This is a genomic window from Streptomyces sp. NPDC088915, from assembly GCF_044749825.1.
Lineage (GTDB): Bacteria > Actinomycetota > Actinomycetes > Streptomycetales > Streptomycetaceae > Streptomyces.
The window spans coordinates 339467-396458 of record NZ_JBIVIR010000001.1 but is presented as its reverse complement, the minus strand read 5'-3'; the positions used below and the strand labels follow the sequence as shown (position 1 = coordinate 396458).

At 72.6% G+C, this 56992-nt stretch carries 51 protein-coding genes (2 of these 51 cut by a window edge); 32 read left to right on the top strand and 19 right to left on the bottom strand.

Annotated features, from left to right (window positions below; all coding sequences use genetic code 11):
- On the bottom strand, positions 1-430 hold the start of the coding sequence (locus tag ACIP5O_RS01850; RefSeq protein ID WP_401287328.1) for a sensor histidine kinase. It extends 662 nt beyond the left edge of the window; the window shows 430 of its 1092 coding nt (coding positions 1-430); the start codon lies at positions 428-430; its stop codon lies beyond the left edge, outside the window.
- Positions 427-1080: a response regulator transcription factor gene (locus ACIP5O_RS01845; RefSeq protein WP_401287325.1), complete on the bottom strand. Its 654-nt coding sequence runs from the start codon at positions 1078-1080 to the stop codon at positions 427-429. Before ACIP5O_RS01845 ends, ACIP5O_RS01850 begins: the two co-directional genes overlap by 4 nt.
- A gap of 108 nt (positions 1081-1188) precedes the next feature.
- Between ACIP5O_RS01845 and metG the strand changes: the two genes are divergently transcribed.
- Positions 1189-2796, top strand: coding sequence for a methionine--tRNA ligase (gene metG / locus ACIP5O_RS01840; RefSeq protein ID WP_401287323.1), 1608 nt, complete (start codon positions 1189-1191; stop codon positions 2794-2796).
- A 71-nt stretch (positions 2797-2867) separates the two neighbouring features.
- Here the strand turns inward: metG and ACIP5O_RS01835 are convergent, their stop codons facing one another.
- Positions 2868-3206, bottom strand: a complete 339-nt coding sequence (locus ACIP5O_RS01835) for a DoxX family protein (RefSeq protein ID WP_401287320.1) — start codon at positions 3204-3206, stop codon at positions 2868-2870.
- 196 nt (positions 3207-3402) lie between these two features.
- On the opposite strand from ACIP5O_RS01835, the gene ACIP5O_RS01830 reads away from it, so the two are divergent.
- The 13 genes from ACIP5O_RS01830 (at position 3403) to ACIP5O_RS01770 (ending at position 15697) form a co-directional block, all read left to right on the top strand.
- A complete protein-coding gene (locus ACIP5O_RS01830) occupies positions 3403-3861 on the top strand; it encodes a TIGR03618 family F420-dependent PPOX class oxidoreductase (protein WP_401287317.1) in 459 nt (152 codons plus the stop codon).
- 347 nt (positions 3862-4208) lie between these two features.
- Positions 4209-5063 carry a helix-turn-helix domain-containing protein gene (locus tag ACIP5O_RS01825; protein WP_401287314.1) on the top strand — a complete coding sequence of 285 codons (855 nt, stop codon included), beginning with the start codon at positions 4209-4211 and terminating at the stop codon, positions 5061-5063.
- A gap of 246 nt (positions 5064-5309) precedes the next feature.
- Positions 5310-5687 carry a hypothetical protein gene (locus tag ACIP5O_RS01820; protein WP_401287311.1) on the top strand — a complete coding sequence of 126 codons (378 nt, stop codon included), beginning with the start codon at positions 5310-5312 and terminating at the stop codon, positions 5685-5687.
- Positions 5688-5806: 119 nt separating this feature from the next.
- Entirely contained in the window at positions 5807-6280 is a 474-nt protein-coding gene (locus ACIP5O_RS01815; RefSeq protein WP_401287308.1) for a hypothetical protein, read from the top strand.
- A 289-nt stretch (positions 6281-6569) separates the two neighbouring features.
- Positions 6570-6836: a hypothetical protein gene (locus ACIP5O_RS01810; RefSeq protein WP_401287305.1), complete on the top strand. Its 267-nt coding sequence runs from the start codon at positions 6570-6572 to the stop codon at positions 6834-6836.
- A gap of 23 nt (positions 6837-6859) precedes the next feature.
- Positions 6860-7306 (top strand): hypothetical protein, encoded by a 447-nt coding sequence (locus ACIP5O_RS01805; RefSeq protein ID WP_401287303.1) that lies wholly within the window; start codon positions 6860-6862, stop codon positions 7304-7306.
- Positions 7303-7842, top strand: coding sequence for a hypothetical protein (locus ACIP5O_RS01800; protein ID WP_401287300.1), 540 nt, complete (start codon positions 7303-7305; stop codon positions 7840-7842). The genes ACIP5O_RS01805 and ACIP5O_RS01800 overlap by 4 nt, the downstream gene beginning before the upstream one ends.
- Positions 7843-7903: 61 nt before the next feature.
- Positions 7904-8269, top strand: coding sequence for a MerR family transcriptional regulator (locus tag ACIP5O_RS01795; RefSeq protein ID WP_401287297.1), 366 nt, complete (start codon positions 7904-7906; stop codon positions 8267-8269).
- Between the two features lie 46 nt (positions 8270-8315).
- Positions 8316-9314, top strand: a complete 999-nt coding sequence (locus ACIP5O_RS01790) for a zinc-binding dehydrogenase (protein ID WP_401287294.1) — start codon at positions 8316-8318, stop codon at positions 9312-9314.
- Positions 9315-9463: 149 nt separating this feature from the next.
- Entirely contained in the window at positions 9464-10039 is a 576-nt protein-coding gene (locus tag ACIP5O_RS01785) for an SseB family protein (RefSeq protein ID WP_401287291.1), read from the top strand.
- The gene (locus ACIP5O_RS01780; RefSeq protein ID WP_401287288.1) at positions 10036-10683 is read left to right on the top strand and encodes a hypothetical protein; all 648 of its coding nucleotides are present in this window, start codon (positions 10036-10038) and stop codon (positions 10681-10683) included. The genes ACIP5O_RS01785 and ACIP5O_RS01780 overlap by 4 nt, the downstream gene beginning before the upstream one ends.
- A complete protein-coding gene (locus ACIP5O_RS01775) occupies positions 10683-15338 on the top strand; it encodes a putative T7SS-secreted protein (RefSeq protein ID WP_401287285.1) in 4656 nt (1551 codons plus the stop codon). The genes ACIP5O_RS01780 and ACIP5O_RS01775 overlap by 1 nt, the downstream gene beginning before the upstream one ends.
- Complete coding sequence (locus tag ACIP5O_RS01770) at positions 15326-15697, top strand: DUF6086 family protein (RefSeq protein ID WP_401287282.1); 372 nt, start codon at positions 15326-15328, stop codon at positions 15695-15697. The genes ACIP5O_RS01775 and ACIP5O_RS01770 overlap by 13 nt, the downstream gene beginning before the upstream one ends.
- Positions 15698-15799: 102 nt before the next feature.
- Here the strand turns inward: ACIP5O_RS01770 and aspS are convergent, their stop codons facing one another.
- Positions 15800-17617: an aspartate--tRNA ligase gene (aspS, locus tag ACIP5O_RS01765; protein ID WP_401287280.1), complete on the bottom strand. Its 1818-nt coding sequence runs from the start codon at positions 17615-17617 to the stop codon at positions 15800-15802.
- A 137-nt stretch (positions 17618-17754) separates the two neighbouring features.
- Here aspS and ACIP5O_RS01760 point away from each other — a divergent pair, with 137 nt between their 5' ends.
- Positions 17755-19875, top strand: a complete 2121-nt coding sequence (locus ACIP5O_RS01760) for a SpoIIE family protein phosphatase (protein WP_401287277.1) — start codon at positions 17755-17757, stop codon at positions 19873-19875.
- 194 nt (positions 19876-20069) lie between these two features.
- On the opposite strand, the gene ACIP5O_RS01755 is transcribed toward ACIP5O_RS01760, so the two are convergent.
- Together ACIP5O_RS01755 and ACIP5O_RS01750 are read right to left on the bottom strand one after the other, a co-directional pair.
- Positions 20070-21146, bottom strand: coding sequence for an AI-2E family transporter (locus ACIP5O_RS01755; RefSeq protein WP_401287274.1), 1077 nt, complete (start codon positions 21144-21146; stop codon positions 20070-20072).
- Positions 21147-21333: 187 nt separating this feature from the next.
- Positions 21334-22296, bottom strand: a complete 963-nt coding sequence (locus ACIP5O_RS01750; protein ID WP_401287271.1) for a pirin family protein — start codon at positions 22294-22296, stop codon at positions 21334-21336.
- Positions 22297-22554: 258 nt separating this feature from the next.
- Here ACIP5O_RS01750 and gcvH point away from each other — a divergent pair, with 258 nt between their 5' ends.
- On the top strand, positions 22555-22941 hold the full coding sequence (gcvH, locus tag ACIP5O_RS01745; protein ID WP_401287268.1) for a glycine cleavage system protein GcvH: 387 nt from the start codon (positions 22555-22557) through the stop codon (positions 22939-22941).
- 84 nt (positions 22942-23025) lie between these two features.
- Here the strand turns inward: gcvH and ACIP5O_RS01740 are convergent, their stop codons facing one another.
- On the bottom strand, positions 23026-23538 hold the full coding sequence (locus ACIP5O_RS01740; RefSeq protein ID WP_401287265.1) for an SseB family protein: 513 nt from the start codon (positions 23536-23538) through the stop codon (positions 23026-23028).
- A 260-nt stretch (positions 23539-23798) separates the two neighbouring features.
- Here ACIP5O_RS01740 and ACIP5O_RS01735 point away from each other — a divergent pair, with 260 nt between their 5' ends.
- From ACIP5O_RS01735 to ACIP5O_RS01725, 3 genes are all read left to right on the top strand, one after another.
- A complete protein-coding gene (locus ACIP5O_RS01735; protein ID WP_401287262.1) occupies positions 23799-25628 on the top strand; it encodes an acyl-CoA dehydrogenase in 1830 nt (609 codons plus the stop codon).
- 216 nt (positions 25629-25844) lie between these two features.
- Entirely contained in the window at positions 25845-27152 is a 1308-nt protein-coding gene (locus tag ACIP5O_RS01730) for a M18 family aminopeptidase (protein ID WP_401287259.1), read from the top strand.
- A 58-nt stretch (positions 27153-27210) separates the two neighbouring features.
- Positions 27211-27555: a hypothetical protein gene (locus ACIP5O_RS01725; RefSeq protein ID WP_401287256.1), complete on the top strand. Its 345-nt coding sequence runs from the start codon at positions 27211-27213 to the stop codon at positions 27553-27555.
- Here the strand turns inward: ACIP5O_RS01725 and ACIP5O_RS01720 are convergent.
- Positions 27552-29351 (bottom strand): NHL domain-containing thioredoxin family protein, encoded by a 1800-nt coding sequence (locus tag ACIP5O_RS01720; protein WP_401287253.1) that lies wholly within the window; start codon positions 29349-29351, stop codon positions 27552-27554. The two genes, ACIP5O_RS01725 and ACIP5O_RS01720, sit on opposite strands and share 4 nt — an antisense overlap.
- 1639 nt (positions 29352-30990) lie before the next feature.
- Between ACIP5O_RS01720 and ACIP5O_RS01715 the strand changes: the two genes are divergently transcribed.
- Positions 30991-31740 carry a hypothetical protein gene (locus tag ACIP5O_RS01715; protein ID WP_401287251.1) on the top strand — a complete coding sequence of 250 codons (750 nt, stop codon included), beginning with the start codon at positions 30991-30993 and terminating at the stop codon, positions 31738-31740.
- A 31-nt stretch (positions 31741-31771) separates the two neighbouring features.
- Positions 31772-32263: an LURP-one-related/scramblase family protein gene (locus tag ACIP5O_RS01710; RefSeq protein ID WP_401287248.1), complete on the top strand. Its 492-nt coding sequence runs from the start codon at positions 31772-31774 to the stop codon at positions 32261-32263.
- A gap of 16 nt (positions 32264-32279) precedes the next feature.
- On the opposite strand, the gene ACIP5O_RS01705 is transcribed toward ACIP5O_RS01710, so the two are convergent.
- Positions 32280-33077: a carbon-nitrogen family hydrolase gene (locus ACIP5O_RS01705; RefSeq protein ID WP_401287245.1), complete on the bottom strand. Its 798-nt coding sequence runs from the start codon at positions 33075-33077 to the stop codon at positions 32280-32282.
- 155 nt (positions 33078-33232) lie between these two features.
- Here ACIP5O_RS01705 and ACIP5O_RS01700 point away from each other — a divergent pair, with 155 nt between their 5' ends.
- Positions 33233-34060 (top strand): maleylpyruvate isomerase family mycothiol-dependent enzyme, encoded by an 828-nt coding sequence (locus tag ACIP5O_RS01700; RefSeq protein WP_401287242.1) that lies wholly within the window; start codon positions 33233-33235, stop codon positions 34058-34060.
- Between the two features lie 109 nt (positions 34061-34169).
- Here ACIP5O_RS01700 and ACIP5O_RS01695 read toward each other — a convergent pair whose 3' ends face one another.
- Positions 34170-35486 (bottom strand): nitrate/nitrite transporter, encoded by a 1317-nt coding sequence (locus tag ACIP5O_RS01695; protein ID WP_401287239.1) that lies wholly within the window; start codon positions 35484-35486, stop codon positions 34170-34172.
- On the bottom strand, positions 35483-36124 hold the full coding sequence (locus tag ACIP5O_RS01690; protein WP_356539519.1) for a GntR family transcriptional regulator: 642 nt from the start codon (positions 36122-36124) through the stop codon (positions 35483-35485). Before ACIP5O_RS01690 ends, ACIP5O_RS01695 begins: the two co-directional genes overlap by 4 nt.
- A gap of 20 nt (positions 36125-36144) precedes the next feature.
- Here ACIP5O_RS01690 and ACIP5O_RS01685 point away from each other — a divergent pair, with 20 nt between their 5' ends.
- On the top strand, positions 36145-36327 hold the full coding sequence (locus tag ACIP5O_RS01685) for a hypothetical protein (RefSeq protein WP_401287235.1): 183 nt from the start codon (positions 36145-36147) through the stop codon (positions 36325-36327).
- Here the strand turns inward: ACIP5O_RS01685 and ACIP5O_RS01680 are convergent.
- From ACIP5O_RS01680 to pdhA, 3 genes are read right to left on the bottom strand one after another with little or no spacing between them, the layout of a single operon-like run.
- Positions 36314-37771 (bottom strand): dihydrolipoamide acetyltransferase family protein, encoded by a 1458-nt coding sequence (locus tag ACIP5O_RS01680; protein WP_401288107.1) that lies wholly within the window; start codon positions 37769-37771, stop codon positions 36314-36316. The genes ACIP5O_RS01685 and ACIP5O_RS01680 overlap by 14 nt on opposite strands.
- 31 nt (positions 37772-37802) lie before the next feature.
- Positions 37803-38783, bottom strand: coding sequence for an alpha-ketoacid dehydrogenase subunit beta (locus ACIP5O_RS01675; protein WP_401287233.1), 981 nt, complete (start codon positions 38781-38783; stop codon positions 37803-37805).
- A gap of 2 nt (positions 38784-38785) precedes the next feature.
- Positions 38786-39979 (bottom strand): pyruvate dehydrogenase (acetyl-transferring) E1 component subunit alpha, encoded by a 1194-nt coding sequence (gene pdhA, locus ACIP5O_RS01670; protein ID WP_401287229.1) that lies wholly within the window; start codon positions 39977-39979, stop codon positions 38786-38788.
- A 343-nt stretch (positions 39980-40322) separates the two neighbouring features.
- Here pdhA and ACIP5O_RS01665 point away from each other — a divergent pair, with 343 nt between their 5' ends.
- From ACIP5O_RS01665 to ACIP5O_RS01655, 3 genes are all read left to right on the top strand, one after another.
- Positions 40323-40982 (top strand): response regulator, encoded by a 660-nt coding sequence (locus ACIP5O_RS01665; RefSeq protein WP_401287226.1) that lies wholly within the window; start codon positions 40323-40325, stop codon positions 40980-40982.
- A gap of 84 nt (positions 40983-41066) precedes the next feature.
- Positions 41067-41519 (top strand): pyridoxamine 5'-phosphate oxidase family protein, encoded by a 453-nt coding sequence (locus ACIP5O_RS01660; protein ID WP_401287224.1) that lies wholly within the window; start codon positions 41067-41069, stop codon positions 41517-41519.
- Between the two features lie 300 nt (positions 41520-41819).
- The gene (locus ACIP5O_RS01655) at positions 41820-42776 is read left to right on the top strand and encodes a phosphotransferase (RefSeq protein WP_401287222.1); all 957 of its coding nucleotides are present in this window, start codon (positions 41820-41822) and stop codon (positions 42774-42776) included.
- Positions 42777-42902: 126 nt separating this feature from the next.
- Here the strand turns inward: ACIP5O_RS01655 and ACIP5O_RS01650 are convergent, their stop codons facing one another.
- Positions 42903-44531: a protein kinase gene (locus ACIP5O_RS01650; RefSeq protein WP_401287220.1), complete on the bottom strand. Its 1629-nt coding sequence runs from the start codon at positions 44529-44531 to the stop codon at positions 42903-42905.
- A 263-nt stretch (positions 44532-44794) separates the two neighbouring features.
- Between ACIP5O_RS01650 and ACIP5O_RS01645 the strand changes: the two genes are divergently transcribed.
- From ACIP5O_RS01645 to ACIP5O_RS01620, 6 genes are all read left to right on the top strand, one after another.
- Positions 44795-46438 carry a protein kinase gene (locus ACIP5O_RS01645; protein ID WP_401287217.1) on the top strand — a complete coding sequence of 548 codons (1644 nt, stop codon included), beginning with the start codon at positions 44795-44797 and terminating at the stop codon, positions 46436-46438.
- 112 nt (positions 46439-46550) lie between these two features.
- On the top strand, positions 46551-47369 hold the full coding sequence (locus ACIP5O_RS01640) for a hypothetical protein (RefSeq protein ID WP_401287214.1): 819 nt from the start codon (positions 46551-46553) through the stop codon (positions 47367-47369).
- Positions 47370-47464: 95 nt separating this feature from the next.
- Positions 47465-48130 carry a PadR family transcriptional regulator gene (locus ACIP5O_RS01635; RefSeq protein WP_401287212.1) on the top strand — a complete coding sequence of 222 codons (666 nt, stop codon included), beginning with the start codon at positions 47465-47467 and terminating at the stop codon, positions 48128-48130.
- A gap of 132 nt (positions 48131-48262) precedes the next feature.
- A complete protein-coding gene (locus tag ACIP5O_RS01630) occupies positions 48263-48997 on the top strand; it encodes an ABC transporter ATP-binding protein (protein WP_401287209.1) in 735 nt (244 codons plus the stop codon).
- Positions 48994-51855, top strand: coding sequence for an FtsX-like permease family protein (locus ACIP5O_RS01625; RefSeq protein WP_401287206.1), 2862 nt, complete (start codon positions 48994-48996; stop codon positions 51853-51855). Before ACIP5O_RS01630 ends, ACIP5O_RS01625 begins: the two co-directional genes overlap by 4 nt.
- 97 nt (positions 51856-51952) lie before the next feature.
- Entirely contained in the window at positions 51953-52498 is a 546-nt protein-coding gene (locus tag ACIP5O_RS01620) for a bacterial proteasome activator family protein (RefSeq protein WP_351968826.1), read from the top strand.
- Positions 52499-52643: 145 nt separating this feature from the next.
- Here ACIP5O_RS01620 and ACIP5O_RS01615 read toward each other — a convergent pair whose 3' ends face one another.
- The 4 genes from ACIP5O_RS01615 to ACIP5O_RS01600 form a co-directional block, all read right to left on the bottom strand.
- Positions 52644-53630 carry an NAD(P)H-quinone oxidoreductase gene (locus ACIP5O_RS01615; protein WP_401287203.1) on the bottom strand — a complete coding sequence of 329 codons (987 nt, stop codon included), beginning with the start codon at positions 53628-53630 and terminating at the stop codon, positions 52644-52646.
- Positions 53631-53717: 87 nt separating this feature from the next.
- Entirely contained in the window at positions 53718-54803 is a 1086-nt protein-coding gene (locus ACIP5O_RS01610) for a potassium channel family protein (protein ID WP_401287201.1), read from the bottom strand.
- Positions 54800-56248, bottom strand: a complete 1449-nt coding sequence (locus tag ACIP5O_RS01605) for a molybdopterin molybdotransferase MoeA (RefSeq protein WP_401288105.1) — start codon at positions 56246-56248, stop codon at positions 54800-54802. Before ACIP5O_RS01605 ends, ACIP5O_RS01610 begins: the two co-directional genes overlap by 4 nt.
- Positions 56249-56253: 5 nt before the next feature.
- Positions 56254-56992: the 3' portion of an NTP transferase domain-containing protein gene (locus ACIP5O_RS01600; protein WP_401287199.1), read on the bottom strand. Its footprint extends 113 nt past the window's final position; 739 of the gene's 852 nt are visible here — the last part of the coding sequence; its start codon lies off the right edge, out of view — the gene reads right to left on this strand; it ends in the stop codon at positions 56254-56256.

The following is a 56992-nucleotide window of genomic DNA, read 5'->3' as shown; positions in this document are numbered from 1 at the left end:
TGTCGCCGAGCTCCTTCAGCTCGTCGTCGGGCCCGCGCACCGCGAGCCGCTCGTCGAGGTTCCGCTCGGAGAGGCGCCGGGCGCGGGCGGTCATCTCGTGGACGGGCCGCAGGACGCGCCCCGCCGTCCACCAGCCCACCACCACGGCGCCGCAGGCGATCACGAGCAGGGACAGGCAGGACCACATGAGCATCTGCTCGTTCGCGGCCCGGCCGACGTCGTCGCCGATGCGGTACGCCTCCACGACGGCGACCCCGCCGCCCCCGCCCGCCCGCGCCACGATCGCGTCCGTCTCCCCGTTCGTACCGGCCCTGACCAGCAGGTTCACCACGAGCAGCAGCAGCGCGCCGAGGACCAGGAAGACCCCTCCGTACACGAGGGCGATCCGGGTCCGGATGGTCGATCCGGCTCCCAGGCAGCCGCCGCTCACAGCACGTACCCCACGCCCTGCACGGTCCGGATCAGCCCCGGCTCCCCCAGCTTGGCGCGCAGCTTGCTCATGCAGACGCGGACGGCTCCGGTGAAGGGGTCGGCGTGGGCGTCCCAGGCGCGTTCGAGGAGTTCCTCTGCGGAGACGGCGGCGCCGTCGGCCTCCAGGAGGATCTGGAGGACGGAGAACTCCTTGGGGGAGAGGTCGAGGTCGCGCCCGTCGCGGACGGCGGTCCGCCGGACGGTGTCCATGCGCAGCCCGGCCCGCGCGAGGAGCGGCGGCAGGGGCCGGGCGGAGCGGCGGCGCAGGGCGCGGACGCGGGAGACCAGCTCGGGGAACTCGAAGGGCTTGCCGAGGTAGTCGTCGGCTCCCAGATCGAGCCCCTCCACCCGGTCCTCGACGGCCGTGGCGGCGGTCAGCATCAGGATCCGGGTGCGGGAGCCGCCGGCGACGAGCCGCCGGGCCACGTCGTCGCCGTGGACGCGGGGCAGGTCGCGGTCGAGGACGAGGACGTCGTACGCGTACAGGTCGAGCCGCTCCAGGGCGTCCTCGCCGTCGTGGACGGTGTCGACGGCGAATCCGGCCCGCCGCAGGCCGGTGGCGACGAGCCCGGCGAGCACCCGCTCGTCCTCCGCTACGAGTACACGCATGCCCCCATCCTCACCGAGCCGCGCCGCTCCGCCGCCCCCGGCCCCCACCCGCCCCCACCCCCCATAAGGATGTGAGTGGATCTTCGGCGGACCGTTAGGATTTCGACCATGGCGGCCACTGGATCCGAGAAGCAGGGGGCGAAGGCGTTCTACGTCACGACCCCCATCTACTACGTCAACGACGCTCCTCACCTGGGCCACGCCTACACGACCGTAGCGGGCGACGTGCTCACGCGCTGGCACCGTCAGCGCGGCGAGAAGGTGTGGTACCTCACCGGCACGGACGAGCACGGTCAGAAGATCATGCGCACGGCCGAGGCGAACGACGTCACGCCCCAGGCCTGGTGCGACAAGCTCGTGGAAGAGGCGTGGAAGCCCCTCTGGGAGCACCTGAACATCGCGAACGACGACTTCATCCGCACCACGCAGAAGCGTCACACCGACCGCGTGCAGGAGTTCGTGCAGGACCTGTACGACAAGGACGAGATCTACAAGGGCGGGTACGAGGGCCCGTACTGCGTGGGCTGCGAGGAGTTCAAGCTCCCCGGCGACCTCGTCGAGGCGGAGGACGGCACGAAGCTGTGCCCCGTCCACAAGAGGCCGGTGGAGATCCTCAAGGAGGAGAACTACTTCTTCAAGCTGAGCGCGTACGGCCCGAAGCTCCTGGAGTTCTACGAGGCGAACCCGGGCTTCATCCAGCCGGAGTCGGCCCGCAACGAGGTCGTGAACTTCGTCAAGCAGGGCCTGGACGACCTCTCGATCTCGCGCTCGACGTTCGACTGGGGCATCCCGGTGCCGTGGGACGAGAAGCACGTCATCTACGTGTGGATCGACGCGCTCCTGAACTACGCGACGGCCGTCGGCTACAACGAGAACCCGGCGAAGTTCGAGGAGACGTTCCCGGCGGACGTGCACCTGATCGGCAAGGACATCCTGCGGTTCCACGCGGTGATCTGGCCGGCGATGCTGATGGCGCAGGGCCTGCCGGTCCCGGGGCGGGTGGCGGCCAACGGCTGGCTGATGGTCGGCGGCGAGAAGATGTCGAAGTCGAACCTGACGGGCATCAAGCCGCAGGACCTGACCTCGCACTTCGGCGTGGACGCGTACCGCTGGTACTTCCTGCGGGCGATCGCGTTCGGCCAGGACGGCTCGTTCTCGTGGGAGGACTTCACCGCCCGCTACACGAGCGAGCTGGCGAACGACTACGGCAACCTCGCGTCGCGCGTGGCGGCGATGGTCGGCAAGTACTTCGGCGGCGAGCTGCCGGCGTCGGCGGCGGACGGCGACGCGGAGAAGGCGGTCCACGAGGGCCTGGCGAAGGCGGTCGCCACGGCCGACCTGAAGATCGGCGAGGAGCTGGACTTCCAGGCCGGCATCCTGGCGATCTTCGACTTCGTGAAGCAGGTCAACGGCTACATCACGGAGCAGGAGCCGTGGAAGGTCGCGAAGGACGAGTCGGAGGAGGGCCGCGCCCGCCTGGCGACGATCCTCTACACGGCCGCCGAGTCCCTCCGCGCGGTGGCGGTCCTCCTGAACCCGATCATGCCGGAGACCTCCCAGGCCCTCTGGGACTCCCTGGGCGCGGAGGCGTCGCTCGGCGCCCTGGCCTCGCAGCCGGTCCAGGACGCGGCCACGTGGGGCCGGCTCCCGGCCGGCGCGACGGTGACGAAGGGCGCGGTGCTGTTCCCGCGCCTGGAGGAGCCGAAGAAGGACTGACGGTCCTACGACCGTGAACGAAGGCCGCCGCACCCGTACGCACGGGGGCGGCGGCCTTCGCCGTGCACGCCTCACACCAGGGCGAGCACGGCCACGGCGGGCGCCATGTAGACCAGCGGGAAGGGCACGTGGCCGTACGCGCGGGCCCGCAGGACCGTGACCACGGCCCCGGCGAAGTACAGGACGAGTCCGACGGCGGCCAGGACGCCGACGACGGGCACGGCGTACCCGACGAGCAGCCCGACGGCCCCGGCGAGCTTGGCGGCCCCGAGCGCGTTCCACCACGCCCGGGGCACCCCGTACGCGGCGAGCGGCCCCACGACGAACTCGGCGCGCACGAGGACCGCGACTCCGGAGAACCCGGCCATGAACGCGGCGACGGCGGTGACGACGGTGGCGGTGGTGGACATGACGGGCTCCTTCGACGCTCCCGGCGCCCGACCCGACCGGGCCGGACACCGCACTGACGGAGCGGGGAGGGAAAGTGTGACGGCCGGCGTCCGCGACGATGCGCGATGGTCCACGATGATCCGCGACGAAAAGGTCTGCAAAAAGATTTCTGCGTGAAGCGGAATATCCTTGCCAGTCAGGCGAGTTGTGCTGGACATGACTCAGAACCCGGGGCCCCGGCCCCTGTCCGACGACGCGCTCTCCGAGCTGCTGAGCACGCAGCGGTTCGGCACCCTCGCCACCAACAAGAGCAGTGGCCATCCGCACCTGACGACCATGCTCTACAGCTGGGACGCCGGGGAGCGCGTCGTGCGGTTCTCCACCACCGCCGACCGCGTCAAGGTCAAGCAGCTCCGGCGCGACCCGCGCGCGTCCGTGCACGTCCCGGGCGGCGACGTCTGGTCGTTCGCCGTGGCCGAGGGCGAGGCCGAGGTGTCCGGGGTCACGACCGTCCCGGGGGACGCCGTCGGACGAGAACTGCTCGCGATGATCCCGGAGTCCGCGAGGCCCGAGGACGAGGACGCTTTCCTGACCCAACTGGTCGCCGAACGCCGCGTGGTCATCCGGCTGAAGGTGTCCCGCCTGTACGGGACGGCACTCGACGTCAACGGCTGAACCCGGACGCGGCCCATCCCTTTTCCGTACGCGCGACCTCGGTCTCCCCCTGTCGTCGTCTCCACGCGGCATCCGGCTCGCCGGAGCACGGAAACCCGTGCTCCGGTGGGTCGGGCTGCCTTCCCAAGGAACGAGGAGAGAGAAAGAACCCTCACCAAACCCCACCCCTCCCCGCCCCGTTGGGCTCTCACCCTCAGGAGTGAAAGGCACGGAAACCGCCGCTAAGGGGTGGGTTGCCGGTTCTATCCTCGGCGCGATTGGCATATGACCGCAGACATGCGTCGGCCCCCGCCGGGAGTGGAGTCCCATAGGCGGGGGCCTGACCACCGAGGAAGTGAGGCTTCCTGATGGGTACCCAGAACCCTAGCGCGCGCCCCCTCGCCCCGTCCCGTAACGGCGGGCAAAACCGCCCGATGCGGCGAGGTTCGGGTCCCCGTCGTGTCGGCGGCGTCGTCCACGAGAACGTCCGCCACACCACCCGGTTCACGGTGGTCGGGAACCACCTCGCCCAGCACGCCGAGCTGTCGCTGCTGGCCATCGGCCTGGCCGTGCACATCCAGTCGCTGCCCGGTGGGGCGGCCGTCGACATCAAGAGCCTCGCCAAGCGCTTCCCCGAAGGGGCGTGCCGGATCGCCGCCGGGCTGCGCGAGCTGGAGGCCCACGGCTACCTGCGCCGCGAGCTGGAACGCGGCGAAACCGGGAAGATCGTGACGCTCACGATCTCCTGCAACCACCCGGGCCGGCCGGCCGCCGAGGAGGAGACGGAGCGCAGGGCCCCGGCCCGCCGCCCGGAGGCCCCGCGCAGGGCCCTGCCCGCCGTACCGCGGCCCGCGTACCCGGCCCCGGACCTCCTGCGGGCGGCCCTCGGCGTCCTCGCCGGTCTGCGGCGCGAGGATCCCCGCCTGCACCTGTCGGCCGCCGAGACCGAGCACCTGGCGCCGGGGGTCGTCGCCTGGCTGGAGCGCGACCTGCCGCCGGAGGCCGTCCACCGGGTCCTGACCTTCGACCTGCCCCAGGAACCCCTGCACCGCCCGGCCGCCCTCCTGGCCCACCGCCTGTCCGCTCAGCTCCCGCCCCTGCCGCCGCTCGGCCCCCGGGACCCGGAGACCCCCCGGCACCCCCTCCAGAACTGCGACGTCTGCGACCGCGCCTTCCGGGGGCCGGAGCCGGGCACGTGCGGGGCCTGCGCACCGGTGGAGTAAGGCGCGGTGGCGGCGTCGGTCGGAGGGACGGGGCCCGGGCCCACCACGGGGAGCACGGCCAATGGCCCCGCCACTCATGGGCGTTGTCGTTCGTCAGTGGCTATCGTTGGCTGTCCTCGCACGGCCCCGGGGCGGTCTGCGGCCGGTCGAAGGCCTGCGGCGCATGGCCCCGTGGACAGCGGGGTGCGGCACCGCCGCGAGGGCACACGTCCCGGTCAGACGCTCCACCCGATCCCTGGAGGTTCCATGAAGTCCGTCATACGAAAGGCGGCAGGCCTCGCGGGCGCCTTCGTGGCCGTCGCGGCCATGTCCGTGACCAGCGCCCCGGCGGCCCACGCCGAGTCCCCCACCCACGGCTGCCCGTACCCCTACGTCTGCTTCTACGTGGACGAGCACGCCTGGAACGCGGGCACGCCGGTCGCGAAGTTCCGCGACGTCACGAGCTCCTACCAGGCGGTCACGGCCCGCCCGCACTACCACGTCGTGAACACCCGGAACGACGACGTGGCGTACCTGCGGCTCCAGAGCGGGGGCTCGGTCTGTCTGCCGCCGAACTTCGACACCGTGTTCGCGAACTCCTACAGCGTCAACGGCATCAGGATCTCCAGCAGCTCCACCTGCTGAGGCCGTTCGAACGGCGGGCGCGGGGCAGTGCGTCCGCCAGGAGGGGACGGCCCGCCCATCGGCGCTGGTCCTCGACCACGAGGAGCGGTTGACGGTCGTACGGTTTCACGGGGGTGGACATGACGGAGCGGGACAACAGCGTCCTCGACCTGCTTGAGGCGCTCGGGCGGCAGGGCGTGGTGGAGGCGGGCGGAGGAGTACCGGAAACCGCGCCGGACCTCAAGACCGCCTTCTACGCCATGGCGGGGTACGAGGTGGAGCCGACCACGACGGTCCCTCAGAAGGACCCGGACGCGCGGAAACGAGTGGACGCCCTCTGGCACGAGGAGGCGGAACGGCTGGGGATTTTCGATCAGGACGGAGAGTTCTTGCTGTACGCCGGATACCCGGGTTCCCGGGCCAGGGGATGGATCAGGATGAGGGACGCGACCGGCGCCCGCCTCCCCTCCCGCATCGCCGCCGCGACCGGGAACCAGGAGTTCATCGCGGCGTCCCTGGACGGAAGGTCGATGTGCGCCGTCTCGGTCGAGGAGTACGACGACTGGATCATCACGCACTCCTTCGAAACGGCCGAGGGAAGGACCGGTCCGTGACGCCCGTCCCGGCCCTGGTGAATCCCGCGGACCTCGTCCGCCTGTACGGAGAGGTCCCGCCCCTCGACACGTTCCGGCTGCGAGCTCTCCACCTGTCCTGGACGGGGCCGACGGTCACGCTGCGCGTGGACCTCTCGACGAACTCGTCCGCGTCTACGGCGGAAGCAACTGGGACGACTACCTGTACGTCCTCGAACCCGGCTGTCCCAACGGGCATTACGACCTCCTCACCTGGGCGGAGCAGCAGGCCGAGGACCTGGAAGACCTGTGGGCGTACGAGGAGAAGCCGGTGGAGCTGGGGGAGGACGGGGCCCGGGTCGTCCCGTGGGCGGTCACGGACAACGGGGAGTGCCTCTACTGGCTCGTCCGGCCCGGTCTCGCTCCGGACCGGTGGACCGTCATGGTGAACGAGGCGCGCGGCGCCCGCTGGGAGCACTTCTCCGTGTCCTGCACGCGATTCCTCGCGTCCGTCCTCTCCGGGGAGTTGCGCTCGGACGTCCTCTCCTCCTCGTTCCCCCGCGCCGTACACGCGTTCCGTCCGCTCGGTCCGGCATGACGGGGCGGAAGGAGCCACCGACCGTGATCGAGGTGAGGTTCTCGGTCCGTCCGGGGCAGGGCGGACCCAGTGTGTTCGACCTGGGGGACATCGTCTGCGAGGGAGAGAGCGGTCCGGTCCGGTCGGCCGATCGCGGGTTGATGGTCTACCTGTCGGTGGCCCTCCTGCTCGACGACCTCGGCCCCCTGCTCTTCGGCAAGCGGCCGAACCTCTCGTTCACCGGCGTCGACACGTCGGTCCGGATCGATTTCGAGCGTGCCGGAAAGGGGTTCGTCTCGGTCTCGTCGAGAGGGGTCCCGGTGGGCAGGGCCCGGGTCGAGGACCTCGCGCGGACGTTCCTCCGCGCCGCCGAGGAACTCGCCGAACAGGGTCTGTCGAGCCTCCCGGCGGGGGATGCGTCATGGAGCGATTACTTCACGGCCGTACGGAGGTTCCGCGCGGCGATGGAGACGGGGGTGGCAGGGGCGTGAGCCACGGCGACGACCGGGACGGGCTCTCCCGTACCTCGCTGGAGGACCTGGAACGGCTCGCGTCGGCGCCCGAGGTGGAAGCCTGGCCCCCGGAGCAGTGGAACGGGCTGCGGGACCTCGCCGTCGGTCGCATGCAGCGCGCCGACCTCCCCGCCGCGGCCAGGATCCGCTGGGGCCGGCTCGCGCTCTCCGCGCTCCCGGGGACGTACCCGGAGGGGCCGTCGCAGCGGATGCTGATCGGGTCGGCCCGCGTACGCGCGTACCTGATCGGGGAGTTCGGACCCGACGGCACCGACCCCGCCCGGGACCTCCCCGCGCTCCGCGCGGACGTCATGCGGAACCTCGGGATGCCGAGGGAGACGGCCGCGCGTCTGGCCGGCGAGTGGCGGGGCCTGCCGCGGGAGCAGGTGCTCCGGTTGCGGTACGTCAAGAACCTGCTCTCCGCGCTGCGTCCCGTCCTGCCGCTCCTGGAGGACGGGGGCTCCTCCACGGAGGAACTCCGCGCCTGGCTGGAGCTCGCTCCCAGGCTGCCCTGAACGGGCCACGTCCGACCGTGCGAGCGGAAGACCCCGGCGCTCCCGGGCGTTGTCTCCCCGTATGAAGATCGGTGAGGCTTCCAGGGTCAGCGGCGTGAGTCCGAGGTCGTTGCGCCACTACGAGCACGAGGGCCTGATCGTCCCGGGCCGCTTCGACAACGGGTTCCGCGACTACTGCCGGTCCACGATCGACCGGGTGCTCGTCATCCGCTCGCTGCTGGAGTCCGGGCTGCCGGTGCGGCTGATCAGGGAGGTGCTGCCGGAGGCCGGTGGCGGTACGGATACGGCCACGGACGCGGTGGACGCCGCGTTCCTGCGCGAGGTGCGGAACCACCGCGACCGGCTCGCCGCCCGCATCGCCGTCCTCAGCGACCAGCAGGCCGCGCTCGACGCCTACCTCCGCGAGGCCCGCCGCCCCGGCGCATGACGGCCGCTTGACCTTGACGCAAGTGTCAGGCCTCTACGTTCGGCGCATGGACACCGACGAGCAGCACGTACGCGCACTGGTCCAGCGGTCCCGTCGGGGACCGGACGACCTGACCCTCACGACCGAGCACCCCCGGCCCGTCCCGGGGCCCGGCGAGTACCTGATCCGCGTCGGTGCCGCCGGGGTCAACTTCGCGGACGTCATGCAGACCCGGGGGACGTACGGAGGCGGCCCGGGCGCGCCCTACGTGGCGGGCTTCGAGGCCGCCGGCGAGATCGTGGGCGCCGGCCCGGACGTCGAGGGCCCGCTGCCGCTCGGGACCCACGTCGTGGGGGTCGGCCCGGGGGCCTTCGCGCAGTACATGACGATGCCGGCGGCGGGCGTGCTTCCCGTGCCGTCCGGGTGGAGCGACGCCGAGGCGCTCGGCCTGGTGCTCAACTGGGCCACCGCCCTGGCGGCGTTGCGGCCGCTGGGCGGGGTCGAAGCGGGCGAGACCGTACTCGTCCACGCGGCGGCCGGAGGCGTGGGGCAGGCCGCCGTCCGCCTCGCCCGGCACTACGGCGCGCGCGTGATCGCCACGGCGTCACCGGCGAAGCACGGGGCCGTCGCGGCGCTCGGCGCCGACGTCGTCCTGGACGGCCGCCGACCCGATCTGGCCGAGGAGATCACCCGGCTGACCGGCGGGGTCGACCTGGTCCTGGAGTCGGTGGGACGGGCCACGTTCGGGACCAGTCTCGCGGTCGCCCGGCCCTTCACCGGACGCGTCGTCGTCTTCGGCGCCGCCTCCGGAGACGCCACCCTGACCACGCACGACCTGGTCTTCACCCACCAGGTCCAGCTCAAGGGCCTGCACATCGGCGCACTCGCGGCCGCGGCCCCGTCCCTCTACCGGTCCCTGCTGGACGAACTCGAAACGCTCATCGCCCGGGGCGTGTACCCGCCCGGCACCCCGGACGTCCGCCCCCTGTCCGAGGGCCCGGCCGTGCTCCGGCACCTCGAAGCGGGCCTGACCACCGGCAAGCTCGCCCTCGATCCATGGCGCTGAGAACCCTCTCGGTGCCTCGGTGCGGTCGCGCCCCTTTCACGGCAACCTGACAAAGACGGCCGGGCCCGCGGCGGGGTCCGGGGGGAGGAATCCGGTGGTACCGGTCGACCGGCGTGGCGAGATCGCCCCTTTGTTCGTTGCTCGTGTGAATGAGCGCGTGGCAGCATGCGGGCGTGAAGGACAACGGGGACGACATACCGAAGCCTCGGAAGGTTTCGAGGTTGGCGGAGCTGGCGGACATGCCGGTTTCGCCCGCGCTGCCCGCGCCGCCCGCACCGCCCGCACCGCCCGCGCCGGCGTCGGCCGCCTCGGGGCAGGCCGGGCCGGACGACACGATCGCGGCGGCCCGGCGTGAGTTTGCGCGTTTGCTCGGGGAGTTCCGGCGTACCGCCGTCCTGGTGCCGTTCGACGAGCGGGAGAGCCTGTGGACCGCGGACTTCAACGGGGTGCGGTGGATCTGCGCGTTCTCGGACGAGGAGGCGCTGGCGCGGTTCGCGGTCGCGCGCGGGGAGGCGGGGCGCGCGTGGACGTACCGGACGATCCTCGGCGCGCGGCTCCTCGACGTGATGGTGCCGATGCTGCCCGGTCCGGGCGGGGTCGCGCTGGACGCGGGCAGTGCGGACGGGACGCTGTTCCCGCCGGTCGCGGGGATCGTCCCGGACGAGGTCGCGGTGGACCTCGGGGAGACGGACCGAAGGACGGACAGGGGGACGGGGACACGGTGAGCGGGAACGAACCCGAGCTCGCGGCGCCGACGGCGGCGCTCGCGGAGATCGTGAAGGGCATCGACCTGGCGCACGCCGAGCTGAAGGAGCTCGGCATGATCGGGAAGGCGTCGGCGGGCCGGGGATTCTCCGATCTCGCCCTTTCAGGGCTTGAGTTGGGGCACGGCGGACTGACGTCGGAGTTCGAGACCTTCTGCGACCGGTGGGAGTGGGGCGTGCGCGCGCTGACCGCGCGGGGGAACGGCTTCGCCCAGGCCGTCGGGCTGTCGGCCGGCTCGTTCGCCGAGCAGGAGCGGTACATCAAGGACTCGTTCAAGATCGGGGTGAACTCGCTCAACGGCAACCCCCACCTCTCCGAGGACGACGTCAAGAAGATGAGCTGGGAGACCGTCCGCGACCAGCACACGTGGGACGGCGCCGACTGGAGCCCGGAGTCGTTCACCGACGCCCACCAGGAGACGAAGCAGACCTGGAAGAACACCGCGTACGACGTCGAGGACTCGCTGCTCGACTCGATGGAGCGCTCGGGCTCCCTCGACCCGAAGCTGCGGGACGCGATGGACGAGAAGCTCAAGGACACGCTCGAACCCGACAGGGCGACGGTCGAGCAGGCCGAGCAGCCGCGGTGGGGGGAGAACCGCTGATGGCGGACTGGGGCGAACTGTTCGACAAGGGCGTCGACAAGTTCGGCGACGGCATCGACAAGGGCAAGGAACTCGCCGGCGAGGGCCTCGACTTCGCGACCGACCAGACCGGTCGGCTCCTGGACGCGGCGCATGCGCACGACTGGGCGGACTCGGTCGAGGACTGGGGCGACGAGACCGCCTCCTCGCTCGGCGCGCAGGTCGGCGAGAAGGAGCTCGGGCAGACCGAGGAGGCGAACGAGCTCGTCCACGGAAAGCCGGAGAAGATCGCCGGTACGGTGAAGAACCTCCGGGACTTCCAGCGCGCGTTCGACCTGGTCGGCGGCGGGATGAAGAAGCTGGACCCGAGCCACTGGAAGGGCGCGGCGGCCGACGCGTTCCGGGCGAAGATCCAGACCCTGCCGACCGACTGGCTCCACGCGGCGGACGCGATGGAGAACGCGGCCGAGGCCCTGGAGACGTACTCCCGGGCGATCGTGAGCGCGCAGGGCAAGGCCCGCGAGGCGATCGCGCTGTACAAGGAGGGCGAGAAGGACTCCAAGGAGGCCGAGGAGAGCTACAAGAAGAAGGCCGCCGCCTACGACGCGGCCCGCGAGGGGGACAACCCGCTGCCCCGTCCCGGGACGTACTCCGACCCCGGCGAGTCCAAGCGCCGGCGCGCCCGGGAGGTCCTGAACGACGCGCGCACGGCCCGCAACGAGGCCGGGGAGACGGCGAAGGCGGCGGTCCGCGCCGCGCTCGCCCACGCCCCGAAGGAGCCGACGGGCCGCGAGCGGGCCAAGCTGGAGCTGTGGGACCGGGGCATGGCCCAGGGCTTCGAGCTGGCCCACTTCGGCGGCGGCGTCGTCAAGGGCACGGCCGGTCTGGTCAACTTCGTCCGCTCGGTGAACCCGATGGACGTGTACAACCTGACCCACCCCGCGGAGTACTACAAGGGCGTCAACATGACGCTCGCCGGCCTGGTCTCCTCGGCGGCGAACCCCGACCGGACCCTGAAGAACGCCTGGGACGCGGCGAAGGGCGACCCGTCGGAGTTCCTCGGCCGGCTCGTGCCGGAGCTGATCGGCACCAAGGGCACGGGACTCGCGCGCAGTGGCGTACGGCTCGGGCTGAACGGCGCGAAGCACCTGCCCGAGCCGAGGAAGCCGGGATCTCCAGAACCGGAGAAGCCGGGGAGCAGCCGCGGGGACCAGCAGAAGGACCCGGGCAACCAGAGCAACGAGTGCGGGAAGAACGTGTGCGACGGCGACCCGGTGGACATGGCGTCCGGCCGCGTCCTGCTGCCGCAGACGGACATCGCCCTCCCCGGCTCGCCGCCGCTGGTCTTCCGGCGCGTCTTCGACTCCTCGCACCGCTCCGGCCGCTGGTTCGGCCCGACGTGGTCGTCGACCGTGGACCAGCGCCTGGAGATCGACGCGGAGGGCGTCGTCTTCAGCTGTGACGAGGGCAGCCTCCTCGCCTACCCGCACCCCGCCCCCGGGGTCCCGGTCATGCCCACGCACGGCCGGCGGTGGCCCCTGGACCGGGTCGAGGGCGGCTATACGATCACCGACCCCGACACCCGCACGGTCCGGCACTTCGCCGACCACGGCGACGGGCTCGCGCTCCTGGTCCAGCTCGACGACCGCAACGGGAACTGGATCACCTTCGAGTACGACGAGGCAGGCGCCCCGACGTCGGTCGTCCACCACGGCGGCTACCACCTGAAGCTGACCACGGACGAGGGCCGCGTGACCGCCCTCCACCTCGCGGGCGCGGCGCCGGACGGCTCCGACCAGGAGATCCTGCGCTACGGCTACACCGACGGGCACCTGACCGAGGTCGTCAACTCCTCCGGGCGGCCGCTGCGCTTCGGCTGCGACGAGCACGGCCGCATCACGTCGTGGACCGACACGAACGGCAGCCGCTTCGACTACGTCTACGACGAACAGGACCGCTGCACCTACCAGTCGGGGACGAACGGCCACGTCGAATCCCGCTTCACCTGGGACGGCACCGACCCCGAGACCGGTCTCAGGACGACGTCCATCACCAACGCCCAAGGGCACACGAAGCGGTTCGTCGTCGACGGGCGCTCCAAGGTCGTCGCCGAGATCGACCCCCTGGGCGCGGTCACCCGCTTCACATACGACCGCCACGACCGCCCGCTGTCCCGCACCGACCCGCTGGGCCACGTCAGCCGCACCGCCTACGACGAGCGGGGCCGTCCGACGTCGGTGGAGCGCCCGGACGGGCGGCGGACGCGGGCCGAGTACGACGAGGACGGCTTCCCGGTACGGATCGTCGGCGCCGACGGCAACGCCGTGCGCCAGACCTTCGACGCGCGCGGCAACCGCACGTCGGTGACGGCTCCCTCGGGGGCCCGGACGGAGTTCGCGTACGACGGGGCGGGGCGGCTCACCTCGGTGACGGATCCGCTCGGCGCCACCACCCGGCTCGTCCCGGACGCCCGGGGCCTGCCCGTCGAGGTCACCGACCCGCTGGGGGCCACGACCCGGTACGAGCACGACGCCTTCGGGCGCACGGTCCGGATCACCGATCCCCTGGGCGCGGTCACGCGCCTGGAGTGGACGGTGGAGGGCCTGCCGTCCCGGCGCGTCGCGCCCGACGGGACGGTGGAGTCCTGGACGTACGACGGCGAGGGCAACTGCCTGAGCCACACGGACGCGACGGGCGGCACGACCCGCTTCACGTACACCGACTTCGACCTGCTGACCTCCCGCACGGACCCGGACGGGGTGCGGTACGCGTTCACGCACGACACGGACCTGCGGCTGACGCGGGTGACGAACCCGCAGGGTCTGACCTGGGACTACGCCTACGACCCGGCGGGCCGGACCCTGTCCGAGACGGACTTCGACGGGCGGGTGCTGGGGTACGCGTACGACGCGGCGGGCCGGCTGGTGGCGCGGACGAACGGCCTCGGCCAGACGGTGCGGTTCGAGCGCGACGCGCTCGGCCGGATCGTCCGCAAGGACGCCGAGGGGACGGTCAGCACGTACGAGTACGACGTCTTCGACGAGCTGGCGGTGGCGACGAACCCGGACGCGCGTCTGGAACGCCTCCGGGACCGCTACGGCCGATTGCTGTCGGAGACGGTCAACGGACGGACGCTGTCGTACGCGTACGACGGGGTGGGCCGGCGGGTGGGCAGGACGACGCCGGGCGGATCGGTCAGCACGTGGACGTACGACGCGGCGGGCCGCAGGACGAGCCTCACCGCGTCCGGGCGCGAACTGTCCTTCTCGTTCGACGCGTTGGGCCGGGAGGTCGAGCGCTCGGTCGCGGACTTCGTGTCGCTGACGTCGTCGTACGACGTGATGAGCCGGCTGTCGACGCAGGAGGTCACGGCGGCCCGGGGCGGCGGCCGTCTCCAGCACCGCGCGTACGCCTACCGCCCGGACGGCGGCCTGGTCGCCGTCACGGACGGCCTCTCGGGAACGCGGCGCTTCGACCTCGACGGGGCCGGGCGGGTCACGGCGGTGCGGGCGGACCGGTGGACGGAGCGGTACGCGTACGACGAGGCCGGCAACCAGACGGAGGCGGAGTGGCCGTCCGGGCACCCGTCCCACGCGGCGACGGGCCCGCGCGCGTACGAGGGCACGCGGATCACCCGGGCGGGGGCGGTCCGCTACGAGCACGACGAGCAGGGCCGGATCGTCCTGCGCCGGAAGACCCGCGTGTCCCGGAAGCCGGACACCTGGCGGTACGCGTGGGACGCGGAGGACCGGCTGAGGTCGGTGACGACGCCGGACGGCACGGTCTGGAGCTATGCGTACGACCCGCTGGGCCGCCGCATATCCAAACAATCGGCCCTGGAGACGGTCCACTTCACCTGGGACGGCACGACCCTCTGCGAGCAGACGACCGAGAACGTGGTCCTGACCTGGGACCACGCGGGGCTGCGGCCTCTGTCCCAGACCGAGCGCCGCACGGACACGGACGACGAACGCTTCTTCGCGATCGTCACCGACCTGATCGGCACCCCGACGGAACTCGTCGACGAGTCCGGAGAGTTGGCCTGGCGCACCCGCTCCACCCTCTGGGGCACGACGACCTGGACCCGAGACGCCACGACGTACACCCCCCTCCGCTTCCCGGGCCAGTACTTCGACCCGGAGTCGGGCCTGCACTACAACTACTTCCGTTATTACGACCCGGAGTCGGCGCGATACTTGAGCCAGGATCCGTTGGGGTTGGCTCCGGCACCGAATCCGGCGACTTACGTCCACGATCCGCGTACGTGGAGTGACCCCCTAGGGCTGAAACCGTGTCCGGAGGACGGCGCCTCCAATCGCCAGCGCCCGCCGGTAGAGGGGGACACAAATTACATTGTCGATAATCCATCGAATTGGTCGGACACCATTACCGACATTGACAGGATAGAAAATGGAACACTCTGGGAGGAGAAAACAGCAACGGGCCAGAATCCTCACATGAAGATCGAACCCTGGATCGAAAAGCATGTGCATAAAAAGCTGGATTCTTATGTCCGAGCCCGTTCACATCTGGACGGTTGGGAAGATGCCCCCATCGGTCTACACTTCACTGAGCCAGGCGCCACACCTGCCTTCAAGGCCGCCGTGGAAAATGCCGTCGAGGCTTGGCGCCAAAGGAACCCCGGGGTAGAGACAGTGGTGAGGTGGACGGAGTGAGTTGTTTCTTCAGGCTGGACGATCAGGAAGTGTGGAATCCGTCCAACAGCGTGGCTAGAATTTTCCTGTCCACAGCACACGGAATCGGTGAAGAATTTTCCCGGGCCTCCGGCCTCGGCAAGGTAATCGATGACGAATGCGAGGTGGATGGGTACGAGTTCTCCGCTTTCGTAACAGAGCTGCTCGTCCGGTACGAGAGATCCAACAACAAGCCTCTCAAGGAGCTGCTCGAAAGTGTCATCGCCATCGGTCTCGTCATGCTGGACCGTGCGGGCCGCGATGTCGGCACGATCGTCGAACTCAACGATGCATGGCTGCTGAAGCGTGAAGGCTTCGCGCGATCGATGCCACGCGGGTAGCCCGGCACTCTCCGCATCGGAACCCGTCGGGACACGAACGCCGTCATGAAGAAAGGGGCCAGGATCCGAAGATCCCGGCCCCTCCCCAGTGCGACCTACTACTTACCGCGCCGCGTCCGGATGCACCGACTCCGTCACCGGGCGGCCCTCCGCGACCTTCGACTCCACCGGCTTGCGGAGCTGGATGTTCAGCTCGCGCAGGCGGGCCTCCTCCAGTTCCGTGGGGGCGCCCATCATGAGGTCCTGGGCGTTGCCGTTGAGGGGGAAGGCGATGGTCTCGCGGATGTTGGGCTCGTCCGCGAGGAGCATGACGATGCGGTCCACGCCCGGGGCGATGCCGCCGTGCGGCGGGGCGCCGAACTGGAAGGCGCGGAGCATGCCCGCGAACTCGGTTTCGACGGTCTCGCGGGAGTAGCCCGCGATCTCGAAGGCCTTGAACATGATGTCGGGCTCGTGGTTCCGGATCGCGCCGGAGGAGAGCTCGATGCCGTTGCAGACGATGTCGTACTGCCAGCCGAGGACGTCCAGCGGGTCCTGGGTCTCCAGGGCCTCCAGGCCGCCCTGCGGCATCGAGAACGGGTTGTGCGAGAAGTCGATCCTGCCGGTCTCCTCGTCCTTCTCGTACATCGGGAAGTCCACGATCCACGCGAAGCGGAAGACGTTCTCCTCGAACTGCCCGGCGCGCTTGGCGGCCTCGACCCGGACCGGGCCCATGATCTTGGAGACCTCGTCGAACTCGCCGGCGCCGAAGAAGACGGCGTGGCCGGGCTCCAGGCCCAGGCGCTCGGTGAGGACCTTGACGTTCTCCTCGGTGAGGAACTTGGCGATGGGGCCGGTCAGGGCACCGCCCTCGCCGACGCGGATCCAGGCCAGGCCCTTCGCGCCGAGCGAGATCGCGTAGTCGCCGAGGCCGTCGAAGAACTTGCGCGGCTGGTCGCCGGTGTCCGGGACGGCGAGCGCGCGGACGTGCTTGCCCGCGAACGCCTTGAACTCCGAGTTGGCGAACACGTCGGTGAGGTCGACCAGTTCGAGCGCGGTGCGCAGGTCCGGCTTGTCGTTGCCGTACTTCAGCATCGACTCGCGGAACGGGATCCGCGGGAACGGCGAGGTGACGTGGCGGCCGCCGCCGAACTCCTCGAAGAGCTCCGTCATGAGCTTCTCGATCGGCTGGAAGACGTCCTCCTGCTCGACGAAGCTCATCTCGACGTCGAGCTGGTAGAACTCGCCCGGCGAGCGGTCGGCGCGGGCGTCCTCGTCGCGGAAGCAGGGCGCGATCTGGAAGTAGCGGTCGAAGCCCGAGATCATGAGCAGCTGCTTGAACTGCTGCGGGGCCTGCGGCAGCGCGTAGAACTTGCCCGGGTTCAGACGGGACGGGACGACGAAGTCGCGGGCGCCCTCGGGGGAGGTCGCGGTGAGGATCGGGGTCGCCATCTCGTTGAAGCCGAGGGCCACCATCTTGGAGCGGATGGCGGCGATGACGGCCGAGCGCAGCATGATGTTGCGGTGCATGCGCTCGCGGCGCAGGTCGAGGAAGCGGTACTCCAGGCGCCGCTCCTCGTTGACGCCGTCGTCGGCGTTGATCGTGAAGGGGATCTGCTGGGCGGCGCCCAGGATCTCGACCTCCGCGACCTCGACCTCGACCTCGCCGGTGGGCAGCTCGGCGTTGACGTTCTCCGTACCGCGCGAGACGACCTCGCCGTCGACGCGGACGACGGACTCCTTGGTCAGCTTGTCGAGCGCCTCGTACGCGGCGGTGCCGGGCCGGGCGACGAGCTGCGTGATGCCGTAGTGGTCGCGCAGATCGATGAAGAGGATGCCGCCCAGGTCGCGCCGATTGTGCAGCCAGCCGCTCAGCCGGACGTCGGTGCCGACGTCAGAGGCGCGGAGCTCGCCGCAGGTGTGGGACCTGTACCGATGCATCGTCGTTCATCCAGTCTTCGGGATTCGGTGGTGAGGCCTTGACAGCGTCAAGGCCTCCCAGCGTACCGGGCGGGCCGTGATCGCTTTTCGAATACCGTCGGTGGCGGCCCGCGGTCCGATATTCATAAAGTGGGGCAATGCGCACCGAGGACGTCCTGGCCGCGATCGCGACCGGCCTGTGGCGCTGGGACAACGCGTCCGGGACCGTCTCGCTCGACGCCGAGGCGGCCCGGCTGCTCGGGCTGCCCGCCGAGCGCGTACGGCTCAGCGAGGCGGCCGTACGCTCCCGTTTTCATCCGGTCGACTGGAACGAGATCGACGGCGTGGTGAACCTCGCCGTCGCCGAGGGCACCCTCGCCGAGTCCCGGCTGCGGATCATGGACGAGCACGGACGGGTGATCCGCACCGTACGGAGCCGGTCCAGGCCGCTGGTCGAGGGGAACGACTACCAGCTCGTCGGCACCCTCCAGGAGGTCGCCGAGCCCGCGCCGGGCACCGCCGTCCGCACCCCGATCACCGGCGACTGGCGCCGCTCCCGCGAGGCCTTCCTGCTCGACGCGGGCCGGGCGCTCGCCGAGGCGCGGTCGACGGCCGAGGTGCTGCGGGTGGCCGCCTCCCTGTCCATGCCGGGCTTCTCGCCGGACGGGCTCGCCGTCTTCGGGGTCGCGGGCGACCGGCTGACGATCATCGGGCACCACGGGCAGAGCCAGGACGACGAGGGGCCCTTCACGTCGATGGCGCTCGACACCGACTACCCGGCGGCCGAGGTGGTCCGCACGGGCCGGGCGATCTACCTGCCGTCGCCCGAGGAGTACCTGCGCCGCTTCCCCGTGACCTGGCCGCTCGCCCAGCGCTTCGGGCGCCGCTCGTGGGCCTTCGTGCCGCTGGTCGTCGCCGGGCGCACGATGGGGGCCTGGATGGCGGCCTTCAAGCACCCGGTGGCCTTCACGCCCGACGAGCGCTCGGTGCTGACGACGGTGGCGCGGATGCTGGCGCAGGCCCTCGCACGCGCGGGCGTGGCCGAGTCGGAGCGCGAGCTGTCGCTCGGCCTCCAGCGGACGATGATGCCGGTCCTGGGGCCGGGGATCCCGGGCCTGCGGGTGGCCGCGCGGTACGTGCCGACCGGCGGCGGGCTCCAGGTCGGCGGCGACTGGTACGACATGATCCGGCTGCCCGGCGGCGCCTCGCGCCCGGACGGGGGCGGCGCGGGCCGGATCGCCCTGGTCATCGGGGACGTGCAGGGGCACGACGTGCGGGCGGCCGGCCTGATGGGACAGCTCCGGATCGCCCTGCGCGCGTACGCCTCCGAGGGGCACCGGCCGGACGCGGTCCTCTCCCGGGCCTCGCGCTTCCTGTACGGGATCACGGACGGCGACGACGGGGAGGACGAGCACGGCCCGCGGTTCGCGACCTGCCTGTACCTGGAGGTCGACCTGGAGACGGGGACGGTGGACATCGCGCGGGCGGGGCACCCGGACCCGGCGGTGCGGACGAACGACGGGACGGTGCTGCTGCGGCCCACGGCCGGCGGCCTGCCCCTCGGCGTCGAACCCGACACCGACTACCCCACCACCCGGATCGCGCTCGACCCCGGCGAGACCCTGATGATCTGCACCGACGGGCTCCTGGAGACCGGCGGGCACGACCTGGACACCGGCTGGGAGCGGGTCAGGAAGCTCCTGGAGTCCCACGACGGCGAGGACCTGGAGGAGCTCGCCGACGTCCTCGTGGAGGCCGTCCACGGACCCGGCTCGCACCACACCACGGGCCCGCTCGCGGACCGGCGCGAGGACGACATCGCCGTCCTGCTGCTCTCCCGCCGCCCCGCCGGGACCGTGCGGGAGGCCCCGCGCCGCACCCTGATGACGATCGCCCAGGCGGAGCCGGAGCGGATCGCGGAGGCGCGGGAGCAGGTGCGGCAGCTCCTGCACGACTGGGCGGACGAGGACCAGCTCGACTCGGCGGTCCTGATGGTCTCCGAGATGGTCACCAACGTCCTCGTCCACACGGACGGCGACGCCCTGCTGGTCGCGGAGGTCGCCTGCGCCGGGACGTCCCGCCGGCTGCGCGTGGAGGTCTCCGACACCAGCGACGAGCTCCCGCACCGGCGCCGGCCGGGCGAGATGGCGTCCAGCGGGCGCGGCCTGGTCCTGATGGAGATGCTGGCGCACGCGTGGGGGGTCGACCCGCGCGGCGAGGGCAAGTCGATCTGGTTCGAGCTGAACGAGCCGGTGACGGCGGGGGGCTGCTGCGGCTAGGGCCTGTCCGGCGGATCAGGGTCGGGTGGGCCGCGGCGTCTGGTGCATGGGGTCTCCCCAGGCCCTCAAGGGCCTAGGGGAAGCATCGCAAGGCGCCGGAGCGGCTCGATAGCGGAGCTGTCGGGACGTTTCGGCAACGCGGCGAGGTACCGTGCCAGGCGTCGCGGCCCCGGCCATGATCCGCCGGACAGGCCCTAGGGGCCGTCCGGTGCGCCGGGGCCGTCCCCCGACCCGTACCGGCTCCGCAGCTCTCCCAGGACCCCCGTCGCCGCGGCCGTCAGGGGGACGGCGAGGAGCATGCCGAGGATGCCCGCGACGGAGGCGCCGGCCGTGATCGCGAGCATCACGGCGGCCGGGTGCATGTGGACGGTCCTGCTCTGCACCACGGGCTGGAGCAGGTGTCCCTCGATGACCTGGACGGCGAGGACCACCCCGAGCGCCCACAGGGCGATGACGAGGCCCCGGTCCGCGAGGGCGACGAGGACCGCGACCGCGCCGGAGAGGAAGGCGCCGAGGTAGGGGATGTACGCGGTGACGAAGACGAGCGCCGCGAGCCCGACCGCTCCCGGCACGCGCAGCACGAGCAGCCCGACGCCGATGAGGGTCGCGTCGACGAGGGCGATGAACGTCGTGCCGCGCATGAAGCCCTCGACGGCCTCGAAGGCGCGGCGGGCCATGGCCTCGACGGTGTCGCCGGTCGTGCGGGGGACGAGGGAGCGCAGGGCCCCGGCGGCCCGGTCGGAGTCGCGCAGGAAGAAGAAGATCAGGAGCAGCGCGAGGACGGCGGTGGCCAGCAGGTGCCCGACGACGCTGATCCCGGAGATCACGCCGGAGGCGGCGGTGCCGCCGAACTTCTTGAGGAGGCTCTCGGCGTTCCCGCTGAGGTCCTCGAGGGAGGTGCCGACCGCGCCGAAGTGCTCGGCGATGTCCTGCGCGGCCTGCCGGAGCGAGGCGACGATCTGGTCGCCGGTGTCGACGAGGGCGGCGACGACGATGTACGTGGCGCCGCCGACGACCGCGAGGACGGCGACGACGGTGAGCCCGGCGGCGAGGGACTTCCGGACCTTCATCCGCAGCAGGCGCCGGTAGAGGGGGCCGAGGAGGGCGGTGCCGAGGATCGCGAGCAGGACGGGCGTGACGGCCGTCTTGAAGACGACGCACAACCAGACGCCGACGGCGGCGACCCCGGCGACGAGCAGCAGGACGGCGCACCAGGCGGCGACCCGGCGGGCGGGTTCGGGAAGGAGCGGTCGGGCGGTGGGCGTCTGCACCCGACCACCGGACCACGCCGCCCGGCGCGCCGTCGCGCGCTGACGGTCCGTACGGGTGACGGGGCGTCAGCGGGCGGTTGCGGGTACGGGACCGGGCGCGGAGCCGGGTACGGGTCGGGCGCGGGACCGGTTACGGGGCCGGGCGCGGGACCGGAGCGCGCGCGCCGGCCCCGTGCCCCCGTACGTCCTACTCGCCCATCCCGTGGACCGCCGGGATCGTGCCGAGGCGGCCCGCCTGGAAGTCCTCGAAGGCCTGGCGCAGTTCGGCCTGGGTGTTCATGACGAACGGGCCGTAGTGGGCCATGGGCTCGCGGATCGGGCGCCCGCCGAGGAGGACGACCTCCAGGTCCGGGGTGTTGCCGTCCTGCTTCTCGTCGGCGCGGACGGTCAGGGCGCCGCCCTTGCCGAAGACGGCGGTCCGGCCGGTGTGGACCGGTCGCCGCTCGGCGCCGACGGTGCCGCGGCCCGCGAGCACGTACGCGAGGCCGTTGAAGTCCTCCCGCCAGGGGAGGCTGATCTCGGCGCCGGGGCGCAGGGTGGCGTGGATCATCGTGATCGGGGTGTGGGTGATGCCGGGGCCCTCGTGGCCGTCGAGCTCGCCCGCGATGACGCGGAGCAGCGCGCCGCCGTCGGGGGAGGTGAGCAGCTGGACCTGGCCGCCGCGGATGTCCTGGTAGCGGGGGGCCATCATCTTGTCGGCGGCCGGCAGGTTCACCCAGAGCTGGAGGCCGTGGAAGAGGCCGCCGCTGACGACGAGGGACTCCGGCGGGGCCTCGATGTGCAGGAGGCCGGCGCCGGCGGTCATCCACTGGGTGTCGCCGTTGGTGATGGTGCCGCCACCGCCCTGGGAGTCCTGGTGGTCGAAGGTGCCGTCGATGATGTAGGTGACGGTCTCGAAGCCGCGGTGGGGGTGCCAGGGCGTGCCCTTGGGCTCTCCGGGCGCGTACTCCACCTCGCCCATCTGGTCCATCATGATGAACGGGTCGAGGTACTGGTGGTTGATCCCCGCGAAGGCCCGGCGGACCGGGAAGCCCTCTCCCTCGAAGCCGGAGGGGGCCGTGGTCACGGCGAGCACGGGGCGGGCCGGGGCGTCGGCGGGGGCGACGACGCGCGGCAGGGTGAGCGGGTTCTCGACAGTCACGGCGGGCATGGCGGGACCTCCTTGGGCGACCTTGCACGTCCACTTTAGTTGAACGATGAACTTTCTGCCACCCGGAACGCGGCCCGGCGGGGAGGAATTCCCGGACCCCGCTCCCGGCCCGCTCCCGACCCGTTCCTGGCCCGTTCCCCGGCTGTCCTGAAGCTGTTCATCCGTACGGGTGAGGGAGCCCTCCGCTCCCCCGGCCGCTCGGGCACGCTGGCTCCGCCGGGCACCCCGCCCGGCGTCCCGACGGCCCGAGGAGCCCGCATGTCGTCCACGCCCGAGCACCTGAAGTACACGAAGGAACACGAGTGGGTGGAGAGGCGGGGCGACGGCCGCGTCCGCGTCGGCATCACCGACCACGCGCAGCAGCAACTCGGGGACATCGTGTTCGTGGAGCACCCGAAGGTGGGCGACCGGGTGGAGGCGGGGCAGCCGGCCGGCACCCTGGAGTCGACCAAGGCGGTCTCCGAGCTGTACGCGCCGCTCACCGGCCGGGTGACCGCCGTGAACGGCGAGCTCGACACCGACTCCGACTGGGTCAACACCGACCCGTACGGCGACGGCTGGCTCTTCGAGCTCGAGCCCGACGACGCGGGCGCCCTCGACGGGCTGCTCAGCGCCGCGCAGTACGAGGAGTACGTCGCCGAGTAGGAGACCGGGCGGACCCCGGCACACGTACGCGGACGGGCCCGGCGCCCCCGGAAGGGGTGCCGGGCCCGTCCGGTCCCGCCCGCGTCAGCCGTACATCCGCCGCATCGCGAAGTCGACCATCCGCTCCACGGCCTTCGCGTCGAAGACCATGCGGTGGTCGCCCTCCATGTCGAGGACGAAGCCGTAGCCGGTCGGCAGCAGGTCGATCACCTCGGCGCCGGTGATCACGAAGTACTTCGACTCCTTGCCCGCGTACCGCCGCAGCTCCTTGAGCGAGGTGAACATGGGGATGACCGGCTGCTGGGTGTTGTGCAGGGCCAGGAAGCCGGGGTTGTCGCCGCGCGGGCAGTAGACCTTGGAGGTCGCGAAGATCTGCTGGAAGTCCTCGGCGGCCAGGGTGCCGGTGGTGAAGGCGCGCACGGCGTCCGCGAGGGAGGGCGGCGAGGGCTCCGGGTAGAGCGGGGCCTGCTGCCCGTAACCGCCCTGCACGCCGCCCTGCATGCCCCCCGGCGCACCGGCGTGCATCCCGTCCTGCTGGGGCGGGATGTACTGCTGCTGGGCGGCACTGCCGTCCGCGTGCTGGCCGTATCCGTACATGGCCCCAGCCTAGCGAGCGGCGGGGGGCCGCCGGGGCCCGCGCCCCTTACCCGTCGGTACGCCCGCCGGTGCGCGCGGAGGCGTGTGACGGGTGGGGTGCGGGGGGCGCGGGAGGCGCGGGAGGAAGGCGAGTCTCATCACAGATGCCCCTCAGGGGTTGCTCTTATTACCCACGGGTAGCATCATCGTGGAGAGCGTTTTGCTACTCACTGGTACGTGTACGAGGAACCTCCCTCCCCGAGCCTTACGGAGCCGTCGCCATGGGGCACTACAAGTCGAATCTCCGCGACATCGAGTTCAACCTCTTCGAGGTCCTCGGCCGCGACAAGGTGTACGGCACCGGTCCGTTCGAGGAGATGGACGTCGAGACCGCCAAGAGCATCCTCGACGAGATCCGCCGCCTCGCCGAGAACGAGCTCGCGGAGTCCTTCGCCGACGCCGACCGCAACCCGCCGGTCTTCGACCCGGAGACCAACACCGCGCCGGTCCCGGCCTCCTTCAAGAAGTCGTACGACGCCTTCATGGAGTCCGAGTACTGGCGCCTGGGCATCCCGGAGGAGATCGGCGGCACCGTCTCCCCGCGCTCCCTGATCTGGGCCTACGCGGAGCTGCTGCTCGGCTCGAACCCGGCCATCTGGATGTACTCCTCCGGCCCGGCCTTCGCCGGCATCCTCCACAACGAGGGCAACGAGGCGCAGAAGAAGGTCGCGCGGATCGCCGTCGAGAAGCGCTGGGGCTCCACCATGGTCCTCACCGAGCCCGACGCGGGCTCGGACGTCGGCGCCGGCCGCACCAAGGCGGTCCAGCAGGAGGACGGCTCCTGGCACATCGAGGGCGTCAAGCGCTTCATCACCTCCGGCGAGCACGACATGGAGGAGAACATCCTCCACTACGTCCTCGCCCGCCCCGAGGGCGCCGGCCCCGGCACCAAGGGCCTCTCGCTCTTCCTCGTGCCGAAGTACGAGTTCGACTGGGAGACCGGCGAGCTGGGCGCCCGCAACGGCGTGTACGCCACCAACGTCGAGCACAAGATGGGCCTCAAGGCCTCCAACACGTGCGAGATGACCTTCGGCGACCGGCACCCCGCCAAGGGCTGGCTGATCGGCGACAAGCACGACGGCATCCGCCAGATGTTCCTCATCATCGAGTTCGCCCGCATGATGGTCGGCACGAAGGCGATCTCCACCCTCTCCACGGGCTACCTCAACGCCCTGGAGTACGCCAAGGAGCGCGTCCAGGGCACCGACCTGGCCAACTTCATGGACAAGGCCGCGCCCAAGGTCACCATCACGCACCACCCCGACGTCCGCCGCTCGCTGATGACGCAGAAGGCGTACGCCGAGGGCATGCGCTCCCTCGTCCTCTACACGGCCTCCGTGCAGGACGAGATCGCGATCAAGGAGGCGGCCGGCGAGGACGCCAAGGCGCTGCACGGCCTCAACGACCTGCTGCTCCCGATCGTGAAGGGCTACGGCTCCGAGAAGGGCTACGAGCAGCTCGCGCAGTCGCTCCAGACCTTCGGCGGCTCCGGCTTCCTCCAGGAGTACCCGATCGAGCAGTACATCCGGGACGCCAAGATCGACACCCTCTACGAGGGCACCACGGCCATCCAGGGCCAGGACTTCTTCTTCCGGAAGATCGTGCGCGACCAGGGCGCGGCCCTGAACACGCTGTCCGAGGAGATCAAGAAGTTCCTCGCGGTCGGCACCGGCGGCGAGGAGCTGGCCGGCGCCCGCGACGCGCTCGCCAAGGCGGCCGTCGACCTGGAGGCCATCGTCGGCACGATGATCACCGACCTCACCGCCACCGGCGAGGACGTCAAGAACATCTACAAGGTCGGCCTGAACACCACCCGCCTGCTGCTCGCCTCCGGCGACGTCGTCGTCGGCTACCTGCTCCTGCGCAGCGCGGCCGTCGCCGCCGAGAAGCTGGCCGCCGGGGCCTCCGGCAAGGACGCAGCCTTCTACCAGGGCAAGATCGCGGCCGCGAAGTTCTTCGCCGCCAACGTCCTGCCGGGCGTCTCCACCGAGCGCGCGCTCGCCGAGTCCGTCGAGGGCTCGCTGATGGACCTGGACGAGGCCGCGTTCTAGGACCGCTGCTCGCAGCGGCCGAGAGCACTTCTCGTCCATACAAGGAACGGCTCGTCCCCGGGGAGGGGGGCGGGCCGTTCCGCCTTCCGGGCTTCCGCCTCCCCGGGCGCTTCCCTCTCCCGGGCGTTTCCGCCTTCCCGGGCCTCGCCTCTCCAGGCGCATCCGCCGTCCCGGGCACCTCGGCCTCCCCACCGGCCCCCTGCGTAAGGTGAACCCATGAGCAGCGCAGCTTCCCGTCCCACCGCAGGCCCCTTCGACCGCGGGCACACCGACGACCTCATGGCCTTCCTCGCGGCCTCCCCCTCGCCGTACCACGCGGTCGCGAACGCGGCCGAGCGACTGGAGAAGGCCGGGTTCCGGCGGGTCGAGGAGACCGCGGCCTGGGACGCGACCGGCGGCGGGAAGTACGTGGTCCGCGGCGGCGCGATCATCGCCTGGTACGTGCCGGAGGGCGCCGCCGCCCACACCCCGTACCGGATCGTCGGCGCCCACACCGACTCCCCGAACCTGCGCGTGAAGCCGCGCCCCGACATGGGGTCGCAGGGCTGGCGGCAGGTCGCCGTCGAGGTCTACGGCGGCACCCTCCTCAACACCTGGCTCGACCGCGACCTCGGCCTGGCGGGCCGGCTCACCCTGCGCGACGGCAGCCACCGCCTGGTGAACGTCGACCGGCCGCTGCTGCGCGTCCCGCAGCTCGCCATCCACCTCGACCGGCAGGCCAACGACGGCCTCAAGCTCGACCGCCAGCGCCACATGCAGCCCGTCTGGGGCATCGGGGACGTCCACGAGGGCGACCTGATCTCCTTCGTCGCCGCCGAGGCCGGCGTCGACGCCGAGGACGTGTCCGGCTGGGACCTGATGGTCCACGCCGTCGAGGCCCCGGCCTACCTGGGCCGCGACCGCGAACTGCTCGCCGGGCCGCGCATGGACAACCTGCTCTCCGTGCACGCCGCCACCGCCGCGCTCGCCTCCCTCGCGGGCCGCGACGACCTGCCGTACATCCCGGTCCTCGCCGCCTTCGACCACGAGGAGAACGGCTCCGAGGCCGACACCGGCGCCCAGGGCCCCCTGCTCGGCAACGTCCTGGAGCGCTCGGTCTACGCCCGGGGCGGCTCCTACGAGGACCGGGCCCGCGCCTTCGCCGGGACCGTCTGCCTCTCCTCCGACACCGGTCACGCGGTCCACCCCAACTACGCGGAGCGGCACGACCCGACGCACCACCCGCGCGTCAACGGCGGCCCGATCCTCAAGGTGAACGTCAACCAGCGCTACGCCACCGACGGCAGCGGCCGGGCCGTCTTCGCCGCCGCCTGCGAGAAGGCGGGCGTGCCCTGGCAGTCCTTCGTCTCCAACAACGACATGCCCTGCGGCACCACGATCGGCCCGATCACGGCCGCCCGCCACGGCATCAGCACCGTGGACATCGGCGTCGCGATCCTCTCCATGCACAGCGCCCGCGAACTGTGCGGCGCGCAGGACCCGTTCCTGCTCGCGAACGCGCTGGTGGCCTTCCTGGAGGGCTGAGTCCCGGGCGGGGGCCGCGAAACATCCGCGAAAGGTCCCGCCCGGCAGGCTCCTCCTCATGCACCGTCATGAGGGTCCGCCGCTGCGGAAGTTCGTCCCGTCCGTCGCCGTCGCCGTGCTCCTCGTCCTGACCGGGACGGGGTTGCTGATCGGGGCGTACAACGACCGGCCGCCGTGGGGCACGGACATCGCGTACGAGGGCGGCTACGTCCTGGCCTCCCGGATCCGCGGGTACGACGTGGACGGGTCGCGGACGAAGGCGCTGCTCGCCGGGGAGTGCGCGCGGATGGAGCGGGACGGCACGGGCGGCGACCGGGCCGTCCACGACCCGGCCGCCTGGGTGGCGGGGTGCCTGGACGGTGCGGCGGGACGCCCGTCCAGGAACCAGGGACTCGTGCGTTAGCCCTGCTCGTCCATGCCCGCGAGGATCAGCGGCAGCCGGGAGGCGCCCGCGTCCGTGACCTTCACCGGGACGCCCCAGTCCTGCTGGTGGACGTGGCAGGCCGGGTACTCGTTGGCCGGATCGTCGTCGCAGGAGGCCGCCATCGCGGACACGTGCAGCACGCCTTCCGTGACCTCGGGGTTCAGGTCCAGCTCGCGGAAGAGGTCCGTGCCCGTGCCCTCGCCGCCGAGCAGCAGCTCCGGCGGGGTCGAGGAGACCAGGAGCCGGGTCGAGGGACCGTAGCGCTCGTCCAGCTTCTGCCCGGTCGGGGCCCGGAAGACGACGTCGAGGCGGAGGCGGCCGGGGGCGACCTCGGTGGCCTCGCGCCGGGTGCGGTGGGCGACCGCCTCGACCCGCACGGCCTCCTCGGGCAGCCGCAGCCGGGTCAGCCGGTGCCGGGCGGACTCGACGACCACGATGTCCCCGTCCACGAGGACCGCGTCGCTCGGCTCGCGCAGGTCGGTGGCGAGGGTGGTGACCTCGCCGGTGGCGGGGTCGTAGCGGCGCAGGGCGTGGTTGTACGTGTCGCTGACGGCGACCGAGCCGTCGGGCAGGGCGGTCACGCCCAGCGGGTGCTGGAAGAGCGCCTGGCCGGCGTCGCCGTCGCGGTGCCCGAAGTCGAAGAGGCCGGTGCCGACGGCGGTGCGCACGACCCCGTCCGCGTCGATCCAGCGCAGGGCGCTGGTCTCGGAGTCCGCGATCCACAGCCGGTCGCCGGCCGCCGCGAGGCCGGAGGGCTGCGCGAACCAGGCCTCGGCGGCGGGCCCGTCGACGAGCCCCTCGTTGGTGGTCCCGGCCGCGACCCCGACGGTCCCCGTCTCCGGGTCGTACGTCCACAGCTGGTGGACGCCGGCCATGGCGATCCACACCTTGCCCTGCCACCAGGCGACGTCCCACGGCGAGGAGAGGTCGACCTCCAGGGCGGGGCCGGAGGTCGGGGACCCCTGCCACCACTGCTTCCCGGTGCCCGCGAGCAGCTCGATCGCGCCGCTCTCCGGGTCGTAGGCGCGCAGGGCGTGGTGCACCGTGTCGGCGACGACGACCTTGCCGTCGGGGAGCCGGGCGAGCCCCTGCGGCTCGCGGAAGACGCCCTCGCCGATGCGGCGCACGACGGTCTCGCCGTCCGCCGCCAGCTCGACGAGCTGGTGCCGGGTGGTGTCGGAGACCAGGAAGTTCCCGGACGGGAGCGCGATCGCCTTGCCGGGGAAGCGCAGGTCGGTGGCGACGGGCTCCGGCGCCACGTACGGCCCGTCGCCGCGCCGCAGCGTCCCCTTGGCCTCGTGCTCGGCCTCCAGCTCCTCCACGAGGGTCCGGATGGCGTTGGCGTGCCCCTCACCGGCGTGCTGGGCGACGACGTACCCCTCGGGGTCGATCACGACGAGCGTCGGCCAGGCCCGCACGGCGTACTGCTTCCAGGTCGCGAGCTCCGGGTCGTCCAGTACGGGGTGGTGCACCTCGTACCGCTCGACGGCGTCCACCACGGCCTGGTGCTCGGCCTCGTGCACGAACTTCGGCGAGTGCACCCCGACGATCACCAGGGTGTCGCGGTGCTTCTCCTCCAGGTCGCGCAGCTCGTCGAGGACGTGCAGGCAGTTCACGCAGCAGAAGGTCCAGAAATCGAGAAGAACGATCTTTCCCCGCAGGTCGGCGAGGGTCAGTTCTTCTCCGCCGGTGTTCAGCCAGCCGCCCTTGCCGATCAGCTCGGGGGCGCGGACACGGGCACGTCGGGGCGCGGGGGTGGGCGCGGCAGCGTTCATGGGTCCAAGGGTGCCGTACGGGTGGAAAGTGGGGGTCGGGCGGGGGCGGAGGGCGTGTCCGGGGGCGGGTTCCGGGGCGGGGGCCGGTCAGCATGGCGGGCATGGAGCACGTGGTCAGATCATCGGATTATTCCTGCCGTCGGGTGATCGGCGGGTTACTCGTGGTGGTCCTGCTCGCCCTGCCCTGCGCGGTCCTCTCCGAGGGCGCGGGGTGGGCCGGCGGGGTCGGGGACGGGAACCTGCGGCTGACCGTGACCGTGAACGGCCGGGCCGACAGCCACCTCCGGCCGCCGGAGGTACGGGTCGGGGGGTGGGTCGTGAAGCGGTACCGGCTCCTCAACCTAAGCGAGGCGGACCTGTACCGGGTGCGGGTCCTCGACCCCGGCGCCCCCGCCGGATCCGTGCGGTGCCCGGGGGCGCCGCTCCCCGCGGCCGAGGAGGTGGAGTGCACGGCCCGGTTCCGGGCGGCGGCGGGGAGACACGTCCATCCCGTACGGGCCGAGGGCGACGTCCCCTCCCTGCACACGCGGCTCACCGCGACCGCCCCCTCCGGGTACGCGGGGGTCGCCGGGGCCCTCCAGCTCGCCGAGGAGGTCGTGGTCGCCGTCCCGGGACCGGGGCCGGGGTCGGGGTCAGGGTCGGGGTCGGGACCGGGGCCGGGGTCGGGGTCGGGGTCAGGGGCGGGCGGGGGGTCCGCCACCGTGACGTACACCGTCACCAACCAGGGGAACCTCCCCCTCCACGCCGTCCAGGTCGAGGACCCCGGCCTCGCCCTCGCGCCCGGCGCTCCCGACTGCGGGGGGCGGGGCGGGACCGTGCCCGTCCTCGCCGTGGGCGCCTCCGCCTCCTGCACGACCACCGTACGGCTCCCCCCGGGGACCTACCGGAGCACCGGCCGCGCCTCCGGCAGCGACCGGGCGACCACGCTCGGGGCGGGCGGCGAACGGGTCTCGGCACCCGTGCTCACGGCGGGGGCCTCGGCCGTCTTCGTGGTGGGGGGAGGGGTGGGGACGGGAGCCGGGACCGGGGCCGGGCCCGGAGCGGTGGCCGGGTCAGGGTCCGGGGCCGGAGCGGCGGCCGGAGCAGGAGCGGCGGGGGCCGGGGCGGGGACGAGCCGGGTGCCGGGGGCGGCCGGGACTCCGGGGGCGGCTGGGGCCCCGGGGACAGCTGGGGTGCTGGGGACAGTTGGGGCGTCAGGGACAACTGGGGTGCCGGGTGCGGCCGGAGCGCCGGGTGCGGCCGGAGCGCCGGGTGCGGCCGGGGCACTTGGGACAGCCGGGGCGCCTGGGACGGTCGGGGCCTCGCAAGGGGCTGGGGCGGGGGGTGGCGTGGCCGGGAGCATCGGGGCCCCCGGGGGCCTTGCCGGTGCGGGGACGACCGGGCTTCCCGCGCCCCCCGCGTTTCCCGGTGCGGGCGCCGCCCCCGGAGCCGTACCCCCCGGAGCCGTACCGCCCGCCCCGCCCCCCGTCCCCCCTCCCGGTCTCCGGCGTGCCGCCGGGCTCGACGACGAGGGGTTCCTCGGGCGGGTGCGGCGGCGGGCGCGGGAGGCGCGGGAGTTCGGGGTGGCGACGTTCCTGTTGATGCTCCTGATCCCGGCGGCCGTCGCCGCCGCGCTCCTCGGCAGCCGGAGGACATGACCGTGGCCCTGCTCGAAACCCTCGTCGTCGTCCTCGGCGTCGCGCTCGTCGCCGCCCTCTGCGTCTTCGCCAAGACCAGGCTCTTCCCGGTCGGGGAGGACGAGGAGCCGCGCGAGGACGTGGCCGAGTACATCGCCATGATGGTGTCGGTCCTCTACGCCGTCGTCCTCGGCCTCTGCCTGGTCTCCGTCTGGGAGACGCGTTCGGCCGCCGCCGACCACGTCCAGGCCGAGGCGAGCGCCCTGCACCAGACGTACCTGCTCGCGGACGCGCTCCCGCTCGCCCAGCGGCAGCCGGTGCGCGACGCGGCCCGGACGTACGCGAGTCACGTCGTGGACGTCGAGTGGCCCGCGATGGCCGGCCGCGCGCCGCTCGACGCCTCGGGCTGGACGCTGCTCGACCAGCTGCGGCGGGCGGGCGAGGTCACCCGGTCCGACCGGGTGTCCGAGCAGATCGCGGCCCAGGAGGTGCTGGCCCAGCTCGGTTACGTCGACGACGCGCGGCGCGGCCGGGAGGCGGCGGCGCAGGAGCGGCTCTCGCCGGTGCTGTGGACGGGGCTGCTGATCGGCGGCGTGCTGACGCTCGCGTTCATGTTCCTCTTCGGGATCAAGCGGAGCGCGACCCACGTGGTGATGGTGATGGGCCTGTCCGGGTTCATCGCCTTCACGGTGCTGCTGATCCATCAGCTCGACTCGCCGTTCGGGGAGATGCTCGGGACGGGTCCGGACGCGTTCACCCGCTATTTCGGGTGAGAAGCGGCTGCGACCGGGCAGGAGTAACCGGGTGAAATATCTCGTACGGGACAAGATCTTCGCGATCGGCGACGACTACTGGATCGAGGACGAGCACGGGCGCCACGCCTTCCTCGTCGACGGCAAGGCCATGCGGCTGCGCGACACCCTGGAGCTGAAGGACCCCGACGGGCGGGTCCTGATCACGCTGCGGCAGAAGATGTTCGCCCTGCGGGACACGATGACGATCGAGCGGGACGACCAGCCGCTCGCGACCGTCCGCCGCAAGCGGCTCTCGCTGCTGCGCAACCACTACCGGGTGACGCTGGTCGAGGGCACCGAACTGGACGTCAGCGGCCGGATCCTGGACCGGGAGTTCACCGTCGAGTACGAGGGCGAGCTCCTGGTCCACGTCTCCCGGCAGTGGTTCCACGTCCGCGACACGTACGCGGTGAACGTGGTCCGCGAGGACGCCGACGCCGCCCTCATGGTGGCGGTGGCGGTGTGCGTGATCCGGATGGCGGAGCGGGAACGGGAGGACTGAGCTCCTTGGAGAGCACCTAGTGCCGCTTCGGCGCCGCCACGCCCAGGACCCGGTCCTTCAGGGCCGGGAACTCCTCGCGGGTCGTGGCGACCCGGCCGGGGTCGAGCTCGACGCGCAGGACCTCCTCGCCGGGCCCCGCCTCCGCGAGGACCTCGCCCCAGGGGTCGACGACGATCGAGTGGCCGGCCTGCTCGATGCCCGCGTGGGTGCCGGCGGTGCCGCAGGCCAGCACGTACGCCTGGTTCTCGACCGCGCGGGCCCGTGCCAGGAGGGTCCAGTGGGCGCGGCGGCGGGCGGGCCAGCCGGCCGGGACGACGAAGGCCTGCGCGCCCGCGTCGACCAGGCCGCGGAAGAGCTCGGGGAAGCGCAGGTCGTAGCAGGTGCCGACGCCGACGGTGAGGTGCGGCAGGTCGACGGTGACCAGGTCCTCCCCCGCGGCCATGAGGACCGCCTCGCCCTTGTCGAAGCCGAAGCGGTGGATCTTCCGGTAGGAGGCGGCGAGTTCGCCGTCGGGGGAGAGGACGAGCGAGGTGTTGTAGAGGGCGCCGGCCTCCGCCTCGACGAACGAGCCGGCGTGCAGCCAGACCCCGGCGTCCCGGGCGGCCTCGGCCATCGCCCGGTGCGTGGGGCCGTTCAGCGGCTCGGACCCGGCGGCGAAGAGGTCGGACGCGAAGGCGCCGACGGTCCACAGTTCGGGGAGGACGACGAGGTCCGCACGGCCGGATTCCTCCCGTACGAGGCGCGCCGCGCGGGCGCGACGGGCGTCGACCGGTTCGTCCGGGTCTACCGCGATCTGGATCAGCGAGGCGCGCACACTACCACCGTCCTGGCATTCGAGCCGTCAACACCGGCCTACGATCGTCACACGAAAGCACTGCCGGGGTGCCTCCGGGCAGCGTAACTTAGCGTCCGAGCCTCCCACCCAGTCGTGTTTTCAGCCCGCGCACCGAAGAACCGCCGAGGGGTCCCGTGACCGTCCATCCCAGCCTCCAGAACTACGCCGACGCCTGGACGCACTCGATCGAGGCGATAGCCGAGCTGGTGCAGCCGCTCGTGGAGGGCGAGTGGAACCGGCGGACCCCCTGCCCGGGCTGGTCGGTGCGGGACGTCGTGTCGCACGTCATCGGCATGGAGACGGAGATGCTGGGCGACCCCCGGCCGATCCACTCGCTGCCGCGCGATCTCTACCACGTGCGCAGTGACTTCGCGCGCTACATGGAGGTCCAGGTCGATGTGCGGCGCCACCACACGGCGCCGGAGATGACGTCGGAACTGGAGTACGTCCTGATCCGCCGGGCCCGTCAGCTCCGCAACGAGAACCGCTCCCCCGACCACCTGATCCGGGCCCCGCTGGGCGCCGAGCAGACCCTCGAAGCGGCCTACCGGAACCGGGCCTTCGACGTGTGGGTGCACGAGCAGGACCTGCGCACGGCGCTCGGGGTGCCGGGGAACCTGGACTCGCCGGGGGCGCACGTGGTCCGGGACGTGCTCCTGGAGGCGCTGCCGAAGGTGGTCGCCAAGGACGCGGGCGCGCCGGCCTCCTCGGCGGTGGTCCTCGACGTGACCGGTCCGGTGGAGTTCCTGCGGACGGTGCGGGTGGACGCGGAGGGGCGCGGTTCGATCGACGGAGCGCCGTCGCTCGGCCCCGCGGTGTCGCTCGCGACGGACTGGGAGACGTACGTGCGGCTCGCCTGCGGCCGGGTCCGGGCGGCCGACGCGGCCGACCGGATCAAGGTGGAGGGCGACGAGCGGCTGGCGTGGGCGATCCTCGACAACTTCGCGGTGACGCCGCGGTAACCACGCGCTGTACGGGTGGATCACGCGCGGTACGGATGAACCACTCGCGGTACGGATGAACCACGCGCTGTACGGATGAACCACGCGCGGTACGGGTGAACCACGCGCGTCACACGGGTACGTGCACGGCCTCCACGCGGCTGGCGACGAGCCGTTCCCGTTCCCTGCGGTGGGTGCGGGCCTTGAGGCGCAGGATCTGCGCGATGCCGAGGGCTTCGAGGACGAAGACCGAGGAGAACGCGATCCGGTAGTCGTCCCCGGTCGCGTCGAGCAGCACGCCGACGGCGAGCAGCGTCGTCATCGAGGCGACGAAACCACCCATGTTGACGATCCCGGAGGCGGTGCCCTGACGCTCCGGCGGGTTCGCCGGGCGGGCGAAGTCGAAGCCGATCATCGAGGCCGGTCCACAGGCGCCGAGGACCAGGCAGAGGGTGACGAGCAGCCCCATCGGGGCGTGGTCGCCGGGGTACGCGAGGGTGGCGCCCCACAGCAGGGCGGTGGCCGCGACCGTGCCGAGGGCGAGCGGGGCGCGGGCAGCGTGGTGGCGGGCGATGATCTGCCCGTACGCGAGGCCGACGACCATGTTCGAGAGCACGACCAGGGTGAGCAGCGTCCCGGCGGTGGAGCGTGACAGGCCCTGCGCCTCGACGAGGAACGGCAGTCCCCACAGGAGCAGGAACACCATGGCCGGGAACTGGGTGGTGAAGTGCACCCACATGCCGAGCCGGGTGCCGGGCTCGCGCCAGGACTCGGCGATCTGGCGGCGGACGTAGGCCGCGCCCGCGTGGGCGGAGGGCTGGGGTTCGTACCCCTCGGGGTGGTCCTTGAGGAAGAGCAGCAGCAGGACGAGGACGAGGACGCCGGCGAAGGAGCTGCCGACGAAGGTGGTGGTCCAGCCGAGGCCGTGCAGGGCGCGGGCGATGAAGACGGTGGAGACCAGGTTGCCCGCCATGCCGAAGAGGGCGGCGACCTGGCCGATGAGGGGGCCGCGCCGGGCGGGGAACCAGCGGCTGCCGAGCCGCAGGACGCTGATGAAGGTCATGGCGTCGCCGCAGCCGAGGAGCGCGCGGGAGGCGAGGGCCGTGCCGTACGACGGGGAGAGCGCGAAGCCGAGCTGGCCGGCGGTGAAGAGGACGACGCCGAGGACCAGGACCTTCTTGGTGCCGAGCCGGTCGACCATGAGGCCGACGGGTATCTGCATGCCGGCGTAGACGAGCAGTTGGAGGATGGAGAAGGTGGAGAGCGCGGAGGCGTTGACGTCGAAGCGGTCGGCGGCGTCGAGTCCGGCGACGCCGAGCGAGGTGCGGAAGATGACGGCGACGAAGTAGACGGCGACGCCGACGCCCCAGACGAGGGCGGCGCGGCGGCCGCCGGGCGGGTCTCCGGGGAGGGTGACGGCGGAGCCGTATCCGTTGCGGTTGCTCACCGGTCCTCACCCCGGACCAGGACCTTGACCCAGCTGAGGTGCTGGCGGACGCAGTGCGCGGCGCCCTCGGCGTCGCCGGCCTTGATGCGGTCGAGGATCTCGGCGTGCTCGGTGATGTTCTTGGCGACGCGGTCGGGCTGGGACTGCATCACGGCGACGCCCATGCGCAGCTGGCGGTCGCGGAGCTGGTCGTAGAGGCGGGCGAGGATCTGGTTGCCGGCGTGCTGGACGATCTCGGCGTGGAAGCAGCGGTCGGTGACGGCGACCTCGGCGAGGTCCCCGGCCCCGGCCCGCCGCTTCTGCTCCTCCAGGAGCTCTTCGAGGCGGGCGATCAGGGCGGCGGGGGCGGGCACGGCCCGGCGGACGGCGAACTCCTCGACGAGGAGCCGGGTCTCGACGACGTCGGCGATCTCCTGGGCGGAGACGGCGAGGACGAGGGCGCCCTTCTTCGGGTAGAGCTTGAGCAGCCCTTCCATCTCCAGCTTGAGCAGCGCCTCGCGGACGGGGGTCCGTGACACCCCGACGGCCGTGGCGAGTTCACCCTCGGTCAGGAGGGTGCCCCCTTCGTAGCGCCGGTCGAGTACGGCCTGCTTGACGTGCATGTAGACGCGGTCGGCGGCGGGGGGTGCTGAAGACATGGACACAGCATAGATACAACATGGATGCCGCGCAGGGCCCCGTCCGTGATGTGGACGGGGCCCTGTCGGTTACTTTTTCGCCGGTTTCACGTGAAACCGTGCACGCCGGGCATGGCGCCCAGGTGATCACGCCGGGCATGGCGCCCAGCGATCACGCCGGACGTGACGCCCGGGTGATCGCGCCGGACATTACGCCCAGGTGATCAGCCGCTTCGGCTGCTCCAGGATCGCGGCGACGTCCGCCAGGAACTTGGAGCCGAGCTCGCCGTCGACCAGGCGGTGGTCGAAGGAGAGGGCCAGGGTGGTGACCTGGCGCGGCTTCACCTTGCCCTTGTGGACCCACGGCTGGAGCTTGATCGCGCCGACCGCGAGGATCGCGGACTCGCCGGGGTTGAGGATGGGCGTGCCGGTGTCGACGCCGAAGACGCCGACGTTGGTGATGGTGAAGGTGCCGCCCTGCATCGCCGCCGGGGTGGTCTTCCCCTCGCGGGCCGTGGCGACCAGCTCGCTCAGCGACTTCGAGAGCTCGGGCAGGGTCCGGTCGTGCGCGTCCTTGATGTTCGGCACGATCAGACCGCGCGGGGTGGCCGCGGCGATGCCCAGGTTCACGTAGTGCTTGAGGACGATCTCCTGGGCCGCCTCGTCCCAGGCCGCGTTGATCTCCGGGTTGCGCTTGACCGCGACCAGGACCGCCTTGGCGATGAGGAGCAGCGGATTGACCCGCAGGCCCGCCATGTCCTTGTCGGACTTGAGCTCCTCGACCAGCTTCATCGTGCGCGTGATGTCGAAGGTCACGAACTCGGTGACGTGCGGGGCGGTGAAGGCCGAACCGACCATCGCCGCCGCCGTGGCCTTCCGTACGCCCTTGATGGGGATACGGGTCTCCCGGGCGCCGGACGACGCGCCGGGCGCCTCCGCGGCGGGCGCGGCGGGTGCCGGTGCCCGGACAGGGGCCGGGACCGGGGCCGGGGTCCCGACGGCCGGGGCGGACGCCGGGGCGGCGGCCGCGTGGACGTCCTCGCGGGTGATGATGCCGTCCGGGCCGGTCGGGACGACCGTCGCCAGGTCGACGCCGAGGTCCTTGGCGAGCTTGCGGACCGGCGGCTTGGCCAGCGGCCGGCCGGCCCCCGCCGCGTGTCCGTTGAGCTGCCCGGGTACGGAGACGGCGACGGGCGCCTGCTGTGTGGCGACGGGTGCCTGCTGTACGGGGGCGGGTGCCTGCTGTACGGGGGCGGCGGCCGGGGCCGCGTCCCCCGACGCCTTGCGGGGGCGGCGCTTGGTGGAACCGGCGGCCACGCCGTAGCCGACGAGGACCGGCTGGCGGCCCTGCGGCTCGTCCTCCTCGGCCTCCACCGGAGCCTCCGCCGGTACGGCCTGGGCCGCCACGGACTCGGTCACCGGGGCCGCCGGGGCGGGGGGCGCGCCGCCGCCGACGTTCACCGAGATGATGACCTGGCCGACGTCGACCGTCGTGCCCTCGGGGAAGCACAGCTCGTGGACCGTGCCGTCGAACGGGATCGGCAGCTCGACGGCCGCCTTGGCCGTCTCGACCTCGCACACGACCTGTCCGTCGGTGACGGTGTCACCCGGCTGGACGTACCACTTGAGGATCTCGGCCTCGGTGAGGCCCTCGCCCACGTCGGGCATCTTGAATTCGCGGATCGTCACGGTGCTCTCCTCAGTACGCCAGCGAGCGGTCGACGGCGTCGAGCACGCGGTCGAGACCCGGCAGGTACTCCTCCTCCAGGCGCGCCGGCGGGTACGGCGCGTGGTAGCCGCCGACCCGCAGGACGGGGGCCTCCAGGTGGTAGAAGCAGCGCTCGGTGATCCGGGCGGCGATCTCCGCGCCGGAGCCGAAGAAGACCGGGGCCTCGTGGACGACGACCAGGCGGCGGGTCTTCTCGACCGAGGCCTGGAGGGTGTCGAAGTCGATCGGGGAGATCGAGCGCAGGTCCACGACCTCGACGGACTTGCCCTCCTCGGCGGCGGCCGAGGCCGCCTCCAGACAGGTCTTCACCATCGGGCCGTAGGCCACCAGGGTGAGGTCCGTGCCCTCGCGGGCGACCCGGGCCCTGTGCAGCTCGCCGGGGATGGCCTCGGTGTCGACCTCGCCCTTGTCCCAGTAGCGGCGCTTGGGCTCGAAGAAGATGACCGGGTCGTCGCTCTGGATCGCCTGCTGGAGCATCCAGTAGGCGTCGGAGGGGGTGGCGGGGGTGACGACCTTGAGGCCCGCGACGTGCGCGAAGAGCGACTCGGGGGACTCGGAGTGGTGCTCGACGGCGCCGATGCCGCCGCCGTACGGGATGCGGATGACGACCGGCACCTTCACCGTGCCGAGCGAGCGGGCCCGCATCTTCGCGAGCTGCGTGACGATCTGGTCGTACGCGGGGAAGACGAAGCCGTCGAACTGGATCTCCACGACCGGCCGGTAGCCGCGCAGCGCGAGGCCGATGGCGGTGCCGACGATGCCGGACTCGGCGAGCGGGGTGTCGACGACCCGGTCCTCGCCGAAGTCCTTCTGGAGGCCGTCGGTGATCCGGAAGACGCCGCCGAGCTTGCCGACGTCCAGGCCCATGACGATGACCTTGGGGTCGGTCTCCAGGGCCGTGCGCAGCGACTCGTTGAGCGCCTTCGCGAGGGGAAGCTTCTGAACAGCCATGGTTACTCGGCCTCTCCGTCCGCGAAGGACGCCTGGTAGGCGGCGAACTGCGCGCGCTCCTCGTCGACGAGCGCGTGCCCGTCCGCGTACACGTTGTCGAACATCGCCATGTGCTCCGGTACGGGCATGGCGCGGACGACCTCGCGGACCTGCTTGCCGAGGGCCTCGCTCTCCGTCTCCAGCTCCTCGAAGAAGGCCGCGTCGGCGTGGCCCTCGTTCTCCAGGTACGCCCTGAGGCGCAGGATCGGGTCCTTGGCCTCCCACTCCTCGCGCTCCGCGTCGCGGCGGTAGCGGGTCGGGTCGTCGGAGGTGGTGTGCGCGGCCATCCGGTAGGTGAACGCCTCGATCAGCGTCGGGCCCTCGCCGCGGCGGGCGCGCTCCAGGGCCGAGCGGGTGACCGCGAGGCAGGCCAGGACGTCGTTGCCGTCGACCCGGACGCCGGGGAAGCCGAAGCCGCGGGCGCGCTGGTAGAGCGGGACGCGGGTCTGCTTCTCGATGGGCTCGGAGATCGCCCACTGGTTGTTCTGGCAGAAGAACACGACCGGGGCGTTGTAGACCGCGGAGAAGACGAACGACTCGTTGACGTCGCCCTGGCTGGAGGCGCCGTCGCCGAAGTACGCGAGCACGGCGGAATCCGCGCCGTCCTTGGCGATGCCCATGGCGTAGCCGGTGGCGTGCAGGGTCTGCGAGCCGAGGACGATCGTGTACAGGTGGAAATTGTTGCTGTTGGGGTCCCAGCCGCCGTTGTTCACGCCGCGGAACATGCCCAGGAGGTTCGTCGGGTCGACGCCCCGGCACCAGGCGACGCCGTGCTCGCGGTAGGTCGGGAAGACGTAGTCGTCGTCCCGCAGCGCACGGCCCGAACCGATCTGGGCGGCCTCCTGCCCGAGGAGCGAGGCCCACAGGCCCAGCTCGCCCTGGCGCTGGAGGGAGGTGGCCTCGGAGTCGAAGCGACGGGTGAGGACCATGTCGCGGTAGAGCCCGCGCAGCTCCTCGGCGCTCAGGTCGATGTCGTAGTCGGGGTGCTGGACGCGCTCCCCTTCGGGCGTCAGGAGTTGGACGAGCTCGGGCTCCGTCGCTCCCGCCGCGGCGCGCGTGCTCGTCTTCTTGGTGGTGCTCGGGCTCGCGCTTGCGGTGCGCTTGGTGCCGCTGCTGCGTCGCGTCGTCTTGCGCGCGGCAGTGCTCTCCACGGTCACGTGCGTGCTCCTCCGTCGGTCCGGCCCCCCGGGTTCGCCGGTGGGGCCAGTGCGGCTCTCCGCCTTATCCGTACCCTTCGCACGGGGTGGGTGCGACGCGGCCGGGGTCGGGCGTGACAAGTGCCCCGGCGAGCGCCCTGTCATAGGCACGTTACCCACAGCGCGGCATTACCGCGAAACCCCTCTTGACCTGCGATTTTGCTTGGATTTCCAAGTAAATCGAGAAAAGCGGGGACAGCGGCTGGTCAGCGCGTCGGCAACGGCTTGGAGGGCCGCCGGAACAAGCGGCACGTTATCCCGCGCACCCCGGGCGCGGGAAGAGCCAATATGTGAGACTGACTGCGTGCGCGAAGAAGGAAAAATCCGGGTATTTCTGCTGGACGACCACGAAGTGGTCCGGCGCGGCGTCCACGAGTTGCTCTCCGTGGAGGACGACATCGAGGTGGTCGGCGAGGCCGGCACGGCGGCGGACGCGCTGGTCAGGATCCCCGCGACCCGCCCGGACGTCGCGGTGCTCGACGTCCGGCTCCCGGACGGCAGCGGGGTGGAGGTCTGCCGGGAGGTCCGCTCCCGGGACGAGGGCATCAAGTGCCTGATGCTGACCTCGTACGCGGACGACGAGGCCCTCTTCGACGCGATCATGGCCGGGGCCTCGGGGTACGTCCTCAAGGCCATCCGGGGGAACGAACTCCTGAACGCGGTGCGGGACGTGGCGGCCGGCAAGTCGCTGCTCGACCCGGTGGCGACCGCCCGGGTCCTGGAACGGCTGCGCGACGGCAACACTCCCAAGGGTGACGACAAGCTCGCCAACCTGACGGAGCAGGAGCGCAGGATCCTGGACCTGATCGGCGAGGGCCTGACCAACCGGACCATCGGCGAGCGGCTCCACCTCGCGGAGAAGACCATCAAGAACTACGTCTCCAGCCTGCTGTCGAAGCTGGGCATGGAGCGGCGCTCGCAGGCCGCGGCGTACGTGGCGCGGCTGCAGGCCGAGAAGCGCTGACCGGTCCGCTTCGGGACCTACGTCCCCCCGCGAGGGGGCGGGGGCCCCTTTTCGGGCACGCGGCGGTGACGGAGAGTGGAGGTCATGTCCACCGAGGAGATCCGCGCCATCGAGCTGCTGAACCGCGTGTCGTACGGCCGGGTGGCGACGAGCATGCGGGCGATGCCCTTCGTCGCCCCGGCCCGCCACATCGTGGTCGACGGCCGGGTGCTGCTCCGGATGCACGAGGGCCTCGGCTACCACGAGGCCTGCGACGGCAGCGTCGTGGCGTACGGGGCGGACAACTTCGCCTCGGGGGCCGAGCACATCTGGACCGTGCAGTTCAGCGGCACCGCGCGGGTCGTGGAGCCGACCCCGCGGGAGCGGGCGGCCTTCGGGCCGGAGCCGGAGCTGGTGGACGGCGAGCCCTTCGTGCCGGTCTACATGCGGATCGAACCGCAGTTCGTGACGGTGCACGCGCTCGACTACGCGAGCGGGGCCGCCGAACTCCGGCCGACGGCCCGTTCCGTAGGGCGACACCTTCACCACGTAGCGTGATCTAACATCTGGCGGGTGCCGCGCTCATCTGAAACCCTCCCCCTGCCGACCGGCGCACCGCCACCGCCGCCGCGCACTTGGCCGGGCGCCTTGCCGCCGCACGCCCGGCCGACCGCCCCGCCGCCCCGGTCCGCAGGAGCGCGGCCAGCCGGGGCGCGGGCCCCCGGTGGGCCGCCCGCGCGGTCCGGGGCCGTCCAGCCCGCTCGTACCGGTGGCGCACCGTCCGCCCGGGCCCTCGGTGCCCCGCCCGTCGACGTGCTGCTGCGGCGGCACCGTCACGCCGGGGAGCCGCTGGCCTGCGTGCCGGTCACCGAGGGGCTGCTCAACCGCGGCTTCCGGCTCACCACCACCCGCGGCACCTACTTCCTCAAGCAGCACCTGGACGCCGCCACCGCCGACCGGGCCACCGTCGCCCGCCAGCACCGCGCCACCCAGCGCCTGCACGCCCTCGGCCTGCCCGTCGCCCCGCCGCTCGCCGACGCCCGGGGCCGTACGGTCGCCGTCGTCGGCGGCCACTGCTACGCCCTGCACCCCTGGGTCGAGGGCCGCCACCGGGACGGCGGCCAGCTCTCCACCGGCGGCTGCCGCCGCCTCGGGACCCTCCTCGGGCAGGTCCACACGGCGCTCGACCGGGTCATGGGCGCCCCCGGACCCGACGGGGCGCCCGGCGGGACGGACGCGGACGCGTGCGCGAGCGCGGACCCCCAGGACACCTTCCGGGCCATCGACGAGCTGATCCGCCTCGTCCGCGCGCACCGTCCCCGCGACAGCTTCGACGCGCTCGCCGAGCACCGGCTCAGGGAGCGCCGGACGCTGCTCGCCCAGCACGCCCAGCACCGGCCACCGGCCGCCTCGGGCGCCGGCTGGGTGCACGGCGACTTCCATCCGCTGAACCTGCTCTACCGGGGCGCGGAGCCCGCCGCGATCGTCGACTGGGACCGGCTCGGGCTCCGTCCGAGGGCCGAGGAGGCGGTCAGGGCGGCCGCGATCTTCTTCGTACGGCCGGGGGGCGAGCTGGCCCTGGGGAAGGTGCGGGCCTACGCGCGCGCGTACCGGCGGGCGACGGGCGCCGACGGCGCCGAGCTGGCGGCGGCGGCGCGCAGGGTCTGGTGGGAGCGGCTCAACGACTTCTGGACCCTTCGCTGGCGCTACCAGCTCCACGACCGGAGGGCCGACGCGCAGTTCCCCGCGGTGTCGGCCCTGGCGGTCTGGTGGACCCGCGAGTACGAGGCGGTACGGGAGGCCTTCGCGGGGTGAGCACCGGGCCCGGCCGATAAGGGCCGACCCCGATGGGGCCGGTCCTGGTGGGGCCGGTCCTGGTGGGGCCGGTCCTGGTGGGGGCCGGGTCCCGATGGAAGGCCGGCCCCGGCGGGAGCCGGCCCGTCAGCCCGCCTCGCCGGTGGCCGTCGGTTCGGTGCCCGGGTCACCGGTGTCGCCGCCGCCGTCGCCGCCCCCGGTGGGGTCGCCGGTCGGCTCGGTGGCCGGCGGGGTCGTGGGGCCGGTCGTCGGGTTGACCGTCCTCGTGGGCGTGCCCGTGGGCTCGACCGGCGGCGTGGTGGTCGGCTCGGTCGGCGTCTCGGTGGTCGGCGTGCCCGTGGGCCAGTCCGGCTGCCGCGTCGGCTGCTCGGTCCACGGCTCCCGCGTCGAGCCGCCGGTGGACGTGCCCGGGTCCTGCGTCTGGTCCTGGGTGGGCTCCGGCGAGGACGTGGGCTCCTCCGAGGGAGTCACCGACGGCGAGGTGGAGACGGTCGGCGTCTTGTTCTCCGTACCGCCGCCACCGCCGTTCCCGCCCGCCTTGCTGAGGGCGAACGCGACCCCGGCGACCACGGCGACCACCGCGAGCGCGGCGAACAGCCACATCTTGCCCCGGCCGCCGCTGCCGCCGCCCCGCGGCCCGTACGAGCCGCCCTGGCCGTAGCCCCCGCCGCCCGTGCCGCCGTCGTAGCCGCCGTCGTCGGGGTTCATCGGCGGGAGGATCGGGCCCTGCGCGGTCTCCCCGTGCGTCGGGTGGCCCATCGCGGCCGTCGCGGCGACGCCGCCGGCCGGGGTCCGGCCGCCTTCGTGCGCCTCGATCGGTCCGGTGTTCCACGTGCCGGTGTAGCCGCCCTGCTGCTGGAGCATCTGGAGGGCGTACTGGATGAGCCCGCGCATCTCCTCGGCGCTCTGGAACCGGTCGTCCGGGTCCTTCGCGAGCGAGCGCATCACCAGGCCGTCCAGCTCCGGCGGCACGGACCCCGTCACGTCGGACGGCGGGACCGGCGCGTCCTGGACGTGCTGGTAGACGACGGACAGCGGGGTCTCGCCGGTGAAGGGGGGCCGCAGCGAGAGGAGCTCGTAGAGGAGGCAGCCCGTCGCGTACAGGTCGGAGCGGTGGTCGACGGCCTTGCCGAGCGCCTGCTCGGGCGAGAGGTACTGCGGCGTGCCCATGACCATGCCGGTCTGGGTCATCGTCGACTGCGCGCCGTGCAGGGCGCGGGCGATGCCGAAGTCCATGACCTTGACCGCGCCGCCGTGGGTGATGATCACGTTGGCCGGCTTGATGTCGCGGTGCACGATGCCGTGCTGGTGCGAGTAGGCCAGCGCCTCCAGGACCCCGGAGACGATGATCAGGGCCTGCTCGGGACCGGGCGCCTCGGCGCTCAGCAGCAGGTCGCGGATGGTGCGGCCCTCGACCAGCTCCATCACGATGTACGGCACGGGCCGGCCGCCCACCAGGTCCTCGCCGGAGTCGTACACGGCGACGATCGCGTGGTGGTTGAGGCCGGCGACGGACTGCGCCTCGCGGGTGAAGCGGGCCTTGGAGACCGGGTCCTCGGCGAGGTCGGCGCGCAGCAGCTTGACGGCCACGGTGCGGCCGAGCCGTACGTCCTCCGCCGCGAACACCTCGGCCATGCCGCCGCGTCCCAGACGGTGCGTCAGGCGGTAGCGACCGTCGCCGACGACTCCGCCGACGCCCCAGGATTCGGCGGACGCGTCCGGCACACCGCCGCCTGTTCCGGATTCGGGTGCCATCAGTCCTCGCCGTCGTCTGTCGTGCCGTGTCCAGTCGTCACGCTACAGGCTCCGTGCGACATCACGGTCCGAGATGGACCGGCCATCCAATCCCGTTCACGTACACCTGTGCAAATTCGACGCATTCCCGCACCGGTTCGGAAACGCTTCCTGTGCGGAGGGTCACGTAACGGGCACCCGGCTTGACGTGTCACCGCCCTGGGGCAGACTTGGCCGGGAAATCCATATCGACGCCGCCACGCGCGCGTGTAGGGGGAGCACAGATGAGCCAGGACGGCGGACAGGGCCGCTACGCGGGCGGTTCGGTCGCGGGCGGCCGGTACCAGCTGCGCGACCTTCTCGGCGAGGGCGGCATGGCGTCGGTGTACCTGGCGTACGACACCGCCCTCGACCGGCAGGTCGCCATCAAGACGCTGCACACGGAGCTCGGCCGGGAGCAGTCCTTCCGCGAGCGGTTCCGGCGCGAGGCGCAGGCCGTCGCGAAGCTGTCCCACACCAACATCGTCTCGGTCTTCGACACCGGCGAGGACACCCTCGACGGCGCCGTCATGCCCTACATCGTCATGGAGTACGTGGAGGGGCAGCCGCTCGGCTCGGTCCTCGCGGCGGACGTGCGGCAGTACGGCGCGATGCCGGCCGACAAGGCGCTGAAGGTCACGGCCGACGTGCTCGCCGCGCTCGAGGTCAGCCACGAGATGGGCCTGGTCCACCGCGACATCAAGCCGGGCAACGTGATGACGACCAGGCGCGGCGTGGTCAAGGTCATGGACTTCGGCATCGCGCGGGCCATGCAGTCGGGGGTCACCTCGATGACGCAGACCGGCATGGTCGTCGGCACCCCGCAGTACCTCTCCCCCGAGCAGGCCCTCGGCCGCGCGGTGGACGCCCGATCCGACCTCTACTCGGTCGGCATCATGCTCTTCCAGCTCCTCACGGGCCGGCTCCCCTTCGACGCCGACTCCCCGCTCGCCATCGCGTACGCGCACGTGCAGGAGGAGGCGGTCGCCCCGTCCTCCGTCAACCGCTCGGTGACGCCGGCGATGGACGCGCTCGTCGCCCGCGCGCTGCGGAAGAACCCGAACGAGCGGTTCCCGAGCGCGGCGGCCATGCGCGACGAGTGCCTGCGGGTCCTGTCGGCCGGGCAGACCGGCGCCCCCGTGATCGTCGCGGGCGGGCCGGTCAGCAGCGGCGCGGGCGTCGGCTCGGCTGTCTTCCCGCCGATCGGCCAGACCCCGCCGCCCGGCCCGCACTCCGGCGCGCACTCCGGGCCGCACGGCGTGCAGCAGCCGTACCTGGCGCCGACGCCGCAGCCGGGCCCCTACGGCCCCGCGACCCCCGCGCCGTCGTACGGCTACCCGCAGCAGGCCCCGACGCCCGCCCCGTACGCCCAGGCCCCGACGCCCGCGCCGTACGCCCAGGTGCACGCGCCCGCTCCGGCGGGCGGCGGCTCCCGGCGGAACACGCCGGTGCTGGTGGGCGCGGTCGCGGTCGCGGTGCTCGCGATCGGCGGCCTGATCGTGGGGCTCAGCCTCGACAAGGACAAGAACGAGGACCCGCGGGCGGGGACCACCGGCGGCACGGGCACCCAGCAGAGCCAGTCGGCGGCGCCGGGCCACAAGGGGCCCGACCTGACCAAGACCATCGACGCGAAGAAGTGCACCCAGCCGAACGAGTCGAGCGACGACCCCGAGAAGTTCGAGGTGCCCAACTTCAAGTACCGGAACATCCAGTCGGTGAAGGACTGCGTCCAGGCCGCCGGATGGAAGATCAAGGTCCAGACCCCGGTGGACGAGGCGACGTACGGCGAGGGCACGGTCCTGGAGCAGTACCCGCCGGTCGGCACGGACATCACCGCCAAGGACGCGGAGTTCACGCTCCAGGTCTCGACGGGCAACCCGCCGCAGTAGTCCCGGCGGCCTCCGCCACCCCCTCCCGGATGCGCACCGGGTGCCGGAATCGTCCCGACATGTGACGCTGAGTCGAACACCTCGGCGGCTCGGTACGGGAGGGGGTCACCCGGTGACTCCAGTACTCGACGGGGCATGGGCGAGAGCCCTGCGCCCCGCGCTCACCTGCGCTTTCGTCTGCGCCTGCGCCCTGTACGCCGCGCCCCCCGCGCGTCCGGCGGAGCCTCCCGGCACCGCGGCGAGCGCTGCGGCGGTGGCCATGGAGGGAGCTGGGGAGGGCGTCGGGAAGGGTGCCGCGGCGGTCGCCGTGATCCCCGTGCCCGCGCCCCCCGATGCCACCCCGGCGGCGCCCCCGGCGCCCGCCGTCTCCTCCGCGCCCCCTCCGGAGGCGCCTTCCGCGACCGCCACGGCGTCCGCCCCCGTCTCCGCTCCCCCCTCGGCCCCCAGCCCCGGCCCCGGCTCCGCTCCGGCCTCCGCCCCCGCTCCCGTCCCCGCCCCGCCGGGGCGCGCCGGAAGCACCGTCCCGGCGGCCCCCGCGCCCGCCGCGGCCACGGTTCCGGGCGCCCCCGCTCCGGAGCCCTCGGCCTCCCTCGCGGGCCGGCCCGCCGCCGAGGGCAGGCTCCGGCCCGGCCGCACCGAGACGGCCGCGCCGTCACCTTCGTGGCCCCCGGCACGCTCCTTCCGTACCGAAACCGCTACGGAATCGGAGTCGCGGGAGGGCGAGGAGGAGGGCGACGGAGCGGTACGCGAGGAGGAGCCCGCGCCGCCCGAGGCCGCGCCCGCCAGCCTGCCCGCCGTCGCGCCGCAAGCGGGCACCGAGGCCGCCTCCGACCTCGTCGACCAGCGGGTTCCCGTGCTCACCCTGGGGTTGGGGCTGGCCCTGATGGGGCTCGGAATCGGCTTCCTGGGACTCCGGATGCGCCGGCGCTGAGCCGGTGCGGAGGGCCGGATCCCCCTTGAGGAGGACCTCCCGCTTCCGCCTCAGGACGGTTGTCCCGCACGGCATACCCGGTATACATACTGAGTATGTCGATCCGCCACGGGCTCCTCGCCCTCCTCGAACGCGGTCCGCGTTACGGCTCTCAGCTCCGTACGGAGTTCGAGTCCCGCACCGGCTCCACCTGGCCGCTCAACGTCGGCCAGGTCTACACGACCCTCAACCGCCTGGAGCGCGACGGCATGGTCGCGCAGGGCGGCGAGGACGAGGCCGGGCACACCCTCTACGCGATCACCGACAGCGGCCGGGCCGAGCTGAGGACCTGGTTCGAGAAGCCGGTGGACCGCACCAGCCCCGCCCGTGACGAGCTGGCCATCAAGCTCGCCATGGCGGTGGGGGCGCCGAGCGTCGACATCCGCGACGTCATCCAGTCCCAGCGCCGGCACACCGTGAAGGCGATGCAGGACTACACCCGGCTCAAGGCCCAGGCGCTCCTGGCCGTCGAGAGCGGCGGGGCGCGGGAGCGGGACGACGTGGCCTGGCTGCTCGTCCTGGAGCAGCTGATCTTCCAGACGGAGGCCGAGGCGCGCTGGCTGGACCACTGCGAGTCCCGGCTGATCCGCCTCTCGGCGACCGCGCGCTCAGCACCGGCCGCGTCGGACGCACCGGGCGCACCCGCCGCACTCGCCGCCGGAGCCTCAGGTCCCGTCTCCGCGCCCGTCGCACAGACGGGTGCGGACGGCGCCCGCTCCTGACACCGGAGCACAGAGGCGGAGGCCGCCCGTTCGTGACCGCCTCCGTCCTTCCGTACCTCCGACCGCACCACCTTCCACCGCACGCTCCGTGCCGGGCCGACCGCCCGGTACGCCCAAGGGGGGAACCCTTCCATGTCCGCACAGCAGCCCGTGCTGCAACTGAAGAACCTGACCCGGGTCCACGGCTCGGGCGCCACCGAGGTGCACGCCCTGCGCGGCATCGACCTCGCCGTGTACCCCGGTGAACTCGTCGCCGTCATGGGTCCGTCCGGCTCCGGCAAGTCCACCCTGCTCACCATCGCGGGCGGCCTGGACTCCCCCACCTCGGGCGGGGTGATCGTCGAGGACACCGACATCACCACCGTCGGCATCAAGGAACTGGCGGCCCTCCGCCGCCGCAGCATCGGTTACGTCTTCCAGGACTACAACCTCATCCCGGCCCTCACCGCCGCCGAGAACGTGGCCCTGCCCCGCGAACTGGACGGGATATCCGCCCGCAAGGCGCGCGTCGAGGCCCTCGCCGCCCTGGAGGAGATGTCGCTCGGCCACCTCGCCGACCGCTTCCCCGACGAGATGTCCGGCGGCCAGCAGCAGCGCGTGGCCATCGCCCGCGCCCTGGTCGGCGACCGCCGTCTGGTCCTCGCCGACGAGCCGACCGGCGCCCTCGACTCCGAGACCGGCGAGTCCGTCCTCGCCCTGCTCCGCTCCCGCTGCGACGCGGGCGCCGCCGGCGTCCTCGTCACCCACGAGCCGCGGTTCGCCGCCTGGGCCGACCGCGTCGTGTTCCTGCGGGACGGCGCCATCGTCGACCAGACCGTGCGCAGCGAGGCCGACTCCCTCCTCTCGGGCCAGGTGGCGGAGGCGTGAAGACCTGGTTCCACTCCTGGCGGGCCGCGATCCGCATAGCCCGTCGTGACGCCTGGCGCGCCAAGGGCCGCAGCGCGCTCGTCCTCGCGATGATCGCCCTGCCCATCCTGGGCGTCAGCGCCTTCGACCTGACCTTCCGCAGCTCGGAGCTGTCGCCCGCCGAGAAGGTGGACCGGACGATCGGCGCGGCCGACGCCCGCTTCCGGGACGCCGATATGGCCGGCGTGCCGATCCTCCAAGACCCGGAGGGCGAGATGGGCATCCCGGCCAGGATCCGGGAAGACGAGCAGTGGCCGTCGGGCGCCACCGACGTCACCAAGGCCATCCCCGCGGGCTCCACCGTCCTCACGGACCGCGTCGGGTCGGCCAAGCTGACCACGGCCCACGGCCTGCTCATGACCGAGGTGCGCGAGCTGAAGGCGTCCGACCCGGTCACCCGCGGCATCATGCCGCTCCTGGAGGGGCGTTACCCGGAGAAGAACGACGAGGTCATGGCGACCTCGCACTTCCTGGAGACCAGCGGTCTGTCGGTCGGCTCGACCCTTTCCGCTCGCAACTTCGAGCGTCCGTATCGGATCGTCGGCTCCTACGAACTTCCCGACACGCTCAAGACCGATCAGGTCAACGCGCTCCCCGGCGCCTTCCTCGCCCCGTACGCGAAGGCCGTCGAGAAGGCCGGTCTGTCGGCCCCCGGCTCCTCCGTCTCGTACCTGGTGCGGAAGTCCGGTGGTTTCACGTGGAACACGGTTCAGGAGATCAACACCAAGGGCGTCCTCGTCGCCTCGCGCGCCGTGCTGCTCGCTCCGCCCGCCGACGCCGACGTTCCGCTCTACCAGCAGGGGAACTGGGGGGACTACGAGGCCGGGCCCGCGGGCCGGGCCGCCGAGCTCGCCGCGGTCGCGACCGTCGTGGGCCTGGCGATGCTGGAGATCTGCCTCCTCGCCGGTCCCGCCTTCGCGGTCGGCGCCCGCCGCTCCCGCCGTCAGCTCGGCCTGGTCGGCGCCAACGGCGGTGCCCGCAGCCACATCCGGGCGATCGTGCTGAGCGGCGGTCTGGTCATCGGTGTCGCGGCCGCCGTCATCGGCACCGTGCTCGCCGTGGCCCTGACCCTGGCGCTCCAGCCGCTCCTCGAACAGGCGATGGGCCAGCGGTTCGGCGCCTTCGACGTCCGGCCGCTCGAAATCCTCGCCATCGCGCTGCTCGCGGTCCTGACCGGTCTGCTCGCCGCGATCGTCCCGGCCGTCACCGCCTCCCGACAGAGCGTCCTCTCCTCGCTCACCGGCCGGCGCGGTGTCCGCCGCAGCAGCCGCGTGCTGCCCGTCATCGGCCTCGTGGCCGTCCTCCTCGGCGGGGCCGTCGCCCTCCTGGGCTCCCTGGTCACCGAGCAGGTCGCCCTGGTGGCGGCCGGTTCCGCCCTCGCCGAGCTGGGTGTCGTCGCGATGACCCCGGCCCTGGTGGGCCTGTTCGGACGCAGCGGACGCTGGCTGCCGCTCTCCCCGCGCCTCGCGCTGCGGGACGCCGTCCGCAACCGGGGCCGTACGGCTCCGGCCGTCGCCGCCGTGCTCGCCGCCGTCGCGGGAACGGTCGCCGTCTCCACGTACATGGCCAGCAGGGAGGCCGAGAACAGGGCCGCGTACCAGCCCACGCTGCCGTACGGCGTCGTCGCCGCCTTCGTCCGCGAAGAGGGCGGCCGGGACGTCCCGGCGGTCCGCGAGGCCGTCCAGCGGTACCTGCCCGTCGACCTGCGCGCCGACGTCGACCGCGTCTCGGTCGGCAAGCCCGGCTGTGCCCCGTGGAGCAACGACGCGGGCTGCGGACGCTTCGAGGTCGTCGTGCCCCCGGCGAACGAGTGCCCGATGTACGTGTCGGTCCCGGGCGGCGGCGACCCCTCGGAGAAGTTCACGCCCGACCAACGGCGGAAGATGCTCACCGAGGACTGGCGCTGCAAGGAGTCCTTCCACAGCGGGATCTACGTCGACGGCGGTCTGCTCATCGGTGACGCCACGCTCCTCAAGGTGCTCGGTGTCGACGACGCCGGGGCCGAGAAGGCCCTCGCCGACGGCAGGATCGTCACCTTCGACCGGGCCCAGATCGACAAGAACGGCACCATCGGGCTCAAGCAGATCACCGACACCACCGCCGCCGACAAGGCCATGGAGGAAGGCCGTCCCGCGCCCGGCAAGGTCAGCTCCGTGCCCGCCTACCTGGTGCCCGGCGACAAGAACTCCTACGGGATCCAGGCCCTGATGACCCCGGCCGCGGCCAAGGCCGCCGGTCTCTCCACCGTCCCGCTGGGCGTATACGCCGACACCGACCGGCTCCCGGACGACGAGCAGCGGCAGAAACTCGACGGCGAGATCGCCAAGCTCGGCAGCGACGTCGAACTGCACCTGGAGCAGGGTTTCGTCAACGAGTACGGGATCGTCCTGCTCTCGCTGGCCATCTTCGCCGGCCTGGTCACCATCGGCGCCGCAGGCATCGCCACCGGGCTCGCCCAGGCGGACGCCGAGGCCGATCTGAAGACGCTCGCCGCCGTGGGCGCCCCGCCCCGGGTCCGCCGCACGCTCAGCGGCTTCCAGTGCGGTGTCGTGGCCGCGATGGGCGTGGTCCTCGGCTCGGCGGCCGGTCTGCTGCCCGCCGTGGGGCTCCGGCTCACCGAGGAGCGCGACCAGCTCCGGTACCACGAGATGAGCGTCGCCGAGGGCTGGAGCGCCGACACGGCGCCGCCGGACCTGCCGATCGTCGTCCCCTGGGAGACGCTGGGCCTCCTGCTCGTCGCCGTCCCGCTGGGCGCCGCCCTGCTCGCCGCCCTCGTGACCCGCTCGCGCGGCGCGCTGGCCCGGCGCGCGGCGACCTGACGTTCTCCGTCGCCCATCTGTGCCCCTGTACGAGGGTGGATCACCCTCGTACAGGGGCACACCCCGTGGTGAGGCACGTGTACGAGAGAATGGCGGCATGGAGATGCCGAGGAATGACAGGTCGCAGGAGAGCCCCCAGGTCCTCATCGTGGGACAGGACGGGATGGCGCTCGGCGGCACTCAGGGCGACGACGAATCCCGCGAGGTCCCGGTGACGGAAATGGTCGAGCAGCCTGCGAAGGTCATGCGGATCGGCAGCATGATCAAGCAGCTCCTGGAAGAAGTACGCGCGGCACCTCTCGACGAGGCCAGCCGGGTCAGGCTCAAGGACATCCACGCCAGCTCCGTGAAGGAGCTGGAGGACGGGCTCGCGCCCGAGCTGGTCGAGGAACTCGAGCGTCTCTCCCTGCCGTTCACGGACGAGGCGATCCCCTCCGAGGCGGAGCTGCGCATCGCGCAGGCGCAGCTGGTGGGCTGGCTGGAGGGCCTCTTCCACGGCATCCAGACGGCGCTGTTCGCCCAGCAGATGGCGGCCCGCGCCCAACTGGAGCAGATGCGCCGGGCGCTGCCGCCGGGCTCCGGTCACGACGATGACGACGACCACGGCCCGGGCCACGCGGTCCGCTCGGGGCCGTACCTGTAGGACGCCGTACGCGTCGCGAAGGGGCCCGGCACGGAAACGGTGTGCCGGGCCCCTTCCGCGTCGTACGGAGGGGGTGCGGGCCCCGGGGTGCGCCTCCCTCATCGGGCCCCGGGGTGCGCCGGGCCCCTCCGCGCTGTGGACCGGGTCAGGCGCCGGGCGCGAGGAGCAGGACCTTGCCGACGTGGTCGCCGGCCTCCAGCGCCCGGTGCGCGTCGGCGGCCTCCGGCAGCGGCACCGTGCGGTCGACGACCGGCCGGACCGTGCCCGCCTCGACCAGCGGCCAGACGTGCTCCCGGACGGCGGCGACGATCGCCGCCTTCTCCCCCGCCGGGCGGGACCGCAGCGTGGTCGCCATGACGGCGCCGCGCTTCGCGAGCAGCGCCCCGAGGTTCAACTCGCCCTTCACCCCGCCCTGGAGACCGATGATCACCAGACGCCCGTTCACGGCGAGCGCCTTCACGTTCCGTTCCAGGTACTTGGCGCCGACGATGTCCAGGATGACGTCCGCACCGGCCCCGTCCGTCGCCCCGGCCAGCTCCTCGACGAAGTCCTGCTCGCGGTAGTCGATGAGGACGTCCGCGCCCAACTCGGCGCAGCGCGCCAGCTTCGCGGGGCTTCCGGCGGTGACCACGACCCGGGCGCCGATCGCCTTCGCCAGCTGGATCGCCATCGTCCCGATCCCGCTCGCGCCGCCGTGCACGAGGAGCGTCTCGCCCGGCCGGAGCTGGGCGATCATGAAGATGTTGGACCAGACGGTGCACGCGACCTCGGGGAGCGCGGCGGCCGTGGCCACGTCGAGGCCCTTCGGCACCGGAAGGAGCTGCCCGGCCGGGACCACGACCTTCTCGGCGTAACCGCCGCCGGCGAGCAGGGCGCACACCTCGTCGCCGACGGCCCAGCCGGACACCCCCGGGCCGAGCGCGGCGATCCGGCCCGCACACTCCAGGCCGGGGTACGGGGAGCTGCCCGGCGGCGGGTCGTAGAAGCCCTGGCGCTGGAGCAGGTCGGCGCGGTTGACCGCGCTCGCCGCCACCTCGACGAGCACCTCGCCCTCGCCGGGTACGGGATCGGGCACCTCGGACCAGACCAGGGCCTCGGGTCCGCCGGGTTCCGGAATCGTGATCGCATACATGGCGGCGAGGCTACTCCCGCGACCCCCGCGGGGCGGGCCCGCGGGCCCGGCGGTCCCGTTCCCCCGCCGGGACGGGGCCCGGCGGGCTCACTCCTCCGGAGGGGTGGTGAGCCGGGTCACCGGCGCCGCGCGCACGATGGTGATCACCCGGTCGGTCAGTTGGAGCGGGCTGGCCGCGGGGTCGTCGTAACTGAGCAGGCGGTGGCCCCGGAGCACGCTCACCACCAGGTCCCCGGTCTCCCGCACGCTCTTGCCCGCCTCGCTCTTGGTCACGGGGCGCTCGACCAGGTCGAGCCCGGAACCCTGCTGGATGAGGTCCTCCATCACCGTGCCGGCGCTGGGGCTCAGCACCGAGAGGCCGAGCAGACGCCCGGCGGCACTGGCACTGGTGATGACCGCGTCCGCGCCGGACTGGCGCAGCAGCGGCGCGTTCTCCTCCTCGCGGACGGCGGCGACAATCTTCGCGCCCCGGTTGAGCTGGCGCGCGGTCAGGGTGACCAGGACGGCCGTGTCGTCGCGCTGGGTGGCGATGACGATCTGCCGGGCCCGCTGCACCTCGGCGCGGAGCAGCACGGCGCTGCGGGTGGCGTCGCCGATGACGCCGACGAAGCCGTCCGCGTTCGCCGTCTCGATCACCTTGCTGGAGGGATCGACGATGACGATCTGCTCCTTGCTGAGACCGGTCGCGCAGAGGGTCTGGATCGCCGACCGCCCCTTCGTGCCGAACCCGACGATGACGGTGTGGTCGCGCAAGGTGGACCTCCAGCGGTTCAGCCGGAACTCCTCCCGGGTCCGCTCGGTGAGGACCTCCAGGGTGGTGCCGACCAGAATGATCAGAAACAGCACGCGCAGGGGCGTGACCAGCAGGATGTTGACGAGCCGCGCCGAGTCGCTGTACGGGACGATGTCGCCGTATCCGGTGGTGGAGAGCGTCACGGTCGCGTAGTAGGCGCAGTCGAGGAAGTCGAGCGCCTCGTCGGCGTTGTCGTGGTAGCCGTCGCGGTCGAAGTAGACGAGGAAGATCGTCACGACGAGGACGCCGAGCGCCATGAGCAGCCGCTTGCCGACCTGGCGCAGCGGCCGCTCCACCTCCCGGCGGGGCAGGGTGACCCGCGGACCGGAGATCTTCTCGTCCGCGTGGCGGGCCATCACGTCACGACTGGGAAGTTTCACGTGAAACACGCTCCTTGGGCCGGCGCGGCCCCCGCCGTCGGCGGCCAGGGAAGATCGAGGACGTCCAGTTCCTGTCCGGGCCGTGCCCCGCCGGGCGGGACGACGGCCAGGCCGTCCGCGGCGGCGATGCCGCGGAGCATGGCCGGACCGTGGTAGCGCAGCGGAACGGCCGACCCGCTGCGGCGGACGACCGGGACGAGTCGTGTGTCATGGGGGTGCCCGTGCACCTCGTCCCGAACGGGCACACGGTACGGCACGGGGGCCCGGGCCCCGGATCCGGCCCCGTCCTCGGTGCGGGGTCCGTCTTCCGTGCGGGGTCCGTCCTCCGCGTAGGGTCCGCCCTCCGCGCGGGGCCCGTCCCCGCTCAGGGCGGCGAGCAGCGGTGCGGCGAGGGTGAGGAGACCGGAGACGGCCGCGAGCGGGTTGCCGGGGAGGCCGACGAGGTGGCGCACGCGGTGGGGGCGGGCGGGGTCGGCGCCGAGGCGGGCGAGGAGCATGGGGTGCCCCGGCCGTACCTTCACCCCGTCGACCAGGAGCGTGGCACCGGCCTTGTGGAGCACGCGGTGGACGTGGTCCACGGGCCCGGCGGCGGTGCCCCCGGTGGTGAGGACCAGGTCGGCGGCGGAGCCGGTGACGGCCGCGTGGAGCGCCTCGGCGTCGTCGCCGATCCGGCGGGTGGCGAGGACGTCCGCGCCGAGCGCCGCCAGCCAGGGGCCGAGCATCGGGCCGAGGGCGTCCCGGATGAGTCCGTCGTGGGGGAGACCGGCGGTGAGGAGCTCGTCGCCGAGGACCAGGACCTCCACGCGGGGGCGGGGCAGCACGAGGAGTTCGTCGTATCCGGCGGCCGCGGCGAGGCCGAGGACGGCGGGGGTCACGGTGGTGCCGGCGGGCAGCAGCTCGTCGCCGGAGCGGTACTCCTGGCCCCGGGGACGGATGTCCTGCCCGGTGACGACTTGGCGCAGGGCGTGCAGCAGAACCCGGCGTCCGCCGTCCGGGTGCTCGGTGCGGGAGTGTTCGGTACGGAGGACGGCGGTGGTCCCGGGCGGGACGGGGGCGCCGGTGGCGATCCGTACCGCCTCCCCGTGGGCGAGGGCGGCGGCCGGAGCGTGGCCGGCGAGGACGGTGGGCTCCTCGCGGACGTGCCAGGGGCCGGGGCCCGCGACCGCCCAGCCGTCCATGGCGGAGGTGTCGAAGGACGGCAGGTCGGCGAGGGCCGGGAGCGGCCCCGTCAGGACCTGGCCGAGCGCCCGCCCCAGCGGAAGGCCCCTCGGCTCCCGGCCGGCCCGGGCCGCGACCCCCGCGCGGTGTGCGACGGCCCGCGCCTCGGGCCAGGCGGTGGCCCGGTGCGGGTGTCCGGCCTCGGCACCGCCGGTGGGCTCAGGGGCACCACCGACAGGGTCGGAAGGCGTGTCGGCGGAGCCGGGGGCCACGGGAGCGGGCTCCATCAGGCTCATCCGGCCCCGTCCTGCTCGGCCTCCCAGCGCAGGGCGAGCGCCGCGGCCTTGCGAGCCGCCTCCGCGACCGCCTCGGGGCCCCCCTCGCCCGCGCGCGCCGCCGCGTACCCCACCAGGAAGGTGGTCAGGGGCGCGGCGGGGCGGGCCACGTTGTGGGCGGCGTCACGGGCCAGGTCGAGCAGGACGCCGGTGTCGACGTCCAACTCGATGCCCAGTTCGTCCTTGACTGCGGTGATCCATTCGTCCAACACGCTCCCATGCTCCCTGATGCGGGCGCGGGCCGTGGCGATGTCCTCCCAGGTGTCGCAGTCGAAGGAGGCGAGGGGACCCGCGGGAAGCCGGACGAGCCGGAGCCCGTGCGTGAGGTGACGCAGGGGCAGATGGGCGAGACCGCCGTGCTCGTCCGCGAGCCGGGCCAGCTCGCGGCGCAGCGGGCCGGACCGGTACGCGGCGACGAGCGGCTGGTCGCGTCCCCCGGCGTCGGTGAGGAGCGCGGCCTCCGTCCCGGGGTCCTCGTCCAGCGCGCCGAGGAGGCTCCGTACGGTGGCGCCGTCCAGGAAGGGCAGGTCGGCGGAGAGGACGAGCAGGACGGCGGCCTCCGTCTCCCGCGCGCCTGCGTCGAGAGCGGCCACCGGACCGCCGCCGGGCGGGTCCTCCCTGGTCCAGCGGACGGGCCGGCCGGCCGACCGGGAGGACCCGACGACCACGGTCCGGCCGGCGTCGGAGCAGGCCGCG

Excerpts from the sequence above, each read along its gene's own strand:
- ACIP5O_RS01845 (WP_401287325.1), bottom strand. The coding sequence starts at position 1,080 with ATGCGTGTACTCGTAGCGGAGGACGAGCGGGTGCTCGCCGGGCTCGTC.
- metG (WP_401287323.1), top strand. The coding sequence starts at position 1,189 with ATGGCGGCCACTGGATCCGAGAAGCAGGGGGCGAAGGCGTTCTACGTC.
- ACIP5O_RS01835 (WP_401287320.1), bottom strand. The coding sequence starts at position 3,206 with ATGTCCACCACCGCCACCGTCGTCACCGCCGTCGCCGCGTTCATGGCC.
- ACIP5O_RS01830 (WP_401287317.1), top strand. The coding sequence starts at position 3,403 with ATGACTCAGAACCCGGGGCCCCGGCCCCTGTCCGACGACGCGCTCTCC.
- ACIP5O_RS01825 (WP_401287314.1), top strand. The coding sequence starts at position 4,209 with ATGGGTACCCAGAACCCTAGCGCGCGCCCCCTCGCCCCGTCCCGTAAC.
- ACIP5O_RS01820 (WP_401287311.1), top strand. The coding sequence starts at position 5,310 with ATGAAGTCCGTCATACGAAAGGCGGCAGGCCTCGCGGGCGCCTTCGTG.
- ACIP5O_RS01815 (WP_401287308.1), top strand. The coding sequence starts at position 5,807 with ATGACGGAGCGGGACAACAGCGTCCTCGACCTGCTTGAGGCGCTCGGG.
- ACIP5O_RS01795 (WP_401287297.1), top strand. The coding sequence starts at position 7,904 with ATGAAGATCGGTGAGGCTTCCAGGGTCAGCGGCGTGAGTCCGAGGTCG.
- ACIP5O_RS01790 (WP_401287294.1), top strand. The coding sequence starts at position 8,316 with ATGGACACCGACGAGCAGCACGTACGCGCACTGGTCCAGCGGTCCCGT.
- ACIP5O_RS01785 (WP_401287291.1), top strand. The coding sequence starts at position 9,464 with ATGAGCGCGTGGCAGCATGCGGGCGTGAAGGACAACGGGGACGACATA.
- ACIP5O_RS01775 (WP_401287285.1), top strand. The coding sequence starts at position 10,683 with ATGGCGGACTGGGGCGAACTGTTCGACAAGGGCGTCGACAAGTTCGGC.
- aspS (WP_401287280.1), bottom strand. The coding sequence starts at position 17,617 with ATGCATCGGTACAGGTCCCACACCTGCGGCGAGCTCCGCGCCTCTGAC.
- ACIP5O_RS01760 (WP_401287277.1), top strand. The coding sequence starts at position 17,755 with ATGCGCACCGAGGACGTCCTGGCCGCGATCGCGACCGGCCTGTGGCGC.
- ACIP5O_RS01750 (WP_401287271.1), bottom strand. The coding sequence starts at position 22,296 with ATGCCCGCCGTGACTGTCGAGAACCCGCTCACCCTGCCGCGCGTCGTC.
- gcvH (WP_401287268.1), top strand. The coding sequence starts at position 22,555 with ATGTCGTCCACGCCCGAGCACCTGAAGTACACGAAGGAACACGAGTGG.
- ACIP5O_RS01740 (WP_401287265.1), bottom strand. The coding sequence starts at position 23,538 with ATGTACGGATACGGCCAGCACGCGGACGGCAGTGCCGCCCAGCAGCAG.
- ACIP5O_RS01735 (WP_401287262.1), top strand. The coding sequence starts at position 23,799 with ATGGGGCACTACAAGTCGAATCTCCGCGACATCGAGTTCAACCTCTTC.
- ACIP5O_RS01730 (WP_401287259.1), top strand. The coding sequence starts at position 25,845 with ATGAGCAGCGCAGCTTCCCGTCCCACCGCAGGCCCCTTCGACCGCGGG.
- ACIP5O_RS01725 (WP_401287256.1), top strand. The coding sequence starts at position 27,211 with ATGCACCGTCATGAGGGTCCGCCGCTGCGGAAGTTCGTCCCGTCCGTC.
- ACIP5O_RS01720 (WP_401287253.1), bottom strand. The coding sequence starts at position 29,351 with ATGAACGCTGCCGCGCCCACCCCCGCGCCCCGACGTGCCCGTGTCCGC.
- ACIP5O_RS01690 (WP_356539519.1), bottom strand. The coding sequence starts at position 36,124 with ATGTCTTCAGCACCCCCCGCCGCCGACCGCGTCTACATGCACGTCAAG.
- ACIP5O_RS01685 (WP_401287235.1), top strand. The coding sequence starts at position 36,145 with ATGGATGCCGCGCAGGGCCCCGTCCGTGATGTGGACGGGGCCCTGTCG.
- ACIP5O_RS01680 (WP_401288107.1), bottom strand. The coding sequence starts at position 37,771 with ATGCCCGACGTGGGCGAGGGCCTCACCGAGGCCGAGATCCTCAAGTGG.
- ACIP5O_RS01675 (WP_401287233.1), bottom strand. The coding sequence starts at position 38,783 with ATGGCTGTTCAGAAGCTTCCCCTCGCGAAGGCGCTCAACGAGTCGCTG.
- ACIP5O_RS01660 (WP_401287224.1), top strand. The coding sequence starts at position 41,067 with ATGTCCACCGAGGAGATCCGCGCCATCGAGCTGCTGAACCGCGTGTCG.
- ACIP5O_RS01650 (WP_401287220.1), bottom strand. The coding sequence starts at position 44,531 with ATGGCACCCGAATCCGGAACAGGCGGCGGTGTGCCGGACGCGTCCGCC.
- ACIP5O_RS01645 (WP_401287217.1), top strand. The coding sequence starts at position 44,795 with ATGAGCCAGGACGGCGGACAGGGCCGCTACGCGGGCGGTTCGGTCGCG.
- ACIP5O_RS01635 (WP_401287212.1), top strand. The coding sequence starts at position 47,465 with ATGTCGATCCGCCACGGGCTCCTCGCCCTCCTCGAACGCGGTCCGCGT.
- ACIP5O_RS01630 (WP_401287209.1), top strand. The coding sequence starts at position 48,263 with ATGTCCGCACAGCAGCCCGTGCTGCAACTGAAGAACCTGACCCGGGTC.
- ACIP5O_RS01620 (WP_351968826.1), top strand. The coding sequence starts at position 51,953 with ATGGAGATGCCGAGGAATGACAGGTCGCAGGAGAGCCCCCAGGTCCTC.
- ACIP5O_RS01615 (WP_401287203.1), bottom strand. The coding sequence starts at position 53,630 with ATGTATGCGATCACGATTCCGGAACCCGGCGGACCCGAGGCCCTGGTC.
- ACIP5O_RS01605 (WP_401288105.1), bottom strand. The coding sequence starts at position 56,248 with ATGGAGCCCGCTCCCGTGGCCCCCGGCTCCGCCGACACGCCTTCCGAC.